This window comes from Pseudomonas sp. 18058, assembly GCF_902706155.1.
Classification (GTDB): Bacteria; Pseudomonadota; Gammaproteobacteria; order Pseudomonadales; family Pseudomonadaceae; genus Aquipseudomonas; species Aquipseudomonas rustica.
Genome location: NZ_CACSJY010000005.1, coordinates 113,446 through 170,397, shown reverse-complemented (window position 1 = coordinate 170,397; position 56,952 = coordinate 113,446). Strand labels below are relative to the sequence as shown.

General features: G+C 59.8%; 53 protein-coding genes (1 of these 53 only partly in view). 37 read left to right on the top strand and 16 right to left on the bottom strand.

Translation table 11 applies throughout. The annotated features are described in order from the left end of the window. Positions 1-12: 12 nt before the first annotated feature. A complete protein-coding gene (locus GVL50_RS04735; protein WP_159811930.1) occupies positions 13-1,797 on the bottom strand; it encodes a GspE/PulE family protein in 1,785 nt (594 codons plus the stop codon). Between the two features lie 92 nt (positions 1,798-1,889). Beyond that, entirely contained in the window at positions 1,890-2,228 is a 339-nt protein-coding gene (locus tag GVL50_RS04730) for a hypothetical protein (RefSeq protein ID WP_159811929.1), read from the bottom strand. A 126-nt stretch (positions 2,229-2,354) separates the two neighbouring features. Here GVL50_RS04730 and GVL50_RS04725 point away from each other — a divergent pair, with 126 nt between their 5' ends. Continuing rightward, complete coding sequence (locus GVL50_RS04725; RefSeq protein WP_016983809.1) at positions 2,355-2,819, top strand: Lrp/AsnC family transcriptional regulator; 465 nt, start codon at positions 2,355-2,357, stop codon at positions 2,817-2,819. Positions 2,820-2,941: 122 nt separating this feature from the next. Here the strand turns inward: GVL50_RS04725 and GVL50_RS04720 are convergent, their stop codons facing one another. After that, the gene (locus GVL50_RS04720; protein WP_053124859.1) at positions 2,942-4,312 is read right to left on the bottom strand and encodes an inorganic triphosphatase; all 1,371 of its coding nucleotides are present in this window, start codon (positions 4,310-4,312) and stop codon (positions 2,942-2,944) included. A gap of 155 nt (positions 4,313-4,467) precedes the next feature. Here GVL50_RS04720 and argE point away from each other — a divergent pair, with 155 nt between their 5' ends. Further along, entirely contained in the window at positions 4,468-5,622 is a 1,155-nt protein-coding gene (argE, locus tag GVL50_RS04715; protein WP_159811928.1) for an acetylornithine deacetylase, read from the top strand. A gap of 260 nt (positions 5,623-5,882) precedes the next feature. Then, positions 5,883-7,181: an amino-acid N-acetyltransferase gene (gene argA, locus GVL50_RS04710; protein ID WP_053124855.1), complete on the top strand. Its 1,299-nt coding sequence runs from the start codon at positions 5,883-5,885 to the stop codon at positions 7,179-7,181. A gap of 123 nt (positions 7,182-7,304) precedes the next feature. Here argA and tauA read toward each other — a convergent pair whose 3' ends face one another. Next, positions 7,305-8,291 (bottom strand): taurine ABC transporter substrate-binding protein, encoded by a 987-nt coding sequence (tauA, locus tag GVL50_RS04700; RefSeq protein WP_218959284.1) that lies wholly within the window; start codon positions 8,289-8,291, stop codon positions 7,305-7,307. A 367-nt stretch (positions 8,292-8,658) separates the two neighbouring features. Here tauA and GVL50_RS04695 point away from each other — a divergent pair, with 367 nt between their 5' ends. The 8 genes from GVL50_RS04695 (at position 8,659) to GVL50_RS04660 (ending at position 15,900) form a co-directional block, all read left to right on the top strand. Then, complete coding sequence (locus GVL50_RS04695; RefSeq protein WP_053124851.1) at positions 8,659-10,017, top strand: OprD family porin; 1,359 nt, start codon at positions 8,659-8,661, stop codon at positions 10,015-10,017. A gap of 295 nt (positions 10,018-10,312) precedes the next feature. After that, entirely contained in the window at positions 10,313-10,951 is a 639-nt protein-coding gene (locus GVL50_RS04690; protein WP_159811927.1) for a peroxiredoxin, read from the top strand. A 283-nt stretch (positions 10,952-11,234) separates the two neighbouring features. Continuing rightward, positions 11,235-11,828, top strand: a complete 594-nt coding sequence (gene ssuE, locus GVL50_RS04685; protein ID WP_008085340.1) for an NADPH-dependent FMN reductase — start codon at positions 11,235-11,237, stop codon at positions 11,826-11,828. A gap of 90 nt (positions 11,829-11,918) precedes the next feature. Further along, a complete protein-coding gene (locus GVL50_RS04680) occupies positions 11,919-12,884 on the top strand; it encodes a sulfonate ABC transporter substrate-binding protein (RefSeq protein WP_053124845.1) in 966 nt (321 codons plus the stop codon). Between the two features lie 25 nt (positions 12,885-12,909). Beyond that, positions 12,910-14,058: an FMNH2-dependent alkanesulfonate monooxygenase gene (gene ssuD / locus GVL50_RS04675; RefSeq protein WP_008085337.1), complete on the top strand. Its 1,149-nt coding sequence runs from the start codon at positions 12,910-12,912 to the stop codon at positions 14,056-14,058. Positions 14,059-14,066: 8 nt separating this feature from the next. Further along, positions 14,067-14,849 carry an aliphatic sulfonate ABC transporter permease SsuC gene (ssuC, locus tag GVL50_RS04670; RefSeq protein WP_159811926.1) on the top strand — a complete coding sequence of 261 codons (783 nt, stop codon included), beginning with the start codon at positions 14,067-14,069 and terminating at the stop codon, positions 14,847-14,849. Beyond that, positions 14,846-15,652 carry an aliphatic sulfonates ABC transporter ATP-binding protein gene (ssuB, locus tag GVL50_RS04665; protein WP_053124840.1) on the top strand — a complete coding sequence of 269 codons (807 nt, stop codon included), beginning with the start codon at positions 14,846-14,848 and terminating at the stop codon, positions 15,650-15,652. Before ssuC ends, ssuB begins: the two co-directional genes overlap by 4 nt. 32 nt (positions 15,653-15,684) lie before the next feature. After that, complete coding sequence (locus GVL50_RS04660; RefSeq protein ID WP_003229256.1) at positions 15,685-15,900, top strand: molybdopterin-binding protein; 216 nt, start codon at positions 15,685-15,687, stop codon at positions 15,898-15,900. Positions 15,901-16,060: 160 nt separating this feature from the next. Here GVL50_RS04660 and GVL50_RS04655 read toward each other — a convergent pair whose 3' ends face one another. Further along, on the bottom strand, positions 16,061-16,687 hold the full coding sequence (locus GVL50_RS04655) for a TetR/AcrR family transcriptional regulator (protein WP_159811925.1): 627 nt from the start codon (positions 16,685-16,687) through the stop codon (positions 16,061-16,063). A 270-nt stretch (positions 16,688-16,957) separates the two neighbouring features. Beyond that, positions 16,958-18,334, bottom strand: coding sequence for a glutamine synthetase family protein (locus GVL50_RS04650; RefSeq protein WP_103302480.1), 1,377 nt, complete (start codon positions 18,332-18,334; stop codon positions 16,958-16,960). A 268-nt stretch (positions 18,335-18,602) separates the two neighbouring features. Between GVL50_RS04650 and GVL50_RS04645 the strand changes: the two genes are divergently transcribed. The 8 genes from GVL50_RS04645 to GVL50_RS04610 all read left to right on the top strand — a co-directional run bounded on the left by GVL50_RS04645 (position 18,603) and on the right by GVL50_RS04610 (position 27,413). Then, entirely contained in the window at positions 18,603-18,959 is a 357-nt protein-coding gene (locus GVL50_RS04645) for a glutamine amidotransferase (RefSeq protein WP_156316191.1), read from the top strand. Positions 18,960-19,052: 93 nt separating this feature from the next. Then, a complete protein-coding gene (locus GVL50_RS04640) occupies positions 19,053-20,411 on the top strand; it encodes a glutamine synthetase family protein (protein ID WP_007913846.1) in 1,359 nt (452 codons plus the stop codon). Between the two features lie 56 nt (positions 20,412-20,467). Then, positions 20,468-21,832, top strand: a complete 1,365-nt coding sequence (locus GVL50_RS04635) for an aspartate aminotransferase family protein (RefSeq protein WP_159811924.1) — start codon at positions 20,468-20,470, stop codon at positions 21,830-21,832. Positions 21,833-22,003: 171 nt separating this feature from the next. Then, positions 22,004-23,116 (top strand): polyamine ABC transporter substrate-binding protein, encoded by a 1,113-nt coding sequence (locus tag GVL50_RS04630; protein WP_053124834.1) that lies wholly within the window; start codon positions 22,004-22,006, stop codon positions 23,114-23,116. A 186-nt stretch (positions 23,117-23,302) separates the two neighbouring features. Then, positions 23,303-24,400 (top strand): polyamine ABC transporter substrate-binding protein, encoded by a 1,098-nt coding sequence (locus GVL50_RS04625; RefSeq protein ID WP_053124832.1) that lies wholly within the window; start codon positions 23,303-23,305, stop codon positions 24,398-24,400. Positions 24,401-24,466: 66 nt separating this feature from the next. Beyond that, positions 24,467-25,609 carry an ABC transporter ATP-binding protein gene (locus tag GVL50_RS04620; RefSeq protein WP_008085321.1) on the top strand — a complete coding sequence of 381 codons (1,143 nt, stop codon included), beginning with the start codon at positions 24,467-24,469 and terminating at the stop codon, positions 25,607-25,609. A gap of 35 nt (positions 25,610-25,644) precedes the next feature. After that, positions 25,645-26,526: an ABC transporter permease subunit gene (locus tag GVL50_RS04615; RefSeq protein ID WP_172680169.1), complete on the top strand. Its 882-nt coding sequence runs from the start codon at positions 25,645-25,647 to the stop codon at positions 26,524-26,526. After that, the gene (locus GVL50_RS04610; RefSeq protein WP_053124828.1) at positions 26,523-27,413 is read left to right on the top strand and encodes an ABC transporter permease subunit; all 891 of its coding nucleotides are present in this window, start codon (positions 26,523-26,525) and stop codon (positions 27,411-27,413) included. The genes GVL50_RS04615 and GVL50_RS04610 overlap by 4 nt, the downstream gene beginning before the upstream one ends. Positions 27,414-27,556: 143 nt before the next feature. On the opposite strand, the gene GVL50_RS04605 is transcribed toward GVL50_RS04610, so the two are convergent. Continuing rightward, positions 27,557-28,198, bottom strand: coding sequence for an HD domain-containing protein (locus tag GVL50_RS04605; protein ID WP_159811923.1), 642 nt, complete (start codon positions 28,196-28,198; stop codon positions 27,557-27,559). A 306-nt stretch (positions 28,199-28,504) separates the two neighbouring features. Between GVL50_RS04605 and GVL50_RS04600 the strand changes: the two genes are divergently transcribed. After that, positions 28,505-29,470 carry a GlxA family transcriptional regulator gene (locus GVL50_RS04600; protein WP_159811922.1) on the top strand — a complete coding sequence of 322 codons (966 nt, stop codon included), beginning with the start codon at positions 28,505-28,507 and terminating at the stop codon, positions 29,468-29,470. Positions 29,471-29,585: 115 nt separating this feature from the next. Here GVL50_RS04600 and GVL50_RS04595 read toward each other — a convergent pair whose 3' ends face one another. Continuing rightward, positions 29,586-31,997 (bottom strand): penicillin acylase family protein, encoded by a 2,412-nt coding sequence (locus tag GVL50_RS04595; RefSeq protein WP_159811921.1) that lies wholly within the window; start codon positions 31,995-31,997, stop codon positions 29,586-29,588. A 102-nt stretch (positions 31,998-32,099) separates the two neighbouring features. Next, positions 32,100-32,678: a DUF6436 domain-containing protein gene (locus GVL50_RS04590; protein ID WP_053124820.1), complete on the bottom strand. Its 579-nt coding sequence runs from the start codon at positions 32,676-32,678 to the stop codon at positions 32,100-32,102. A gap of 99 nt (positions 32,679-32,777) precedes the next feature. On the opposite strand from GVL50_RS04590, the gene GVL50_RS04585 reads away from it, so the two are divergent. Continuing rightward, entirely contained in the window at positions 32,778-33,725 is a 948-nt protein-coding gene (locus tag GVL50_RS04585) for an alpha/beta hydrolase (protein WP_159811920.1), read from the top strand. A 75-nt stretch (positions 33,726-33,800) separates the two neighbouring features. Here the strand turns inward: GVL50_RS04585 and GVL50_RS04580 are convergent, their stop codons facing one another. Beyond that, positions 33,801-34,535: a DUF2059 domain-containing protein gene (locus GVL50_RS04580; RefSeq protein ID WP_159811919.1), complete on the bottom strand. Its 735-nt coding sequence runs from the start codon at positions 34,533-34,535 to the stop codon at positions 33,801-33,803. A gap of 108 nt (positions 34,536-34,643) precedes the next feature. Here GVL50_RS04580 and GVL50_RS04575 point away from each other — a divergent pair, with 108 nt between their 5' ends. Both GVL50_RS04575 and GVL50_RS04570 read left to right on the top strand, forming a co-directional pair. Continuing rightward, positions 34,644-35,276, top strand: coding sequence for a 2OG-Fe(II) oxygenase (locus tag GVL50_RS04575; protein WP_159811918.1), 633 nt, complete (start codon positions 34,644-34,646; stop codon positions 35,274-35,276). Further along, the gene (locus tag GVL50_RS04570; RefSeq protein WP_159811917.1) at positions 35,276-35,761 is read left to right on the top strand and encodes a DUF523 domain-containing protein; all 486 of its coding nucleotides are present in this window, start codon (positions 35,276-35,278) and stop codon (positions 35,759-35,761) included. Before GVL50_RS04575 ends, GVL50_RS04570 begins: the two co-directional genes overlap by 1 nt. 224 nt (positions 35,762-35,985) lie before the next feature. Here GVL50_RS04570 and GVL50_RS04565 read toward each other — a convergent pair whose 3' ends face one another. After that, the gene (locus tag GVL50_RS04565; RefSeq protein WP_053124811.1) at positions 35,986-36,555 is read right to left on the bottom strand and encodes a transporter substrate-binding domain-containing protein; all 570 of its coding nucleotides are present in this window, start codon (positions 36,553-36,555) and stop codon (positions 35,986-35,988) included. Positions 36,556-36,690: 135 nt separating this feature from the next. Here GVL50_RS04565 and GVL50_RS04560 point away from each other — a divergent pair, with 135 nt between their 5' ends. After that, positions 36,691-37,116, top strand: coding sequence for a DUF4399 domain-containing protein (locus GVL50_RS04560; RefSeq protein ID WP_053124809.1), 426 nt, complete (start codon positions 36,691-36,693; stop codon positions 37,114-37,116). A 63-nt stretch (positions 37,117-37,179) separates the two neighbouring features. Here the strand turns inward: GVL50_RS04560 and serA are convergent, their stop codons facing one another. Next, the gene (serA, locus tag GVL50_RS04555; protein WP_053124806.1) at positions 37,180-38,409 is read right to left on the bottom strand and encodes a phosphoglycerate dehydrogenase; all 1,230 of its coding nucleotides are present in this window, start codon (positions 38,407-38,409) and stop codon (positions 37,180-37,182) included. 204 nt (positions 38,410-38,613) lie between these two features. Between serA and GVL50_RS04550 the strand changes: the two genes are divergently transcribed. From GVL50_RS04550 to GVL50_RS04535, 4 genes are all read left to right on the top strand, one after another. Then, positions 38,614-40,008 (top strand): FAD-binding oxidoreductase, encoded by a 1,395-nt coding sequence (locus GVL50_RS04550; protein WP_159811916.1) that lies wholly within the window; start codon positions 38,614-38,616, stop codon positions 40,006-40,008. Between the two features lie 41 nt (positions 40,009-40,049). Then, positions 40,050-40,715 carry a fumarylacetoacetate hydrolase family protein gene (locus GVL50_RS04545; protein ID WP_053124802.1) on the top strand — a complete coding sequence of 222 codons (666 nt, stop codon included), beginning with the start codon at positions 40,050-40,052 and terminating at the stop codon, positions 40,713-40,715. Between the two features lie 227 nt (positions 40,716-40,942). After that, positions 40,943-41,866 (top strand): SdiA-regulated domain-containing protein, encoded by a 924-nt coding sequence (locus GVL50_RS04540; RefSeq protein WP_053124800.1) that lies wholly within the window; start codon positions 40,943-40,945, stop codon positions 41,864-41,866. A gap of 218 nt (positions 41,867-42,084) precedes the next feature. Next, a complete protein-coding gene (locus tag GVL50_RS04535) occupies positions 42,085-43,002 on the top strand; it encodes an SdiA-regulated domain-containing protein (protein ID WP_159811915.1) in 918 nt (305 codons plus the stop codon). Positions 43,003-43,148: 146 nt separating this feature from the next. Here the strand turns inward: GVL50_RS04535 and rpiA are convergent, their stop codons facing one another. Further along, a complete protein-coding gene (rpiA, locus tag GVL50_RS04530) occupies positions 43,149-43,823 on the bottom strand; it encodes a ribose-5-phosphate isomerase RpiA (RefSeq protein ID WP_007913886.1) in 675 nt (224 codons plus the stop codon). Between the two features lie 260 nt (positions 43,824-44,083). Between rpiA and ilvA the strand changes: the two genes are divergently transcribed. Together ilvA and GVL50_RS04520 are read left to right on the top strand one after the other, a co-directional pair. Further along, on the top strand, positions 44,084-45,598 hold the full coding sequence (gene ilvA, locus GVL50_RS04525; protein WP_159811914.1) for a threonine ammonia-lyase, biosynthetic: 1,515 nt from the start codon (positions 44,084-44,086) through the stop codon (positions 45,596-45,598). Positions 45,599-45,637: 39 nt separating this feature from the next. Further along, the gene (locus GVL50_RS04520) at positions 45,638-46,063 is read left to right on the top strand and encodes a DUF2269 domain-containing protein (RefSeq protein WP_159811913.1); all 426 of its coding nucleotides are present in this window, start codon (positions 45,638-45,640) and stop codon (positions 46,061-46,063) included. 112 nt (positions 46,064-46,175) lie between these two features. Here the strand turns inward: GVL50_RS04520 and GVL50_RS04515 are convergent, their stop codons facing one another. Next, a complete protein-coding gene (locus GVL50_RS04515) occupies positions 46,176-46,832 on the bottom strand; it encodes an HAD family phosphatase (protein ID WP_159811912.1) in 657 nt (218 codons plus the stop codon). 143 nt (positions 46,833-46,975) lie between these two features. Here GVL50_RS04515 and GVL50_RS04510 point away from each other — a divergent pair, with 143 nt between their 5' ends. Further along, positions 46,976-47,455, top strand: coding sequence for an RNA pyrophosphohydrolase (locus tag GVL50_RS04510; RefSeq protein WP_003229203.1), 480 nt, complete (start codon positions 46,976-46,978; stop codon positions 47,453-47,455). Between the two features lie 22 nt (positions 47,456-47,477). Next, positions 47,478-49,757, top strand: a complete 2,280-nt coding sequence (gene ptsP / locus GVL50_RS04505) for a phosphoenolpyruvate--protein phosphotransferase (protein WP_159811911.1) — start codon at positions 47,478-47,480, stop codon at positions 49,755-49,757. Between the two features lie 115 nt (positions 49,758-49,872). On the opposite strand, the gene GVL50_RS04500 is transcribed toward ptsP, so the two are convergent. Beyond that, complete coding sequence (locus GVL50_RS04500) at positions 49,873-50,619, bottom strand: NRDE family protein (RefSeq protein WP_159811910.1); 747 nt, start codon at positions 50,617-50,619, stop codon at positions 49,873-49,875. Positions 50,620-50,749: 130 nt separating this feature from the next. On the opposite strand from GVL50_RS04500, the gene GVL50_RS04495 reads away from it, so the two are divergent. From GVL50_RS04495 to GVL50_RS04485, 3 genes are all read left to right on the top strand, one after another. Next, positions 50,750-51,532 carry a sulfite exporter TauE/SafE family protein gene (locus tag GVL50_RS04495; protein WP_159811909.1) on the top strand — a complete coding sequence of 261 codons (783 nt, stop codon included), beginning with the start codon at positions 50,750-50,752 and terminating at the stop codon, positions 51,530-51,532. A 79-nt stretch (positions 51,533-51,611) separates the two neighbouring features. Further along, positions 51,612-52,427 carry a prolipoprotein diacylglyceryl transferase gene (gene lgt / locus GVL50_RS04490; protein ID WP_007913003.1) on the top strand — a complete coding sequence of 272 codons (816 nt, stop codon included), beginning with the start codon at positions 51,612-51,614 and terminating at the stop codon, positions 52,425-52,427. A 50-nt stretch (positions 52,428-52,477) separates the two neighbouring features. Next, entirely contained in the window at positions 52,478-53,449 is a 972-nt protein-coding gene (locus GVL50_RS04485) for a thymidylate synthase (RefSeq protein ID WP_159811908.1), read from the top strand. A 126-nt stretch (positions 53,450-53,575) separates the two neighbouring features. On the opposite strand, the gene cadR is transcribed toward GVL50_RS04485, so the two are convergent. After that, a complete protein-coding gene (gene cadR / locus GVL50_RS04480; RefSeq protein ID WP_159811907.1) occupies positions 53,576-54,025 on the bottom strand; it encodes a Cd(II)/Pb(II)-responsive transcriptional regulator in 450 nt (149 codons plus the stop codon). A gap of 84 nt (positions 54,026-54,109) precedes the next feature. On the opposite strand from cadR, the gene GVL50_RS04475 reads away from it, so the two are divergent. Together GVL50_RS04475 and GVL50_RS04470 are read left to right on the top strand one after the other, a co-directional pair. After that, the gene (locus tag GVL50_RS04475) at positions 54,110-56,419 is read left to right on the top strand and encodes a heavy metal translocating P-type ATPase (RefSeq protein ID WP_159811906.1); all 2,310 of its coding nucleotides are present in this window, start codon (positions 54,110-54,112) and stop codon (positions 56,417-56,419) included. A 13-nt stretch (positions 56,420-56,432) separates the two neighbouring features. After that, positions 56,433-56,952, top strand: the 5' portion of a protein-coding gene (locus GVL50_RS04470) for a LysR family transcriptional regulator (protein WP_008088437.1). 344 nt of this gene lie beyond the right edge of the window; the window shows 520 of its 864 coding nt (coding positions 1-520); its start codon is at positions 56,433-56,435; its stop codon lies beyond the right edge, outside the window.

Sequence of the window (56,952 nt, the reverse complement as noted above, 5' to 3'; positions counted from 1 at the left end):
TTCCCTGACGGGCTACTTGAGCTCACTCTGCGGCGTGACCCGCAACACTTCCTCAACCGTGGTCAGCCCCGCCGCCACCTTCTGCGCGCCGGACAGACGCAAACTGCGCATGCCTTCCTTGAACGCCTGACGTCGAATCGCTGCCAGATCGGTGTCCGGTGTGATGAACGCCTTCAGGCTGTCGCTCAGTTGCATGATTTCGTAAACCCCGGCGCGCCCGTGATAACCGGTGTCGCGGCACTCCACACAACCGATCGCCCGTTGCGCATTGCCCGGCAGCGGCGCTTGCCACGGGCGAGTCAGGGTTTGCCAGTCTTCTTCCTCCAGCGTCTGCGGTGCCTTGCAGTGCGGGCACAGAGTGCGCACCAGACGCTGGGCCATAACGCCGAGCACGGTGGCTTTAATCAGGTAATGCGGCACGCCGAGTTCGAGCAGACGGCTGATCGCGCTGGGTGCGTCGTTGGTGTGCAGGGTCGACAGCACCAAGTGCCCGGTCAGCGCCGCTTGAATCGCCATTTCGGCGGTTTCCAGATCGCGGATCTCGCCGATCATGATGATGTCCGGGTCTTGTCGCATCAGTGCACGCACCCCGGCGGCGAAGCTCAGATCGATGTTGTGCTGCACCTGCATCTGGTTGAACGCTGGCTCGACCATTTCGATCGGGTCTTCGATGGTGCAGAGGTTCACTTCCGGCGTCGCCAGTTTTTTCAGCGTGGTGTACAGCGTTGTGGTCTTGCCCGAACCTGTCGGCCCGGTGACCAGGATGATGCCGTTGGGCTGGCGGGTCATGTCCTGCCAACGCCGCAGATCGTCGGCGCTGAAACCCAGTTGATCGAAATCCTTGAGCAGCACTTCCGGATCAAAAATCCGCATGACCATTTTTTCGCCGAACGCGGTGGGCAGCGTCGACAGGCGTAACTCAACTTCGCCGCCCTCCGGGGTCTTGGTCTTGACCCGGCCGTCCTGCGGTTTGCGCTTCTCGGCGACGTTCATCCGCCCAAGGCTTTTCAGGCGACTGACGATCGCCATGGTCACCTGCGGCGGAAATTGATAGACGTTGTGCAGCACGCCGTCGATGCGAAAGCGCACGGTGCCTTGTTCCCGTCGCGGTTCGATGTGGATATCGCTGGCGCGCTGCTGAAAGGCGTACTGGAACAGCCAGTCGACGATGTTGACGATGTGCGCGTCGTTGGCGTCCGGCTCCTGATCGCTGGCGCCGAGGTTGAGCAGTTGTTCGAAGTTGCCGAGGTTGCCGCTCTGCGCATCGGCATTGCTGGCGCCGCTGACTGATTTGGCCAGCCGGAAAAACTCGACGCTGAAGCGCTGGATGTCCGCCGGGTTGGCCACCACCCGTTTGATCGGCAGTTTCAGCACGTGAGTCAGATCGGCTTCCCAGCCGGTGACGTATGGCTGGGCGCTGGCCACAGTCACCGCATCACGGTCGACCGCTACGGCGAGGATCTTGTGCCGTTGCGCGAAGGCGTAAGACATCAAGGGCGTGATCGCGGCGACGTTGATCTTCAGCGGATCGATGCGCAAATACGCCTGGCCGGCCTGCTGCGCCAGCCATAAGGTCAGGCTTTCCAGGTCGAGGTGTTTGCCTGGACGGCTGAGGTCGTCGAGTTGCTGGCTGGCGATAAATTCCAGCGGGTGCATCTGGCCATTTGCGGCGTGCCGGCGGCGCGCATTCAGCGCCTGCTCCGCCGCGTCCTGGCAAATAAAGCCTTGGGCGACCAGTTCACGCAGCACATCATTGAGTTCCAGCCAGCGGTCCTGAGTGGCGAATTGAACGGACATGCGGGCTTCCTTTTAAACGACAGTGCGCAAAAGGATAGTCGCGGCCGGGCAGACCGTTGGGCCACTACCCGACGAAGCCGTTGCCGGATTTGTCAGCCGGCCGCTTGTGCAGGCGTATCCCAAGCGTTGTCGGCGTTTTGCAGATCCACCGAGCAGACGCTGATCAGGTTACGAAGTTTTTCCGCGATCACTTGCGCGCGATGCCAACTGAGTCCGCCCATGACAATGTCGATCGACATTAGATCGTCCATGCGCTGCACGTTGACCTGTTCGGGCGTGAGGAATTGCAGGGCGAACAGATTCAGCGCCCGCACCAGCAAATCCGGCTCGGCTTCGGCGAGGATTTGATATTGCGCCAGGCAATGGGCGTTGCTGACGTTCCAGACATCGGCGCGGGTGGGCGTGGTGGTGACGGCTTCGAGGTGCGGCATGACGAGTCTCCAAATTCTCTGGAGGAATTTTTACATTCGGTGCGGGGTATTTCTTGGCTATGATCGGCGTTATTGATGATTGATCGATTGGATCAATTCGTAGAGTGCGTTATTTGAGGTTTTTTTATGCACAGCGAACTGGACAGCTACGACCGCAAGATTCTCGCCCTGCTGCAAGAGGACGCTTCACTGTCCAGCGCGCAGATCGCCGAGCAGGTCGGCCTCTCGCAATCGCCGTGCTGGCGGCGGATTCAGCGGATGAAGGAGGAGGGCATCATTCGTGGCCAGGTGACCTTGCTTGATCGCAAGAAGATTGGCCTGAACACGCAGATCTTCGCCGAGATCAAACTCAACGCGCACGGGCGTTCGAACTTCACCGAATTCACCGAGGCGATTCGCGGTTTTCCGGAGGTGCTGGAGTGTTATGTACTGATGGGCGCGGTGGATTTTTTGTTGCGGATCGTCGCGGCGGACATTGAGGCGTATGAGCGGTTCTTCTTCGAGAAGTTGTCGCTGGTGCCGGGGATCCAGGAAGTGAATTCGATTGTGGCGCTGTCGGAGATCAAATCGACAACAAGCCTGCCGGTTTGAGCATGATCGTTCCCACGCTCTGCGTGGGAATGCAGCCCGGGACACTCCGCGTCCCAAAGCGGACGCAGAGCGTCCATTGAAGCATTCCCACGCAGAGCGTGGGAACGATCATCACAGGGGTGTTACATGCGCAGCAGCATTTTCCACGCACGATTCTGGTAAACCGCAATCGCCTGCTGCTTGCGCGCATCGAGCAGTTCGTCAGTGATCGTCGGCTCGTTGGCCAGTTGTGCCAGTTTGTTCAGTTCGCCGTACAGGCGATCCATTTCCGGGATCTCCAGCACGTTGCGTGCGTGGTGCAGCCAGACCTGAATACGCTCGATACGCGGCAGTTGTTCAGCCAGATCTTCCGGCTGCTGCTGATAACGCTGCAATTGCAGGGCCGTCGCTTCTTCACCCAAGGTACGCGGCAGCCAGCTGTGCAATTGCGCGCCGCCCTGACGATTGCCACGCACGTTACGCTCGGCGGTCCAGGTACGGGCCAGCAACCAGCGCGAAGTGTTCAGCGAGAACAGGCCCCAACGCGGGTCTTCGAGTTCTTCGAGGAACTGCTCCGGCGCGGCTTTGCGTACGTCTTCGTCCTCGATACCGGCCTGCACCAGCGGGCGCCAGTCTTCCAGCAACGCATCCAGCGCAACGCGCAAGTCGTGAGTCGACTGACGCGGCGCGGCCTGGCCGAGGCTGCTGAGCAGGGCGCGCATTTCCGCGAGGTTCTCGACCCAGTCGAGCAACAGGCGCCAATGGCCGTTGAAACGGTACTGTTCAGCCAGACGCTGGCTGCTGCCGAGCAAGTGCCAGCTCAGCGCGGCAAAAGCGTCGTCGAGCTGGGTTTCCGGGGTCAGCTCTGGCGCTGGCAGGCTCAGCGAGTAGCTGTTGGCGTCGTACAGACGATAACCGCGCTCAGCCTTGCTGATGTCGCACGGCATCAGCGCGAGGGTAGCGGCCAGTTCAGCGGCCAGTTCCAGCAGCGCAGCAGGCTCGCCTTCGCGCAGTTCCAGTTCCAGCTCGCAGATTTCTTCTTTCTGCTTGCCGACTACAACGTGACCGAGATCCAGCGCGGCTTCGATAACCACTTTGCTCTTGCCACGGCCCCAGGCGATTTCGGCGCGTTCGCGGACGAAATCGGTGGTGAAGATCGGCTTGAGGGTTTTCTTGTCCAGCTCGGCCAGCGACTCGGGCCAGCATTCGCCGTCGAGTTTCTTCACGTCGAGTTTGGCTTTCGGCAACTTCCAGTCGTATTCATTACGCTCGGACAGGCCGGCGACGCTCTGGCCACGGGTCTTGAGGGTCTGAATCACTTCGTCACCGTCCTTGCGCAGGCGCAGGGCAACTTTGGCCTGAGCCAGATCGCGCTCGGGGGTGTCGAAGTACTGGTTCATCAACTCACGGCGTTCCCAGCCACTTTTGTTGCGTTTTTTCAGTAACGGGTGCTCGCGCAGGGCGGCGAGGGTTTCGCGGCTGACGCGGAGTTTGATTTCGGTTTCTTTCTGCATGGCCGGAAAATCCAGGATCGGGAGCGCAGCCGGGGAATATGTGGCTGCCAAGGCCGTGCAGTGTACAGGACTGATTCGTCCTACGCCCTGCGGCGGTTTATTCCTGACGCCGGATGGTTCTATGATGGACTTCAAATCGGGAGTTGGAGTCAGCGATGCCTTTGCCGTCCATGCAAGACCAGTTCGCGGCGCTGATCGCCGCGCCGTCGGTCAGCTGTACCCAACCGAACCTTGATCAGTCCAACCGCGCGGTGATCGATTTGCTCGCCGGCTGGCTGGGTGATCTGGGTTTCAGCTGCGATATTCAGCAAGTCAGCCCCGGCAAATTCAACCTGCTCGCCAGTTTCGGCAGCGGCCCCGGCGGGCTGGTGCTGGCCGGGCACAGCGACACGGTGCCGTACGACGATGCGTTGTGGCAGACCGATCCGCTGAAATTGACCGAAGTCGATGGCCGCTGGGTCGGCCTCGGCAGTTGCGACATGAAGGGCTTTTTCGCGCTGATCATCGAAGCGGTGTTGCCGCTGCTCGATCAGCCGTTCAAGCAACCGCTGTTGATCCTCGCCACCTGCGATGAAGAAAGCTCAATGTCCGGCGCCCGCGCGCTGGCCGAGGCCGGGCGTCCGCTGGGGCGTGCGGCGGTGATTGGCGAGCCGACCGGGCTCAAGCCGATTCGCATGCACAAAGGCATCATGATGGAGCGCATCGACATTCTCGGGCAGAGCGGCCATTCGTCGGATCCGCGCCTGGGCCACAGCGCCCTTGAGGCGATGCACGATGCGATCGGCGAACTGCGCGGCCTGCGCCTGTTGTGGCAGCGTGAATTCAACAACCCGCAGTTCAGTGTGCCGCAACCGACGATGAACTTCGGTTGCATTCATGGCGGCGATAATCCCAACCGGATTTGCGGCCAGTGTTCGCTGGAGTTCGATCTGCGACCGCTGCCGGGCATGGATCCGAAAGTCCTGCGCGCGGAGATTCTGCGCAAGCTCAACCCGGTGGCCGAGCGGCATCAGGTGAAGATCGATTACCAACCGCTGTTCCCGGAAGTGCCGCCGTTCGAGCAGGATGCAGACGCCGAATTGGTGCGCATCGCCGAAAAGCTCACCGGTCATAGCGCCGAAGCAGTAGCGTTCGGCACCGAAGCGCCTTATCTTCAGCGCCTCGGCTGCGAAACCATCGTCCTCGGCCCCGGCGACATTGCCTGCGCGCATCAGCCCGGCGAGTACCTTGAAATGTCACGTTTGCAGCCTACCGTGCATCTATTACGGCAACTGATTGAACATTACTGCCTGACCCCGGACAAACCCTGAACCCGTAGGAGCAGAGCTTGCTCGCGAAAGCGGACTCACATTCAACAGCTGTGTAGCCAGTTGAAACGCGTTCGCGAGCAAGCTTTGCTCCTACAGGATTTGTGTGATGAGCGGGCAAGTCGTAAATTGCCAGCACCCCAACCCGTATTCATGAGGAGAGCGCGCGTGTCGCCAAGCCTGTTCCGACGATAACCATCAGCCCGCTGTGCGTTTTCCGTTTCGCCCTTTTTCCGGCTGCTATTTATTACAGGCCCAGGTTCATGCCCGAATACGTTAATTGGCTTCGTCACGCGTCCCCTTACATCAATGCCCACCGCGACTGCACCTTCGTCGTCATGCTGCCCGGCGACGGCGTGGAGCATCCGAATTTCGGCAACATCGTCCACGACCTGGTCTTGCTGCACAGCCTTGGCGTGCGACTGGTGCTGGTGCACGGTTCGCGCCCGCAGATTGAAACCCGCCTCGCCGCGCGCGGCCTGACCCCGCATTACCATCACGGCATGCGCATCACCGATGCCGCGACGCTGGAGTGTGTGATCGACGCGGTCGGTCAGTTACGCATTGCCATTGAAGCGCGGCTGTCGATGGACATGGCCTCGTCGCCGATGCAGGGCTCGCGTCTGCGCGTGGCCAGCGGCAACCTTGTGACCGCGCGGCCGATCGGCGTGCTGGAAGGCGTCGACTATCACCACACCGGCGAAGTACGCCGGGTCGACCGTAAGGGCATCAATCGCCTGCTCGATGAGCGTTCGATCGTGCTGCTGTCGCCGCTGGGCTACTCGCCGACCGGTGAAATCTTCAACCTCGCCTGCGAAGACGTCGCTACCCGCGCCGCCATTGATCTGGGTGCCGATAAGCTGCTGCTGTTCGGCGCTGACCTCGGCCTGATCGACGAAAACGGCAAACTGGTGCGCGAACTGCGCCCGCAACAAGTGCCGGCACATTTGCAGCGTCTGGGCAGCAACTATCAGGCGGAACTGCTCGATGCCGCTGCCGAAGCGTGCCGTGGCGGTGTCGCGCGTAGCCATATCGTCAGTTACGTCGAAGACGGTGCGCTGCTGACCGAACTGTTTACCCGTGACGGTGGCGGTACGCTGGTCGCGCAAGAGCAATTCGAATTGGTGCGCGAAGCGGCGATTGAAGACGTCGGCGGTTTGCTCGACTTGATCAGTCCGCTGGAAGAGCAGGGTATTCTGGTGCGTCGTTCGCGCGAAGTGCTGGAGCGCGAAATCGAGCAGTTCAGCGTGGTCGAACGTGAAGGGATGATCATCGCCTGTGCGGCGCTGTATCAGATTGCCGAATCGGACGCCGGTGAACTGGCGTGCCTGGCAGTGAACCCGGAATATCGCCACGGTCGTCGCGGCGATGAGCTGCTGGAGCGCATCGAGACACGTGCGCGGGCGCAGGGCTTGAAAACGTTGTTCGTACTTACCACGCGCACCGCGCACTGGTTCCGCGAACGTGGCTTCGAGCCAAGCAGCGTTGAGCGCCTGCCAGCGGCACGGGCGTCGCTGTACAACTACCAGCGCAACTCGAAGATCTTTGAAAAAACCCTCTGACCCGGTTCATCGATCGTTCCCACGCTCTGCGTGGGAATGCCTCAACGGACGCTCCGCGTTCGCTTTTGATGGGACGCGGAGCGTCCCGAGATGCATTCCCACGCGGAGCGTGGGAACGATCAATTACTCGGTGATGAACTTCGCGCTCACGTACGGCGAATAATCCGGCAGCACCGTCTCAACTTTGCCCTGTTCCTTCAAAAACTTCGCCGTCTCACCAATCGCCTTCGCCGTGCCGCCGTCCAGCAGCGCCGTGGTTTGTTGTGCCTTGGCATCCGGGAATGCGGAACCGGCGAGCAATTCCGGCACGTCGGCGGCATTGGCACCGGTCAGTTTGGCGATTTTCTGTACAGGCACCGAGTCAGCCGTCCAGCTGTCTTTGTGCGCCGCGTAATCAGCAAACGAGTCCAGCGTGACCTTGGCAAACTTGGCCACGACGTCCGGGTGCTTCTCGGCAAAGTCCTTGCGCGCCACCCACACTTCAAAGGTCGGCGCGCCCCACTGGCCAACTTGCGCAGCATCGGTCAACGTCTTGCCGGTCTTGCGGATTTCACCCAGCGCCGGCGACCAGACAAACGCGCCATCAATATCGCCACGCTTCCACGCCGCGGCGATTTCTGCCGGTTGCAGGTTCACCACTTTGACTTTCGAAGCGTCCAGACCCCAATGCTTCAGCGCACCGAGTAGGCTGTAATGCGAGGTGGAAACGAAGGGTGTGGCGATGGTCTTGCCGACCAGATCCTGCGGGGTATTGATGCCGCTGCCATTGCGCACCACCAGTGCTTCGGCGGCGTTGATCTGTGCCGAAACGATGAATGCGACGATCGGCAGATTACGCGAGGCCGCCGCCGCTAAAGGGCTGGAACCGAGATTGCCGATCTGCACGTCGCCCGAAGCAATGGCTGTCACAACTTCCGGGCCGCTGTTGAAGCGACGCCAGTCGATCTTCTCGCCGATGGTTTTCTCGTAGACACCGTCAGCCTGCGGGACTTTGCTCGGATCGATACCGGTTTGGTAGCCAACGGTGAGGTTGGCTGCCTGTGCGGAAAAAGAAAATATTGCCGATACACAAACTGTAACAAATTGACTCGATAGTGCGCGTTTGGCCATGATGGCGTCGCCTTTTGGATAGGGTTTGACGTGATTTGAATGCGCCAAAGCTAATCGATCTAAAAAAAGGCTAACAAATACCATTTAGGAATGAGCTTAGTAGCCGATATCCTGTATCCCGCTGCAGGTGGCCATTAATGGGCCATATACTCGAATGGTATTAAAAAGAATGAAATAATTCTTTTTGGGGTTATCAGGAAATCAGTACTGTGCAGGGACCAAATCACTGCGATTAGACCTTGGTCGTAGACACACGAGGTTACGATTGACTTGTCAGTCACGGTCTGGCGCTAATCGCGCATCTTAGGATCCAGGGCATCAGACCCCGGGCCAGGAACACAAAAATTAGAAACGAGAGGAGCTATACATGAACAAGTCCACCTTGGCCCTGGCTGTGGCCGTAGGGGTTATGGCGCAGCAGGCAGGCGCCGCCGGTTTCATCGAAGACAGCAAGGCCACACTGGGGCTGCGTAACTTCTACATCAATACCGATAACCGTGACTCCGGCACCAAAGCCGCTGGCGCTCAGAGCAAGAACGAAGAATGGGGCCAAGGCTTCGATCTGCGTTTCATCTCCGGTTACACCCAAGGCACCGTCGGCTTCGGTATCGACGCCATCGGCCTGCTGGGCATCAAGCTGGATTCGGGCGGCGGCACTAACGGCGCTACTGCTACCTCTTACGGCGGCACTGTGTTCCCGAGCAAGTCCAACGGCGAAGCGGTTGATAACTACTCGAGCCTGGGCCTGACTGCCAAAGCCAAGATCTCCCAGACCGAACTGAAATTGGGCACCCTGCAGCCAAAACTGCCGGTCATCGTGACCAACGACGGTCGTCTGCTGCCACAAACCTGGCAGGGTGGCCAGATCACTTCCGGCGACATCAAAGACCTGACCCTGGTCGGTGGTCAGATCGAAGCCGTGAAAGGTCGTAACTCCAGCAACAACGAGCAACTGTCGATTGGTGGCGCTAACAGCCCAACCATCACCGGTCGCGACAGCAACAAGTTCATCTACGCCGGTGGTGACTACAAAATCACCAAAGACCTGACTGCCCAGTACTACTACGGCAACCTGGAAGATTTCTACAAGCAACACTTCCTGGGTCTGGTTCACAACTGGGCAATCGGCCCGGGCGTGTTGAAGTCCGATCTGCGTTACTTCAACAGCTCTGATGACGGCGCCAACGGCGACACGCCTGCTTACTACAGCACCGGTAGCTACGCTGGTTTCGCCAACGGTCGCGGTAAAGTCGACAACAACCTGTACAGCGGCTTGTTCCTGTACACCGTTGCCGGTCACACCTTCGGTGGTGGCTATCAGGTCAGCAACGGCAGCAGCGACTTCCCTTGGCTGAACCAGGGCGACGGTTCGTCGAACTACACCATCACCGACATGCAAATCCAGAAGTTCGGCCGTGCCGGCGAGCGTACCTGGCAAGCGCGCTACTCCTATGACTTCGCCAAAGTGGGCGTGCCTGGCTTGACCGCTGGCATGGTTTACCTGCGTGGCGACAACATCGATACCTACAACGCCGGTCGCGTTCAAACCTCGAACGGCGCTTCCGAGTGGGAACGCGATTTGACCGTAGCGTACGTGATCCCGGAAGGCCCGTTGAAGAACGTGGGCTTCATGTGGAAAAACGCTTCGTGGCGCAACGACATCGCCGGTCAGCGCGACCAGGACGAAAACCGTCTGATCCTCAGCTACTCGCTGCCGCTGCTGTAATAGCGTTTTCAAGTATCTGACGTAAAAAAAGCCCCGTCCGGCATCGCGCCGGACGGGGCTTTTGCGTTTTCGAGTCAGGCCCACCCCCGTAAGCCCTCCCCGAATTTCCCTCTTTACTGCAACTCAAGGCCTTCTCGAACCTTGCGACCGATGTTCGTCGGGATGCCGTTCAGCGTCCAGTGAACAGATGTTTAATATTCACTTATGATCTAGATATCTGATTATTTATTCTTTTTCATGATGGCAAATCCCGAGCTACAGTTGAGGTCGCCAACAACTCATCAGGAGCAGCACCATGAGCCTCAGACTCGGCGACATCGCCCCCGACTTCGAACAGGATTCCAGTGCCGGCAAGATTCGTTTTCACGAGTGGCTGGGCAATAGCTGGGGCGTGCTGTTCTCCCACCCGGCGGACTTCACCCCGGTGTGCACCACCGAGCTGGGTTTCACCGCCAAACTCAAAGATGAATTCAGCAAGCGCGGCGTCAAAGCCATCGCGCTGTCGGTCGACCCGGTGGATTCGCACCACAAGTGGATCGAAGACATCAACGAAACCCAGAACACCCTCGTCAACTTTCCGATCCTGGCCGATGCCGATCGCAAGGTTTCCGATCTGTACGATCTGATCCACCCGAACGCCAACGACACGCTGACCGTACGTTCGCTGTTCGTGATCGATCCGAACAAAAAGATTCGCCTGACCATCACCTACCCGGCGAGCACCGGGCGCAACTTCCACGAGATTCTGCGGGTGATCGATTCGCTGCAACTCACCGACAACTACAAAGTGGCCACGCCGGCCAACTGGCAGGACGGTGATGAGGTGGTGATCGTGCCTTCGTTGAAGGACGAGGAAGAGATCAAGCAGCGTTTTCCCAAGGGCTATCGCGCCGTGAAGCCTTACCTGCGCCTGACGCCACAGCCGAATCGTTAAGATCAAAAGATCGCAGCCTGCGGCAGCTCCTACAGGAGTACGCCGCTTCCTGTAGGAGCTGCCGAAGGCTGCGATCTTTTCGAGGCATCCACAAAGCAGGGGATTTCAGGCCGTTTCGACGGCCTTTTTTTTCGCCTGAAACAAAGCAATCCGCATATCTCCAAAACGCATAACCAAATGAATAAATATGATTTATGGATATATAAATCAGCTGGTAAGGTCACTCCCATCGAAGCGAGATCGCAACCCGCGAATCGCCTGTAATGCTTAAGGAATCGTCTCAATGCTGGTTGTCTCACTCGGTGGCAGTCCCAGCCTGCGCTCCCGTTCCGGGGTGCTGCTGGAGCGCTCGCAACGTTGGTTGCAGCAGCAAGGCGTGGAAGTGGTGAGTTATCAGATTCGGGATTTCCCGGCCGAAGATTTGCTCCACGCCCGCTTCGACAGCCCGAAGGTGCTCGACCTGCTGCAACAGATTGAAAACGCCGACGGGCTGTTGATCGCCACGCCGGTGTACAAGGCTTCGTTTTCCGGCGCGTTGAAGACGCTGCTGGATCTGCTCCCAGAGCGCGCCCTGAATCACAAGATTGTCTTGCCGATGGCCACGGGCGGCAGCATCGCCCACATGCTGGTGGTCGATTACGCCCTCAAGCCTGTGTTGTCGGCGCTGAAAGCCCAGGAAATGCTTCAGGGGATTTTCGCCGAGGACAGCCAGATCGCTTACGGCGAAGGCAGTGCCGCCGCGCAACTGGCCCCGGCGCTGGAGCAGCGTCTGCATGAAGCGCTCGATCAGTTTGTCGGCGCCATGGCCCGCCGCCCGAAACCGCTGGAACCGGGCCTGTTGAACGAACGTTTGTTGAGTGCTCGCTGGAGCATTTAAGCCTCACCCGCATTTGATGTACTTCACCTTACTCAGCCGCTAACGGCCAAGCAGGTGCAGCCAAAACCCAACAGCAAAAAGGAGAGCGCTATGCGCACTGTATTTTTGCGTCGTGGTCTGGTCGCTCTGTTTGCTGCGGCTGTCACCTTCGGCGCCATCACTCAAGCTCAAGCCGAGACTCTTCGGATCGGTTATCAGAAGTACGGCACGCTGGTGCTGCTCAAAGCCAAAGGCACGTTGGAAAAACGTCTGGCCGCCCAAGGCGTCGACGTGCAATGGACAGAATTTCCCGGCGGCCCGCAGCTGCTGGAAGGCCTGAACGTCGGCTCGATCGACTTCGGTGTCACTGGCGAAACTCCACCGGTGTTCGCTCAGGCCGCTGGCGCTGATCTGCTCTACGTTGCCTACGAACCGCCAGCGCCCAACAGCGAAGCGATCCTTGTGCCGAAAGACTCGCCGATCAAATCGGTGGCCGATCTCAAGGGCAAGAAAGTCGTGCTGAACAAAGGCTCCAACGTCCACTACCTACTGGTGCGTGCGCTGGAAGATGCCGGTCTCAAGTACACCGACATTCAAACCGTATTCCTGCCGCCGGCCGACGCCCGCGCTGCGTTCGAACGTGGCAGCGTCGATGCTTGGGTCATCTGGGATCCGTACCAGGCTGCCGCCGAGAAACAACTGCAGGCGCACACCCTGCGTGACGGCAAAGGCATCGTCGACAACCACCAGTTCTATCTCGCCACCAAGCCTTACGCACAGAAAAATCCTGAGGTGATCAAAGCCCTCGTTGAGGAAGTGCGCGCCGTCGGCGAGTGGTCGAAAGCCAACCCTGAAGACGTGACCCAGCAAGTCGCGCCACTGCTCGGCCTGCCGGCGGACATCACCCTGACCTCGGTGAAACGCCAGGGCTACGGCGCACTGTTCCTGACCCCGGAAGTGGTCGCTGCGCAGCAAAAAATCGCTGACACGTTCTACCAGCTCAAGCTGATTCCGAAGCCGCTGAGCATCAAGGATGTGATCTGGACACCACCGGCCGCTGTGGCCAAAGCGCTGTAATTCGAATCCCCAAGGAGACCACTCCATGAGCCTCAATATCTTCTGGTTCCTGCCTACCCACGGTGACGGCCATTACCTTGGCACCGCCGAAGGCGCTCGCGCCGTCGACCACGGTTATCTGCAACAGGTCGCGCAAGCGGCGGATCGTCTGGGTTTCGGCGGCGTGCTGATTCCGACCGGCCGCTCTTGCGAAGACTCGTGGCTGGTGGCGGCGTCGCTGATTCCGGTGACCCAGCGCCTGAAATTCCTCGTTGCTCTGCGCCCCGGGATCATTTCCCCGACGGTCGCGGCGCGGCAGGCAGCCACGCTGGATCGTCTGTCCGGCGGCCGTGCGCTGTTCAACCTGGTAACCGGCGGTGACCCAGAAGAATTGGCTGGCGACGGTCTGTTCCTCAGCCACGAAGAACGCTATCAAGCTTCGGTGGAATTCACCCGCATCTGGCGCCGAGTGCTGGAAGGCGAAACCGTTGATTACGACGGCGAGCACATCAGCGTGAAAGGCGCGAAGTTGCTCTATCCGCCGATCCAGCAACCACGTCCGCCGCTGTACTTCGGTGGCTCGTCGGAAGCGGCGCAGGACTTGGCCGCCGAACAAGTGGAAATGGTGCTGACCTGGGGCGAGCCGCCAGCAGCCGTCGCCGAGAAGATCGCCCAAGTCCGCGCCAAAGCCGCCAAACTCGGCCGCACCGTGCGCTTCGGCATTCGTCTGCACGTGATCGTTCGTGAAACCAACGCAGAAGCGTGGCAAGCGGCGGATCGGCTGATCTCGCATCTGGACGACGACACCATCGCTCGTGCTCAAGCTTCGCTGGCGCGTTTCGATTCGGTTGGCCAGCAACGCATGGCCGCCCTGCACGGTGGCAGCCGCGACAACCTCGAAGTCAGCCCGAACCTTTGGGCCGGCGTCGGTCTGGTGCGCGGCGGTGCCGGTACGGCGCTGGTCGGCGATGGCCCGACTGTGGCCGCTCGCGTGAAGGAGTACGCGGATCTGGGCATCGACACCTTTATCTTCTCCGGTTATCCACACCTTGAAGAGTCGTATCGCGTTGCTGAACTGTTGTTCCCGCACCTCGATATCGAGCGTCCGGAACTGCCGAAAAGTGCCGGTTACGTCAGTCCGTTCGGCGAGATGGTCGCCAACGACATTCTTCCCAAAGCCGCGTCGCAGAGCTGAGGCGCGCCATGAAGAAAATCATCCACAGCCTCGCGCCTTGGGCGCTGCCGGTATTGCTGCTGGCGGTGTGGCAGTTGTCGGTGTCGGCGGGCTGGTTGTCGACACGGATTCTGCCGGCACCGGTGGCGGTGATCGAAGCCGGCGTGAGCCTGGTGCGCAGCGGCGAAATCTGGACGCACCTGGCGATCAGTGGCTGGCGTGCGGCGCTGGGTTTCACCATCGGCGGCAGCATCGGTCTGGTCTTGGGCTTTATCACTGGCCTGTCGAAATGGGGCGAACGCCTGCTCGACAGCTCGGTGCAGATGATCCGCAACGTGCCGCACCTGGCGCTGATTCCGCTGGTGATCCTGTGGTTCTGCATCGACGAGTCGGCGAAGATTTTTCTGGTGGCGTTGGGCACGTTGTTCCCGATCTACCTCAACACTTATCACGGCATCCGTAACGTCGATCCGGCGCTGGTGGAGATGGCGCGCAGTTATGGCTTGAGCGGTTTCAGCCTGTTCTGGCAGGTGATTCTGCCGGGCGCGCTGCCTGCGATTCTGGTCGGTGTGCGCTTCGCCCTGGGCTTTATGTGGCTGACGCTGATCGTCGCCGAAACCATTTCCGCCAGCTCCGGCATCGGCTATCTGGCGATGAACGCCCGCGAGTTTTTGCAGACCGACGTGGTGGTGCTGGCGATCCTGCTTTACGCCGTGCTCGGCAAACTTGCCGACCTTGCCGCCCGTGGACTTGAACGTGTGTGGTTGCGCTGGCATCCGGCGTATCAGGTTGCCAAAGGAGGTGCAGCATGACCGCTCAACAACCTCCACGCCTGCTGCGCGGGATTCCGCTGGCGGTGCGCAACCTGCAGAAAACCTTCGGCGCGCGGCAGGTGCTGCGTGACATCGATCTGCACATTCCGGCAGGGCAATTCGTCGCTGTGGTCGGGCGCAGTGGCTGCGGCAAAAGTACTTTGCTGCGCTTGCTCGCCGGCCTCGATCAACCAACGGGCGGTGACTTGCTCGCCGGTTCTGCGCCGCTCAGCGATGCGCGGGAAGACACCCGATTGATGTTCCAGGAAGCGCGTCTGCTGCCGTGGAAAAAGATCATCGACAACGTTGGGCTCGGCCTTAAAGGCAACTGGCGTCCGCAGGCATTGGATGCGCTGGAAGCGGTGGGTCTGGCGGATCGTGCCAATGAGTGGCCGGCGGCTTTGTCCGGTGGGCAGAAGCAGCGCGTCGCACTGGCCCGGGCGCTGATCCATCAGCCGCGCCTGCTGTTGCTCGACGAACCGCTCGGCGCACTGGACGCGCTGACCCGCATTGAAATGCAGCAACTGATCGAACGTCTCTGGCAGCAACACGGCTTCACGGTGTTGCTGGTGACCCACGACGTCAGCGAAGCGGTGGCGATTGCCGACCGGGTGATTCTGATCGAGGACGGCGAAGTCGGCCTTGACCTGCACGTCGAACTGCCGCGCCCACGGGTACGCGGTTCGCACCGACTGGCCGCGCTGGAAACCGAAGTGCTCAACCGAGTTTTGTCCCTGCCCGGCGAACCGCCGGCGCCGGAACCTGTTTCACCACTGCCTACGCAATTGCGTTGGGCGCAATAACTCAAGTTTTATCAACGACAGGAATCAATGCCATGACTATTAAAGCCATCAACGTGCGCAACCAGTTCAAAGGCTCGATCAAGGAAATCGTCCTCGGCGACGTGCTGTCGGAAATCGACGTGCAAACCGCTTCGGGCATCGTCACTTCGGTGATCACCACGCGTTCGGTCAAGGAGCTGGAACTGGTGGTGGGCAGCGAAGTGATCGCCTTTGTGAAATCCACCGAGGTGTCGATCGCCAAGTTGTAAGCCAGTGAGTAAAAAACAACCCCGAACGGCGTGAGCCCTTCGGGGTTTTTTGTGATCGTTCCCACGCTCCGCGTGGGAATGCCTCTAGGGACGCTCCGCGTCCAGTGACGCGGAGCGTCACGGGCTGCATTCCCACGCAGAGCGTGGGAACGATCATGGCTCAGCGCTTGGGCAGATACGGCGGCAAATACAGCCCGATATAGGCATCAAACACGCGCATCCCTTCCTCGGCCATGCGCGGCGTGATCTGCCCATGCTGCTGCACCGAGCGCGCATACACCCGGTCACCCAACTCCATCGCCAAGGCAAACACATCAACATCCTCCGGCAGCCTCGGCAACTCGAAGTGGTGATTGAACAGCTTGTGCATCAGGTCGCCCAGTTCGATGTCGTGCTGCCGGTCAGCCTGGGTCACTTCGGTCAAACCGTGCTGAGCGAGAATCAACTGGCGTGCGGCGGCGTCTTCGTCGTAGATCTCCAGCATCCGTTGCTCGACCAACCGCGACAGATCGCGCCAGTCGCGCAGCGCTTCGTGATCGATCGGCGCTTGCAGGCAGGCGCGAAATGCCGCGTGCACATCCGCCGTCAGCGCTTCGAGCAAGGCCGGTACGCTGGCGAAAAAGTGGTACACGGAGGAGGGCGGAATCTGCGCGCGCTCGGCGACGCTGTAGATCGACAGACTCGCCACGCCCTCGGCAGCCAGCAGCGTGCGCGCGGCGTCGAGTATCGAATCGATGCGCGCCTGACTGCGGGCACGGGGTTTGCGAACGGGGGCGGGACGCGTCATGAAAGTCTCCTGCGGGGCAGCGGGCATTGTACGAGCCGGGTTCCGTGTTGTCTGCCAGTACCCTGTGGCGAGGGGATTTATCCCCGATGGGTTGCGAAGCAGCCCCAAAGCCATCCCACTCGGTGTGTCAGGAGTATCCGGCTCTCAGGGTTTACGACTGCTGCGCAGCCGATCGGGGATAAATCCCCTCGCCACAGGGTTTGTGTTCGGCCATAAAAAAACGCCGTAGGCTGAATCAGCCGACGGCGTTCTTTTTGGCGCTACAACCGCTTAAACGGTATGCAGATACCAGTTGTACTCAAGGTCGGAGATGGAGTGTTCGAACTCCTCCAGCTCGCTTTCCTTGCAGGCGACGAAGATATCGATGTACTTCGGATCGATGTACTTGGCCATCACCTCGCTGTCGTCCAGCTCGCGCAGGGCATCGCGCAAGTTGTTCGGCAGGCTTTGTTCGTTCTGCTCGTAGCTGTTGCCTTCGACAGGCGCGCCCGGCTCGATCTTGTTGGTCAGACCGTGGTGCACGCCGGCCAGTACCGAAGCCATCAGCAGGTACGGGTTGGCGTCGGCGCCGGCCACGCGGTGTTCGATACGTACGGCATCGGACGAGCCGGTCGGTACGCGAATCGCCACGGTGCGGTTGTCCAGGCCCCAGCACGGCGAGTTCGGCACGTAGAACTGTGCGCCGAAACGACGGTAGGAGTTGACGTTCGGGCAGAGGAAAGCCATCTGCGCGGGTAGGGTCTCGAGCACACCGCCGATCGCGTGACGCAGCGCGGCGTTCTGCTCGGGATCCTCGCTGGCAAAAATGTTTTTGCCTGCTTTATCCAGAATCGAAATGTGGACGTGCAGACCATTACCGGCCTGGCCCGGGTACGGCTTGGCCATGAAGGTGGTGTCCATTTCATGGTCGTAAGCGATGTTCTTGATCAGACGCTTGAGCAGTACCGCGTAGTCGCAGGCCTTGATCGGGTCGGCGACGTGGTGCAGGTTCACTTCGAACTGCGCCGGGGCACTTTCCTTAACGATGGCGTCGGCCGGGATGCCTTGCTCTTTCGCGCCTTCCAGAATGTCCTGGAGGCAGTCGACGTATTCGTCGAGGTCGTCGATCAGGTAGACCTGAGTCGAGTGCGGACGTTTACCGGAGATCGGCGAGCGTGGCGGCTGTGGACGGCCGTTCACGTTCTCCTGGTCGATCAGGTAGAACTCGAGTTCGAATGCGGCGCAGATGGTCAGACCCAGCTCGTCAAACTTTGCAACAACTTGACGGAGCACTTCGCGCGGATCGGCGAAGAAAGGATCGCCTTCGAGTTCGTGCATGGTCATCAACAGTTGCGCGGTAGGGCGCTTCTGCCATGGCTCGTTGCACAGAGTATCGGGGATTGGATAGCAGATTCGATCGGCGTCGCCGATGTCCAGACCCAGGCCGGTGCTTTCCACCGTGGAGCCGTTGATGTCCAGAGCAAATAGAGAGGCCGGCAGGTTGATGCCTTTCTCGTAAACCTTGTGGAGACTGGTGCGTTCAATGCGCTTGCCGCGCACCACACCATTCATATCCGCAATCAGAAGGTCAACGTACAGAACCTCAGGATGTTCCTTAAGGAACGCGTTCGCTTCGTTAAGCTGAACGGCACGCGGGGGTACCGACATGATGCAACACCTTTGTTGTTAAAAATATCAATCATTGATCTTTTCTGGTTTCAGTCAACCCGAACGGCCTGCCGAAGTCAAGCGAGGCCTTTTTTGCCCTAAAAAAGCGCTGCAAGGGCATTTATGGGGCACTTTTGAGACGCCGGGACGCTTGCCACCCGCGGGCTTGAGCAGGCCGTGTTGTATTTTTTACGGGGGTGTTGTGTAAAAAAATGAACAAGGCTAAGCTCGGATCAAACCCATAACAGCAATAATACCGGGGTGATTCATGTCTCGCCTGCCGTTAATCGGCATCACCGACTGCTCGCAACAGTCCGGTCTGCATGCTTATCACATCAGTGGCGACAAATCCGTCCAACGCTCCGCCAATAAGGCGCGCAGCCTGTCGACGAGGTTCTCGTCAGCAGCAGGCAAAACGGCAGCGTCCGATATTCTGGACGTACGACAAGGCACTCTGTTTATGGCGTCCCCTTCCAATATAGATCTCTTTTACTCCCAAAGCCTGTGCCGGCTGCCAAGCCGTGCTCACGATTCTGCACGCCTGAACTGTGCACAGGAAATGCAACGCCAGCGTAAAGGGCAGGTAAGCTCCTCTTTCATTGTCTATGCGCGGTGCCTGGCGTAAGCCCGCACTGCGCACAAGCAAGCCCTTTATCGCGACGCCCCGGCGTCAAACTTTGCCTGACATAGCGTCAGGAGACTCAGCCCAGAGGCATTTATGAGTAACAACCTCGACCAGCTCACCGATTGGTTGAAAGACCACAAGATCACAGAAGTCGAATGCATGATCGCCGACTTGACCGGGATCACCCGTGGCAAGATTTCGCCGACCAACAAGTTCATCGCCGAAAAAGGCATGCGCCTGCCAGAGAGCGTTCTGTTGCAGACCGTGACCGGCGATTACGTCGAAGACGACATCTATTACGAACTGCTCGACCCGGCCGACATCGACATGATCTGCCGCCCCGACCAGAACGCCGTGTACATGGTGCCGTGGGCCATCGAGCCGACCGCACAGGTGATCCACGACACCTACGACAAGCAAGGCAACCCGATCGAGCTGTCACCGCGCAACGTGCTCAAGAAAGTCCTCAAACTCTATGCCGACAAAGGCTGGCAGCCAATCGTCGCGCCGGAGATGGAGTTCTACCTAACCAAGCGCAGCGACGACCCTGACTATCCGTTGCAGCCGCCAATCGGTCGCTCGGGCCGTCCGGAAATCGGTCGTCAGTCGTTCTCCATTGAAGCGGCGAACGAATTCGACCCGCTGTTCGAAGACGTCTACGACTGGTGCGAACTGCAAGAGCTGGATCTCGACACGCTGATCCACGAAGACGGCACGGCGCAGATGGAGATCAACTTCCGTCACGGCGACGCACTGTCGCTGGCCGACCAGATTCTGGTGTTCAAACGCACCATGCGCGAGGCCGCGCTCAAGCACGACGTCGCTGCGACCTTTATGGCCAAACCGATGACGGGCGAGCCGGGCAGTGCGATGCACTTGCACCAGAGCATCATCGACATCGAAACCGGCAAAAACGTCTTCTCTAATGAAGACGGCACCATGAGCCAGCTGTTCCTGCACCATATCGGTGGTTTGCAGAAACTGATTCCTGAGCTGTTGCCGTTGTTCGCGCCGAACGTCAACTCGTTCCGCCGCTTCCTGCCGGATACCTCGGCACCGGTGAACGTGGAATGGGGCGAAGAAAACCGCACCGTGGGTCTGCGCGTACCGGATGCCGGCCCGCAGAACCGTCGCGTCGAAAACCGCCTGCCGGGCGCCGACGCTAACCCGTACCTGGCGATTGCCGCGAGCCTGCTCTGCGGTTACATCGGCATGGTCGAAGGCCTCAACCCGAGTGCGCCAGTGGTCGGACGCGGTTATGAACGCCGTAACTTACGCCTGCCGCTGACCATCGAGGATGCACTGGAGCGTATGGAAAACAGTGCAACCATCGAGAAGTACCTGGGCAAAACTTTCATCACTGGCTACGTCGCGGTCAAGCGGGCCGAGCATGAAAACTTCAAGCGTGTGATCAGTTCGTGGGAGCGCGAGTACCTGCTCTTCGCCGTCTGATACGCCGGGCGCGGCGTGCAGACGCCGCGCCTTCACCGATAACAAGGAGAATTGGCATGACCAGCAACAACCCGCAAACCCGCGAGTGGCAAGCACTCAGCAATGATCACCACCTGGCGCCGTTCAGCGACTTCAAGCAGCTGAAAGAGAAAGGTCCGCGGATCATTACCAGCGCCAAGGGCGTGTACCTGTGGGACAGCGAGGGCAACAAGATCCTCGACGGCATGGCCGGTCTGTGGTGCGTGGCCATCGGTTACGGTCGTGATGAACTGGCCGACGCCGCTGCCAAACAGATGCGTGAACTGCCGTACTACAACCTGTTCTTCCAGACCGCGCACCCGCCGGCACTGGAACTGGCCAAGTCGATCGCCGACGTGGCGCCAGAAGGCATGAACCATGTGTTCTTCACCGGTTCCGGCTCCGAAGGCAACGACACCATGCTGCGTATGGTTCGTCACTACTGGGCAATCAAAGGCCAGCCAAACAAGAAAGTCATCATCAGCCGCAAGAACGGTTATCACGGTTCGACCGTGGCCGGCGCGAGCCTCGGTGGCATGACCTATATGCACGAACAAGGCGACCTGCCGATCCCGGGCATCGTCCACATCGCGCAGCCGTACTGGTTCGCTGAAGGTGGCGATATGTCCCCGGAAGAGTTCGGTATCTGGGCGGCCAATCAGCTGGAAGAAAAGATTCTCGAAGTCGGCGTCGACAACGTCGGTGCCTTTATTGCCGAGCCGATCCAAGGCGCCGGCGGCGTGATCATTCCGCCAGACACCTACTGGCCGCGCATCAAGGAAATTCTCGCCAAGTACGACATCTTGTTCGTGGCGGACGAAGTGATCTGCGGTTTCGGCCGTACCGGTGAGTGGTTCGGTAGCGATTTCTACGACCTCAAACCCGACATGATGACCATCGCCAAAGGCCTGACCTCCGGTTACATCCCGATGGGTGGCCTGATCGTGCGCGACACCGTGGTGGCAGTGCTCAACGAAGGCGGCGATTTCAACCACGGCTTCACCTACTCCGGTCACCCGGTGGCAGCAGCGGTGGGTCTGGAAAACATCCGCATTCTGCGCGACGAAAAAATTATCGAGAACGCGCACAACGAAACGGCACCTTATTTGCAGAAACGTCTGCGGGAACTGAACGATCACCCGTTGGTGGGTGAAGTTCGCGGCGTCGGTCTGTTGGGGGCCATTGAGCTGGTGCAGGACAAGGCCACTCGCAAGCGTTACGAAGGCAAGGGCGTCGGCATGATCTGCCGTCAGTTCTGCTTTGATAACGGCCTGATCATGCGCGCTGTCGGCGACACCATGATCATCGCGCCGCCGCTGGTGATCAGCAAAGCGGAGATCGATGAACTGGTTACAAAGGCACGTAAATGCCTGGATCTGACCCTCAGTGCATTGCAGGGCTAAGTGCTAGGCTCTGAGCGGGGGAGCCGCGGCGCTCTCGCTCAAAGCTGTCAGAAAGGCTGGTCTTTTCTTGAAAGACCGCCTCGGATCTTGCCAGACTAGCCGCGGTTCCAGTTGTCCGGGTTCGGCCGCTGAACAAAGTGGTTCAAAAAAAGAAAATTTGGAGCATTACGCATGAAGGCATTAGGCAAAAAGCTCGCTGGCAAGACTCTGCTCGCCATGTCCCTGATGGGAATCATGGCGGCTGCGGCTCAGGCGGACGACAAGGTGTTGCACGTCTACAACTGGTCGGACTACATCGCTCCGGACACCATCAAGAAGTTTGAAGACGAGTCGGGCATCAAAGTCGTTTACGACGTCTTCGACAGCAACGAAACCCTCGAAGCCAAACTGCTCGCAGGCAAGTCCGGCTACGACATCGTCGTACCGTCGAACAACTTCCTCGCCAAGCAGATCAAGGCCGGTGTTTACCAGACGCTGGACAAGTCCAAGCTGCCTAACTGGAAAAACCTCAACACTGACTTGCTCAAAGCCGTGTCGGTCAGCGACCCGGGCAACGAGCACGCTTTCCCGTACATGTGGGGCTCGATCGGTATTGGCTTCAACGCCGAGAAGGTCAAGGCTGCACTGGGTGCCGACGCACCTGTCGATTCGTGGGATCTGATCTTCAAGCCGGAAAACGCGGCCAAGCTGAAATCCTGCGGCATCAGCCTGCTCGACTCGCCAACCGAGATGATTCCGGTGGCGTTGCACTACCTGGGCCTGCCAACCGACAGCCAGAAGAAAGAAGACATCGACAAGGCTGAAGCGCTGATCATGAAGGTGCGTCCTTCGATCGCGTACTTCCACTCGTCCAAGTACATCTCCGACCTGGCCAACGGCAACATCTGCGTCGCCGTCGGTTACTCGGGTGACATCTACCAGGCCAAGTCCCGCGCGGCTGAAGCCGGTGACAAGGTGAAAGTCAGCTACAACATTCCGAAAGAAGGTGCGGGCAGCTTCTACGACATGGTCGCCATCCCTAAAGATGCCGAAAACGTCGAAGGCGCCTACAAGTTCATGACCTTCCTGCAGAAGCCGGAAATCATGGCTGAAATCACCAACGCCGTACGCTTCCCGAACGGTAACGCCGCTGCAACGCCACTGGTTGATAAAGACATCACCAGCGATCCGGGCGTTTACCCACCGGCTGACGTACTGGCCAAGCTGTACGCGATCGCCGACTTGCCGGCTGCAACTCAGCGGATCATGACCCGCAGCTGGACCAAGATCAAATCCGGTAAATAAGCCGGTTTGAAGCAATAACCGCTGGCCGTCGCCCTCGCGATGGCGGCCAGCGGATCAATTAAATGACAAAAGTTTTGCTGGAACGGTTTTTCGAGGGTAAGTTGCGCGCCGGTTTTGTTGCCGGGCAGCCATGGCTGTCATGCAGCGCGGGGCAACTTGGGCCCAACTAATTTAGAGGACCTCCACTTGCCTATTTTTTCTTCTTTGCGCAATGCCCTGCTGGCCACTGCCGGCCTGACGATTGCTGTCGGTGCCCAGGCCGCCGGTACGGTGCATATTTATAACTGGTCGGACTACATCGGCGAGACGACCCTGGCTGACTTCCAGAAAGCCACCGGGATCAAACCGGTTTACGACGTGTTCGATTCCAACGAAACCCTGGAAGGCAAACTGCTGGCCGGGCGTACCGGCTACGACGTGGTCGTGCCGTCGAACCACTTCCTCGGCAAGCAGATCAAGGCGGGCGCGTTCCAGAAGCTCGACCGCTCGCAGCTGCCGAATTATTCGAATCTCGACCCGGCGCTGCTCAAGCGTCTGGAGCAGAACGATCCGGGCAACTTGTACGCCGTGCCGTACCTGTGGGGCACCAACGGCATCGGTTACAACGTCGATAAAGTGAAGGCTGTGCTGGGTGTCGACAAGATCGATTCCTGGGGCGTTTTGTTCGAACCAGAGAACATCAAGAAGCTGCAAAGCTGCGGCGTAGCGTTCCTCGATTCGGCGGATGAAATGATGCCGACCGTGCTCAACTACATGGGCCTGAACGCCAACAGCACCAATCCCAAGGACTACGAAAAAGCCACCGCCAAGCTGCTCGCGGTGCGTCCTTACGTGACCTACTTCCACTCCTCGAAATACATCGGCGACCTGGCCAACGGCGACATCTGCGTGGCCATCGGTTTCTCCGGCGATATTTTCCAGGCGAAGAACCGCGCAGCCGAAGCCAAGAAAGGCGTGAACATCGCCTACTCGGTGCCGAAAGAGGGCGGCGCGTTGTGGTTCGACATGCTGGCGATTCCGAAGGATTCGTCGAACGTGAAGGAGGCTCACGCCTTCATCAACTATTTGCTGAAACCTGAGGTGATTGCCCAGGTCAGTGATTACGTCGGTTACGCCAACCCTAATCCGGGTTCGGACAAACTGATGGAACAGTCCATCCGTACCGATGAGTCGGTGTACCCACCGCAGGCCGTTATCGACAAGGCCTACGTGTCGACCGAGTTGCCACCGAACATTCAGCGTCTGATGACCCGCAGCTGGACCAAGGTCAAGTCGGGGATGTAAGGCACACACTATCCTGGGTTCGCCTTGCGGGGCGGACTGCATTGTTTTTATCTGGGAGTTTCGTAAATGGCAGTTGCCTCCGGCGCCTATAAGAAAGCCCTCGAGGGCGACCAGACACCGAAACAGGTGTTGGTCAAAATCGACCGGGTCACGAAGAAGTTCGACGAGACGATTGCCGTGGACGATGTGTCCCTGGAAATCAAAAAGGGCGAAATCTTCGCTCTGCTCGGCGGATCGGGATCGGGCAAATCCACTCTGCTGCGGATGCTGGCAGGGTTCGAACGGCCCACGGAGGGGCGCATTTTCCTCGACGGCGTCGACATCACCGACATGCCGCCGTACGAACGTCCGATCAACATGATGTTCCAGTCGTACGCCTTGTTCCCGCACATGACCGTGGCGCAGAACATCGCCTTCGGCCTCAAGCAGGACAAGATTCCGGCGGCTGAAGTCGACGCCCGCGTGGCCGAAATGCTCAAGCTCGTGCAGATGAGCCAGTACGCCAAGCGCAAGCCGCATCAACTGTCCGGCGGTCAGCGTCAGCGTGTGGCACTGGCACGTTCGCTGGCCAAACGGCCGAAGCTGCTGTTGCTCGACGAACCGATGGGCGCACTCGACAAGAAACTGCGTTCGCAAATGCAGCTGGAACTGGTCGAGATCATCGAGCGCGTCGGTGTGACTTGCGTGATGGTGACGCACGACCAGGAAGAGGCCATGACCATGGCCGAGCGCATCGCGATCATGCACCTGGGCTGGATCGCTCAGATCGGCAGCCCGATCGACATCTACGAAACCCCGACCAGCCGTCTGGTCTGCGAATTCATCGGTAACGTCAACATCTTCGAAGGCGAAGTGATTGACGACGCCGAAGGCCACGCGACCATTACCTGCAAAGACCTCGATCGGCAGATCTACGTCGGCCACGGCATCAGCACCTCGGTGCAGGACAAATCGGTGACTTACGCGATTCGTCCGGAGAAGCTGCTGGTCACCGCCGATCAACCGACCTGCGAGTACAACTGGTCGAGCGGCAAGGTGCACGACATCGCCTATCTGGGTGGTCACTCGGTGTTCTACGTCGAGTTGCCGAGCGGCAAACTGGTGCAGTCGTTCGTGGCCAACGCCGAACGCCGTGGCGCACGTCCGACCTGGGGTGATCAGGTTTACGTGTACTGGGAAGACGACAGCGGCGTGGTACTTCGCTCATGAACATGCGCAAATTCAAACGCCGCATCAACCGAATAATCCCCAGTGGCCGGCAGTTGGTCATCGGGGTCCCGTTCATCTGGCTGTTCCTGTTCTTCATGTTGCCGTTCTTCATCGTTTTGAAGATCAGCTTCGCCGAAGCCGATGTGGCGATTCCGCCGTACACCGAGATCTACACCTTCGTTGAGCAGAAGCTGCAACTGCTGCTGAACCTGGGCAACTACGCGATGCTGGCGGGCGACGAGTTGTACATCGCCGCCTACCTCGGCTCGTTGAAGATGGCGCTGATCAGCACCGTCCTCTGCCTGTTGATCGGCTACCCGATGGCCTATGCCATCGCCACCGCCCGTAAAGAGATGCAAACGGTGCTGGTGCTGCTGATCATGATGCCGACCTGGACGGCGATCCTGATCCGCGTTTACGCGTGGATGGGCATTCTCAGCAACAACGGCCTGCTCAATGGTTTCCTGATGAGCATGGGCTTTATCGACGAGCCGCTGCAGATCCTCAACACCAACCTCGCGGTGTACATCGGTGTTGTCTATTCGTACCTGCCGTTCATGATCCTGCCGCTGTACGCCAACCTGGTGAAGCACGATCACAGCCTGCTGGAAGCCGCTTCCGACCTCGGTTCGAGCACCTTCAACAGCTTCTGGAAAATCACCATTCCGCTGTCCAAGAACGGGATTATTGCCGGCTGCATGCTGGTGTTCATCCCGGTGGTGGGCGAGTTCGTGATCCCGGAACTGCTCGGTGGTCCGGAAACCCTGATGATCGGTAAAGTGCTCTGGCAAGAGTTCTTCAACAACCGTGACTGGCCGGTGGCGTCCGCGCTGGCGGTGGTGATGCTGGCGATCCTGATTGTGCCGATCATTCTGTTCAACCGCAGTCAGGCCAAGGAAATGGAGGGTAAAGAATGAAGCGCATCCGTTTCTCCAGCCTGATGCTGGTACTGGGTTTGTTGTTCATCTACCTGCCGATGCTGATCCTCGTGATCTACTCGTTCAACGCCTCGAAACTGGTGACGGTGTGGGGCGGCTGGTCGATCAAGTGGTACGTCGGCCTGCTCGACAACACCCAACTGATGGGCTCGGTGGTGCGCTCGCTGGAAATCGCCTGCTACACGGCGGTGGCAGCGGTGGCACTGGGTACGCTGGCGGCATTCGTGCTGACCCGTATCACTCACTTCAAGGGCCGCACGCTGTTCGGCGGCTTGGTGACCGCGCCGTTGGTAATGCCCGAAGTGATCACCGGTCTGTCGCTGTTGCTGCTGTTCGTGGCCATGGCGCAGATGATCGGCTGGCCGCAGGAACGCGGCATCGTCACCATCTGGATCGCGCATACGACGTTCTGTGCGGCGTACGTGGCGGTGGTGGTGTCGGCGCGTCTGCGTGAGCTCGACCTGTCGATCGAAGAAGCGGCGATGGACCTTGGCGCGCGTCCGTGGAAGGTGTTCTTCCTGATCACCATCCCGATGATCGCGCCATCGCTGGCGGCGGGCGGCATGATGTCCTTCGCCCTGTCGCTGGACGATCTGGTATTGGCGAGCTTCGTTTCCGGCCCGGGTTCGACGACGTTGCCGATGGAAGTGTTCTCGGCGGTGCGCCTGGGCGTGAAGCCTGAGATCAACGCCGTGGCGAGTCTGATTCTGCTGGCGGTGTCGATCGTGACGTTCCTTGTCTGGTTCTTCAGCCGCCGTGCCGAAGAAGCGCGCAAGAAAGCCATCCAGCAAGCCATCGAAGAAAGCGCTGCCGATTCGTGGAAGCAACCGGACGTACGCCGCGCGCCTGCGCCGGAAGCGGCTTAAGCCGTATCGGGTTGGTCGCTTTCTCAAGACCAACCCAAATCAAAATGTGGGAGCGGGCTTGCTCGCGAAGAGGGCGTGTCAGTCGACTGAAATGTTGTCTGACCCACCGCATTCGCGAGCAAGCCCGCTCCCACATTTTTGTTCTATGCAGTCCAAGGGGATTGGCGGATGACTTCGACGAAGTTCATCGGTTTGAACCCCGGCACCTGATCCTTCAGCACATCGGTCTTCACGTTGCCAAACGTGGTCTGCGGACGATGGCGCAAGCCGTCGGCGAACGCGCAGATGATGCATTCCTTGAAACCTTCCCCACGTGGATGCGCATGCACCACCGCTTCGCGCTGCACGGTGCTGAACGCCGCGTAATCCATGCCCAGCACGTCCATCTCGACACCCGCCGTCACCAGCGCCACGGTCGGGCGCAAGTGTTTCGGCACGCCCGGCGTGGTGTGCAGGGCAATCGATAACCAGACTTGTTCGATGTCGTCATCGCTCAAACCGTACGGCTTGAGAAACGCCGCCGCCGCGTTGGCGCCGTCCACTTCAAAACGCTCGTCAGCGCTGCGATGACCTTCGACCAGACCGAGGTCGTGGAACATCGCGCCGACATAGAGCAGCTCTGGATCGTAGGCCAGTTGCTGGCGTTCACCGCTCAGCGCGCCGAACAGAAATACCCGGCGCGAGTGGTGGTAAAGCAGATCGGATTCGATGTCGCGGATGTACTCGGTGGTGGCGCGGGCGAGGGCGCTGTCGGGGATTTTGATGCCGGCGATGGTCGTGCTCATGGTGCTTTCCTTTCTGAAAGCGCCGTCGTGGCGCTGATGGGGAAAGTCTGTTCCCGACGCTGCAAGCGAACAATCGGCGCATGGCTGCGATCCTTGCCAATCCACCTGCAAATCGTGCCAACTGCCCTTCACAGGTTGGAATGCCATCCATTGTGGCGAGGGGATTTATCCCCGTTCGGCTGCGCAGCAGTCGTAAATCCAGCCATGAAGACTGCCTGACACAACGAGGTGTATGGTCTTGGGGCTGCTTCGCAACCCAACGGGGATAAATCCCCTCGCCACAGGGTTACAGGGGACTTCAAAAACATGAACAAAACCGTCGCCATCGTGGTGTTCGCAGGTGTGCAGTCGCTCGACGTCACCGGCCCCATGGATGTGTTCGCCGAGGCTAACCGTTTCCTCGCGCCGGAAGATCACTATCGGCTGGAAGTGATCGGTCTGGAAAGAACACCGATGGCCTGTTCCAACGGCTTGATCCTCAACGCCCATCGCCATTTCAGTGAAGCGCTGGACGCCTATGACCTGCTGCTGGTCGCCGGCGGGCCGCAGTTGCCGTTCATGGATTTCGGTGCGACGTTCGACACCTGGCTGCGCGACGCCTGCGCCCGTGCACAGCGTTTCGGCTCGATCTGCAACGGCGCTTTCATGCTCGCCCGCGCCGGGTTGCTGGAAGGGCGCACCGTGACCACGCACTGGAACGATGCCGAAGCCTTGGCGCAGTTGTGTCCATCGACGCAGGTGGACGCCGATCGTTTGTACGTCGAGGACGGCACGCTCTACACCTCGGCGGGGGTGACGGCGGGGATTGATCTGTCGCTGTATTTACTGGCGCGTGATCACGGTGCTGAAGTGGCGCTCAGTGTGGCGAAGCGGCTGGTGGTGTTCACTCAGCGCTCGGGCGGGCAGTCGCAGTTCAGCCCGTTCCTCACGCCGCACGCGGAGCCGACGTCGGCAGTGGCGATGGTGCAGTTGTATGTGCTGGCCAATCTGACGGGTGATCTGACCATTGCCGATCTGGCCAACGCGGCGAACATGAGCGCGCGTAATTTCTCGCGGGTGTTTGCCCGGGAAGCGAAGGTGACGCCGGCGGAGTTTGTCGAGCGGGCGCGGGTGGATGCGGCGCGGGTGATGCTGGAGAGCACGGCGGCGCCGTTGAAGACGGTGGCGTATCAGTGCGGGTTTCGCGATGCGCAGCATATGCGCGGGGTGTTCAATCGACGGTTGGGCGTGACGCCGCAGCAGTTTCGGCTGAATTTTGCGCTGATGGTTTGAAGTCTTGCGTTGCTGCTGATGGCCCTTTCGCGAGCAAGCCCGCTCCCACAGGAGTCCGCATTCAAAATGTGGGAGCGGGCTTGCTCGCGAAGAGGCCCTTCAAAACAACAAAGAACTACTGCGCAGCCCGCTTCGGCAACAGCTTCAACGTATTGTGCGTATTCGCCGTCACCTCTTCCTCGCTGAAGTGCGCCTGCACATAAATCCCATCAACATACGCCTCAGCCTGATCGTCATAGTGGCTATCAAACGGCACACCACTCTGCCCAACCGGGTTAATCGTCAGCCCATGCGCCGGATCCGCAAAATCCACCAAGCGCCGCGTCGACGGCCCATACGTCACTGGCCACGGCGCCGGACCGATCTTCGCCGAAAGATTGTTTGGCACCTCATGACTGCCCGGCGCCGCAAACGGCCCGACGTTGAAAATCCGATCCAGCGGCTTCTGCTGCCCCAACGGATGGCCATGCGTCAGCGTGTGCGCCGCGCCCCATTTCCACTCGGCAGTGTTGTCGCCGAGGTTCAGCTTCAAGTGCTGCATGCTCGCCTGCCACGCCGTGCGCACAACATCAGCGCGAGTCTCTTTGGCCGGCGTGTTGCGGTTATCCCACCACGGTGAATCAGCGTTCGCCGCCAGTCGCGGCAGCGCCGAATCAATCACCCGCGTCGACAACAGCGTGTCGAAAAAATCATTGCCCAATTCATCACGCATCGCCGCATCGGCGAGGTCGTAGAGGAACTGGCTAAACACCGTCGCACTCACCGAGTCCAGCGGATAGTCACCCGGCCACTGCGCCAGTTGCTCGACCAGTTTCAGCTGCGCTGGATCGCTCACCACTTCACGCAGCACCGGTAGCAAAGGCGCCAACACGCGCGGGCCGTAACCGGTCGCCGTGCCGAGTTGCAGTTTCTGATTGGCCTCGTTCGTCCACTTAATGTTCTTGTCGCTGAGCTGACGATTGAGCTGCTGCCCACGATCGGCGAGGTTGTAGTAACCGGGAATCTCCATACCCGTCGGCGACAGCGGCTGGAAGTTGGCCGAGACGATGTAGCCGCGTGCCGGGTTCTCTTCCTGCGGGTTGGCGCTGAACGGGTAGTAACCGTCCTTGTCCGCCTGATTGCTGCTGCCGTCGAGAATGAATTCCGGCCTTACCCCGGCCGGGCGCTTGGGCAGCAACGCCGACGCCCACCAGGCGATATCACCCTTGGCGTTGGCGTAAACCAGGTTCAGCCCCGGCGCCTGCACTTTTGCGGCAGCCGCGCGGGCCTTGGCCAACGTGTCGGCACGGTTGAGCTGATAGAAACCTTCGAGGATCGGGTTCGGCGTTTCGAGGAACGCCCACCACATCGCGATCGGCGTCTTGCCCGCTGCAGTGCCGAGCGCGTCGTTGACGATCGGGCCGTGGGGCGATTGGCGCAGGGTGAGGGTCACCGGCGATTGGCCCTTGACGTTGATCTGCTGATCGCTGACGACCATGTCCGTCCACTGGCCGCGATACCAGACCTGATTGGCATTGTCCGGATTGACCTTCTCGGCGATCAGATCCAGATCGTCGTTCTGGAACATGGTCAGGCTCCAGCCGAAATCGAGGTTGTGCCCCAGAAACGCAAACGGCACCAGCGCCTGATGATGGCCGTACAGCTCAAAACCCGGCGCCGACAATTGCGCCTCGTACCACACCGAGGGCACCGAGAAACGAATGTGCGGGTCTCCGGCCAGCAGCGGTTTGCCGCTCTGGCTGCGGCTGCCGGCAATCACCCAGGCGTTGCTGCCTTCGAACTGCGGCAAGCCGTTGTCGATCAGTGCTTGTTCGCTGAGACGGGCGAGGGCGTTGAGGTCTTTCCAGTCACCGGCGGCGAGGGTCGGCGTCGATGTGCTGTGGCCTTTGGCGAGCACGCCTTTGGGCTGCCAGTCGAGATCGAAGACGTTGAGGTAATCAGCGCCGAGTTGATCGCGCACATAGGTCAGCAGCGGCTCGGTACGAAACGCGGCGGCAAAGCTGTAAGCCATGTAACCGGCGACGCTGATGCTGTCTTCAGCGGTGAACGGCCGTTTCGGGATGCCCAGCACGTCGAACTCGATCGGCGCGGCGTGGGTGTCCTGATACTGGTTGATGCCATCCAGGTACGCTTGCAGGGCCTTCCACGACGGCGACTGTTTATCGAGGCTGGCGACATAGCTGGCAGCGCGCTCACGGATGCGCAGGCTGCGGAACAGTTTGTCGGTGTCGAGCAGTTTTGGCCCGAGCACCTCGGCCAGTTCGCCACGGGCGAGGCGGCGCATGGCTTCCATCTGGAACAGACGATCTTGCGCATGCACATAACCGAGGGCGCGGTAGAGGTCGGTTTCATTTTCGGCGCGGATGTGCGGCACGCCGCGCTCGTCGTAGCGCACGGTCACCGAACCCTGCAGGTTGCGCAGTTCGACCTGACCCTGTCGCGTCGGTTGTTTGCTGTAGACATACCAGCCGGCGCCGGCGAGCAGAACAACGATGAGCAGGGCCAGTACGGTGAACACGCGCTTCATGGTGACTCCTTGTGCTTGCGGGATTGCCGCCCGTCGGGCTGCAAACAATTAGCACAGTCCATCTGTGCCGTGCAGTGCTGTCCTCGAAAAGTCCGGAATGCCTTACTGCGCTTCCACCGGCCACGGGCAATAACAGCCGACCGCCAAAGTGTGCGTGGCATTCACCGGGCGATCGTCGGTCAGCGCGTTGAGGATCGGTTCGATAAAACTGTTGCTGGAGTTGCAGGTCAGGCCTTCGCTGTACGGGCCGAAATACGCCAGTTTGCCGCTGCGATCCCAGATCGCCACGGCCGGGCTGGCGGGCACTTGCTCGGAGCCGGGCAAGATCGTGAGGGTTTTCAAGCTGCTGAGCGTGGCGGGCAACTGGCCGTGGCTGCCGGCTCTTTGCACGGCAAAGAACTCGACGCCCTTGGCGCTGAACTGCTCGACCATCTCGGTCAGGTGCTGTTGATTGCCGACGTTGCACGGGCAGGCCGGATCCCAGAAATGCACCAGACGAATCGGCCCGGGCCCGGCGAGATCATCGGGCAGGCGCAGCGGATCACCGGAAAACACCGCGGTGTGTTCGCTGAACGCGCGCAGGTAACGACCCTGAAACCAGTCGTACGCCGCCCACAGCACCCCGGCACAAATAAGCGCAAGCAGGCTGGCAAACAGTGCGGTGCGGTAGGGCGAACGCATGGTTTTCGATCCCAAAGAGGTGGGCTAGCTTGCCATGCTTGCCCCGACAGATGAATATCGCAGGCCGATAAAGTCTGTTTACCGTTTTGGAATCTCTGCATGCCTGCCACTTTCGACCCCGATCAAATACGCGCCAGCCTCAAGCCGTTGGCTGAGTGGCAGCCGTTGTCGGATGAGGCCAAGGCGTATCAGGGCTTCTATCAGACTGACTTTCCCGAGCGCGATTTGTGGTGCGGCATGGGCCGTTTCGAAGTCGATGGCTACGAACTGGTCAGCCATTGCTGGTGGCCGGAGAAGGTCAAGGCGACGCTGTTTCTGCTGCACGGTTTTTACGATCACGTCGGGCTCTATCGGCATGTGATCGAGTGGGCGCTGGATCAGGATTTTGCCGTGATCGCCTGCGACTTGCCGGGCCATGGTCTGTCGAGCGGGCCGCGCGCGAGCATCCGCGACTTCTCCGAATATCAGGACACCCTGCAAGCGTTGTTCGCCGAAGCGCGTTCGATTGCACTGCCTGAGCCGTGGCATTTGTGCGGGCAGAGTACCGGCGGCGCGATTGTGGTCGATCATTTGCTCAACCATGGCGAGAGCAGTCCGGCGCAGGGCCAGGTGATTTTGTTGTCGCCGCTGGTGCGACCACGGGCGTGGGGTTGGTCGCAGTTGAGTTATTACGTGCTGAGGCCTTTTGTTCGAGGCATCGCGCGGCGTTTCAGCGAGAACTCGAATGACCCGGATTTTCTGCCGTTTCTGCTGAAAGATCCGTTGCAGCCAAAACGCTTGCCGACGGCGTGGGTCGGGGCGTTGTCACGCTGGATCGTGCGCGTTGAACACGCGAAAAAAAGTCCGCGACGGCCGCTGATCATTCAGGGGCAGGCGGACATGACAGTGGACTGGCAGCACAATTTGCAGGTGTTGAAGTGGAAGTTTGATCGGCCGCAGATTCTGCTGCTGGCGGAGGCGCGGCATCATCTGGCAAATGAGACGGTGGAGATGCGAGAGGAGTATTTCGAGTTTCTGAGCAAGCGGATCAGGGGGCGGAATCTTTAGAGCAAAATCAAAAGATCGCAGCCTTCGGCAGCTCCTACATGGATCGGTGTAGGAGCTGCCGAAGGCTGCGATCTTTCAGGGTTGGCCAACCGCCAACCCCGCCCGAATCGCCGCCAGCGCCGCCTGATAATAAGCCTTGCCCTCAGCCGATTCGGCAAACGTCGCAAACTCTTCCAGCTCTTCATCCGACAAGTCGCGATAAACGTAAAGCAGCGTGTTGTTCATGTCCGCGCCAATCTGATCCATCAGGCGCTGACGCTGACCGTTCAACATGCTCTGCGCCTGACCACCGCCAAGCAATCCCGGAATCATCGAACTCAAACTGTCTGCCGCGACGCCGGCAATCGCCAGGCTCACTTCGGCGCCCGCTTCACGCGCGGGCAAGGCTTGAGCGAGGTGGCCGATGATCAGCACACGGCTGTCGCTGACCTGCATCTTCGGCAGACCCTTGGCGTTTTTCGCCAGTTGATCGCGACGGGTCGCGAGCAATTCGGCGGCGACGATTTTTTTGCCCAGTGGCGATTGAAAGAAGGTCAGCGCCGGTTTCGGGTCGGCGAGGTTCTGCCGCAGTTGCGCTTCGGCGCGTTGATCCACGGCCTGCGGGGCAAAGCGCTGATTGCTGTTGTTCAGCAGCGCTTGAAACACCGCGGGCGGCAGGCTGTTTTGATAGCGCTGCTGAGCGGCCGTCAGGGCGTCGTTGAAATGCGCGCGTTGTTCTGGCCAGCCGGCGACCTTGTACAGCTGATCGTGGCCGTCCGCCCAGGCGGGCAAAACACAGAACATCAACAGTGAAAAAAGCAAACGGCGCATAGGGACTCCTGTCAGCAGCGGACTATTCTCCGTGCGGTGCCGGTACTTGTCGAGAATTCGTATCAAGCCGCTGCGTGGCTCTGTCGGATTTTTCGCCGGCGGCATACTATGCGCGCCATGCAAATATCCTCTGAACACCCGCTGCTGTTACGCATTGTCGACGACCTGGCCGATCACGGCTGGTCGCAGCAGAACATTTTCCTGCCCGCCGGTTTGACCCGCGAGTTGGCGGCCGAGTGCCGTAAACGCGAGGCCGAAGGTGAACTGGCGCCGGCAGCGGTTGGCCGTGGGCCGTTTTCAGAGATCCGCGAGGGGATTCGTGGCGATCATATCCAGTGGATCGACCCCGGTCAGGCTGAGTCCAGCGACCGTTATCTGAATCTGATGGAGAGTCTGCGCGAGGCACTCAACCGCGGTTTGTTTCTCGGCCTCGAAGATTTTGAATGCCATTTCGCCCTGTATCCGCCGGGTGCGTTCTATCGCCGGCACGTCGACCGTTTTCGCGACGATGACAAGCGCATGGTCTCGGTGGTGGTTTACCTCAACGACGCTTGGCTGCCGGAGGACGGTGGGCAGTTGCGCATGTACCTGAACGATGAACGCGTGCACGACGTGCAACCTACCGGCGGTTGTCTGGTGGTATTTCTCTCCGGCGAAGTGCCGCACGAAGTGCTGCCGGCGAACCGCGAGCGTTTGTCGCTGACCGGTTGGTTCCGCCGTCGTGGCAACGAGCCGTTCTGATGGAAAAGATTCTGGTCAGCCGCTGCCTGTTGGGCCATCGCGTGCGTTACGACGGTGGCGCGAGCGGGCCGTTTGATTTGCTCGAGCAGTGGATTGCCGAAGGGCGCGTGGTGCCGTTGTGTCCGGAAGTGGCGGGCGGTTTGCCGACGCCACGGGCGGCGGCAGAGATTCCCGGAGGGCAGGGCGCTGAGGTGCTGGATGGAACTGCTGCGGTGATCACCACCGAGGGCGAGGATGTCAGTGCGCAGTTTCTCGACGGTGCGCGGCAGGCGCTGGCGTTGGTGCAGAAACACGGCATCCGTGTGGCAGTGCTGAAGGCGAACAGTCCATCCTGTGGCAACCTGCTGACCTATGACGGGACGTTTAGCGGCGTGAAAGTCTCCGGTGAAGGCGTAACGGCCGCGCTGCTCAAGCGCCATGGCGTGCAGGTTTTCAGCGAACTTGAATTGGCTGAGACGGCGGTGGCTTTGGCTGCTTTGAACTGATCCGAAATCGTTGCCCTCACCCCAGCCCTCTCCCGGAGGGAGAGGGGGCCGACCGAGTTGTTCGGCGTCTTACATCGACCTGAAAGACCTTATCGATTATGGATTCGACACAGCCATGGCCAGTCGATTTCGGATTCGGTACATCCATTTCAGGTCGGCGTATCCCTTCAGCATCCCCCATTCAGTCCCCTCTCCCTCTGGGAGAGGGCTAGGGTGAGGGGCTTTTAAGGCTTCAACCACTTCTCGGTCAGCGCCGCCAAGCGCCCATCCGCCCTGATCCGCTGCATCGCGCTCTCAAGGCTGGCGTGAAACGCCGGATTACCCTTCTGAAACGGTATCGCCAATTCCACCGGCGCGCTCGCCTTCGGTTTGGCATCCGTCAACGCCTGCACCAGCACCATCGGTTGTGGCTGCGCCGGCTCATCCTTCTTCGCCAGCATCTGCGCCTCGACCTTGCCATAAGGCTCTACGTCGAAACGATCCTTGAGTTCGGCGGTCAGTGCTATGTGGTTGAGCGCAACGTCGTATTTGCCGCTTTCAACGCCCTGGTACAGGTCGGCTTCGTCGGTGACGATGAAGTCGGCGCGCACATCCAGCTCGTTGGCGAGCATTTGCCCCAGCTCGACCTCGAACCCCGTGAGTTTGTCGCCATCGTCCTTGTAATTGAAGGGCGGTGTATTAGCCTCAAGGGCTATGCGCAGCTCACCGCGATCATTGACGTCATCTATAAGTTCGGCGTGAGCCAACGGGCTCAGAAGGGGTAGCAGGCAGATCAGGCCAGGCAGAAAACGCATGGTCACTCCTTTGAAATCATTATCGCGATGCTCTGATTCAGGCTCGCTTTGCTATGGTTGTCGAGTGCCTTCGACAACGAATGGTCATGAAGTTGTCATGACCGTGCGGATTTTACGGAAAAACTGGAGAAGAAAATGAAAAGCTTTATGTCACGTGCAGCATTGGCCGGTGTGCTGATGGGTGTTTCGGTGCTGGCCAGTGCTGCCACCCCTGCGCCAAAAGGTGCCGAAGTGTTCATCGTTTCTCCCGAGGACGGGGCCACGGTTTCCCAGCAGTTCAAGGTCAAGTTCGGCACCAAGGACGTCGCACTGGCACCGGCCGGTGACGTCACCGCCAACACCGGTCACCACCACCTGCTGATCGACGCCAAGGAAATCGTTCCGGCCGGCGCGGTAGTGCCGACCGATGCCAACCACATGCACTTCGGCAAGGCGCAGACCTTCGCTGAAATCAAACTGGCCCCGGGCAAGCACACCTTGCAACTGGAGCTGGGTGACAAGAACCACATGGCGTTCGACCCGCCAATCGTCTCGAAGAAAATCACCATCAACGTCGAATAACCTTTTCGCCGTGCATGAAAAAGGGAGCCCGAAGGCTCCCTTTTTTTGTCGCTCAACGCTAAATCAGAACAACACGCGGCTACGGATAGTGCCGTTGATGTGCTGCAGCTTCTCTTGCGCCAGATCCGAATACTCGGCGTCGACGTCGATCACCACGTAGCCAACCTTCTCGTTGGTCTGCAGGAACTGACCGGAGATGTTGATGCCGTTTTCGGCGAAGACCTTGTTGATCTCGCTCATCACACCCGGGATGTTCTCGTGGATGTGCAGCAGGCGGTGCTTGCCAGGGTGAGCCGGCAGGGCCACTTCCGGGAAGTTGACCGACGAAACCGACGTACCGTTGTCGCTGTACTTGACCAGTTTCTCTGCCACTTCCAGACCGATGTTGGCTTGCGCTTCGGCGGTCGAACCACCGATGTGCGGGGTCAGGATCACGTTGTCGAGGCCACGCAGCGGGCTTTCGAACTCTTCGTCGTTGGAGCGTGGCTCCACCGGGAACACGTCGATGGCTGCGCCGATCAGGTGCTTGTCCTTGATCGCGTCCGCCAGGGCGTCCAGCTCGACCACGGTACCGCGCGCCGCGTTGATCAGGATGCCGCCCTTCTTGATGGCGCGGATTTCCTTCTCGCCGATCATCCACTGGGTCGCAGCGGTTTCCGGAACGTGCAGGGTAACGATGTCGGACATGCCCAGCAGCTCGGTCAGGTTACCGACCTGAGTGGCGTTGCCCAGCGGCAGCTTGGTCACGGTGTCGTAGAAATACACCTGCATGCCCAGGCCTTCAGCCAGAACCGACAGCTGAGTACCGATCGAGCCGTAGCCGACGATGCCGAGTTTCTTGCCACGGATCTCGAAGGAGTTGGCTGCGGATTTGATCCAGCCGCCACGGTGGCAGGAAGCGTTTTTCTCCGGGATGCCGCGCAGCAGCAGGATCGCTTCGGCCAGCACCAGCTCGGCAACGGAGCGGGTGTTGGAGTACGGCGCGTTGAACACGGCAATACCGCGCTCGCGGGCAGCACTCAGGTCAACCTGGTTGGTGCCGATGCAGAAGCAGCCGACTGCTACCAGCTTCTTCGCGTGATCGAAGATCTCTTCGGTCAGTTGCGTGCGCGAACGAATGCCGATGAAGTGAGCGTCAGCAATCTTTTCCTTGAGCTGGGCTTCCGGCAGAGAACCGGTGAGGTACTCAATGCTGGTGTAGCCCGCCGCCTTGAGGACGTCGACAGCCGATTGGTGGACGCCTTCGAGAAGAAGGAACTTGATCTTGCTCTTATCGAGAGAAGTCTTGCTCATCTGCGTAAACCTGTATCCCGGAGAAAAATGGCAGGAAATGGTCAACAGACGCTGACCCGGACGACAAGAATGTCGTCTCCGCGGATCTGGCCTTAGGCACTGTCCTGCGGGGTCGATATGCTAGCATAGCCTCCCCGCTAAACACTCATTCCTGCGACGTGAAGCGTTCTCAGGATGACCATGAATTGTTCGAGAGTTCTGTCGATGACCAATCCTGCCCTGATTGATGAACTGAAGACCCTGGTTGAGCCTGGCAAAGTCCTCACCGACGTCGACTCCCTGAATGCGTACGGCAAGGATTGGACCAAGCACTTCGCCCCGGCGCCGAGCGCCATCGTGTTTCCCAAGACCATTGAACAGGTGCAGGCGGTTGTCCGTTGGGCCAATCAACACAAGGTCGCGCTGGTGCCATCGGGCGGGCGCACCGGGCTTTCCGCCGCTGCCGTGGCGGCGAATGGCGAAGTAGTCGTCTCGTTCGATTACATGAATCAGATTCTCGACGTGAATCTCACTGACCGCACCGCCGTTTGTCAGCCGGGCGTGGTCACCGAGCATTTGCAGAACGTCGCCGAAGAAAAAGGCCTGTACTACCCGGTCGACTTCGCCTCGGCAGGCTCCAGCCAGATTGGCGGCAACATCGGCACCAACGCCGGCGGGATCAAAGTGATTCGCTATGGCATGACCCGCAACTGGGTCGCCGGCATGAAAGTCGTCACCGGCAAGGGCGATGTGCTGGAACTGAACAAAGACCTGATCAAGAACGCCACCGGTTACGACCTGCGTCAGCTGTTCATCGGCGCTGAAGGCACGCTGGGTTTCGTCGTTGAAGCGACCATGCGCCTCGATCGTGCGCCGAAAAACCTCACCGCGATGGTGCTCGGCACCGCCGATTTCGACTCGATCATGCCGGTGCTGCACGCCTTCCAGGGCAAACTCGACCTGACCGCGTTCGAATTCTTCTCCGACAAAGCCCTGGCCAAAGTCATGGGCCGTGGCGACGTACCGGCGCCGTTTGAAACCGATTGCCCGTTCTACGCGTTGCTGGAATTTGAAGCGACCACCGAAGAAGTGGCCAACAGCGCACTGGAAACCTTTGAGCACTGCGTCGAGCAGGGCTGGGTGCTTGACGGCGTGATGAGCCAGAGCGAAACCCAACTGCAGAATCTGTGGAAGCTGCGCGAGTACATCTCCGAAACCATCTCGCACTGGACGCCGTACAAGAACGACATCTCGGTCACCGTGTCGAAAGTGCCGGCATTTCTAAAGGAAATCGACGCGATCGTCGGCGAACACTATCCGGATTTCGAAATCGTCTGGTTCGGCCACATCGGCGACGGCAACCTGCACTTGAACATCCTCAAGCCGGATAACCTCAGCAAGGATGAGTTCTTCGCCAAGTGCGCGACCGTCAACAAGTGGGTGTTCGAAACCGTCGAGAAGTACAACGGTTCGATCTCCGCCGAACACGGCGTCGGCATGACCAAGCGTGATTATTTGACCTACAGCCGCTCGCCGGTTGAGATCGAGTACATGAAAGCGGTAAAAGCGGTGTTCGACCCGAACGGCATCATGAACCCGGGCAAGATCTTCGCGGTTTGATCTGTAATCTTTGATGAATCAATGAAGGCAGGAGTCGGTAAATGAGCTATCAGCACCAGTACGTCGACGGCACGCGCATCCACTTCCCGATCGGGAAAGTCGTGTGCATTGGCCGTAATTACGCCGAACACGCCAAGGAACTGGACAACCCGGTGCCTACCGAGCCGTTGCTGTTCATCAAACCGGGCAGTTGCGTGGTTGAGCTGGAAGGCGGTTTCGCCATTCCGACCGAGCGCGGTTCGGTGCACTACGAAGCGGAAATCGCCGTGTTGATCGGCAAGCCGTTGTCGACCAAGCCGAGCCGTGAAGAAGTGCTCGATGCGATCTCCGGTTTCGCCCCGGCGCTGGATCTGACCCTGCGCGACAAGCAGGCCGAGCTGAAAGCCAAGGGCCTGCCGTGGGAAATCGCCAAGTCGTTCGACGGCGCGGCAGTGATTGCTCCGTTCGTGGTCGGCAGCACCTTCGCTGACCTGACCGACATCGGCATTCGCCTGACCATCAACGGCGAAGTCCGTCAGGACGGCAACAGCAGCGCGATGCTCAACCCGATCGTGCCGATGATCCAGCACATGGCCGGCTGCTTCTCGCTGCAGGCCGGTGACGTGATCCTCACTGGTACGCCAGTGGGCGTCGGCCCGCTGAATGTCGGCGACGACATCGTCCTGGAACTGGTGGGCGCGAGCAGCTTTAACAGCAGCGTTCGCTAACCGCAAAAGATCGCAGCCTGCGGCAGCTCCTACACCGATCCCTGTAGGAGCTGCCGCAGGCTGCGATCTTTTGATCTTTGATCTTTGACCTTACGTCTTCGCATACCGCAATCCCGCCATTTGCCGTTTTTTTCACATCCTGTCTGGATAATTCCGGAAAATCTGGCGTCTGAGCCGGCCTCTTTGTGCTATTACCCATAGCCTGAATTTTCGGAACGCGTCCCTCGATGTCATCTCAAACTCAGCTCAAATCCGCCCGCCGTTCACGTTTTGCCCTGCGTTGGTATTCCTGGCTGGTGTTGGTCCTTATCGCCGCCTATGGCCTGGCGTTCGCCATGCATTGGGATGACCGTGGCGTGCTGTGGGTGCTGGAGCGTTTCGAGAGCCCGACCGAGCAAAAGGAAAGCGTCTGGTTGCCCGACTACCACGCGGTGATCGACGCGAAGTTGCTGCCGGGCATGGAGAAAGACGAAGCCTCCGACCTGTCCTATAACCCGCAGACCAAAACCCTGTTTTCGGTAATGGGCAAAAACCCGTTCCTTGCCGAGCTGAGCCTGCAAGGTGACGTCCTGCGCAAAATGCCGCTCAAGGGCTGGAGCAATCCGGAAGGCCTGACCGTGATGGAAAACGGCCTGATGGCCATCGTCGATGAGCGCGAGCACATACTCTCGATCGTCAAAGTCGACGCCGACACCCGCGAACTGAACATCGCCGACTTCCCCAAATACGACCTCGGCCCCTCGAAAGACCAGAACAAAGCCTTCGAAGCGATTGCCTGGGATCCGCGTAATCAGCAACTGCTACTGGGCGAGGAGCGGCCACCGGCGTTGTTCACCTGGAAAAGCGACGGCACCCAGACGCTGACGGGCGACAAGCAGAAACTCGCCAGCGATGAACTGGACATCCGCAATCTCTCGGCGCTGGCGGTGGATCCGCGCACCGGCCACACACTGGTGCTGTCCGCTGATTCGCATCTATTGCTGGAGCTGGATGAGAAGGGCGATCAAGTCAGCTTCATGACTTTGCTCGGCGGCTTCAACGGCATCAAAAAAACCATCCCGCGCGCCGAAGGCGTAACCATGGACGAGGCGGGCACGCTGTACATGGTCAGTGAGCCGAACCTGTTCTACCGCTTCGAAAAACAGAAATAACGGCCTCCTCGAATCCTGTAGGAGCTGCCGAAGGTTCGGGCCGCGTTCGGACGATCTTTTGATTGTCGGACGCAGAGCGTCCCCGGCGGCATTCCCACGCAGAGCGTGGGAACGATCAAATACAGGGTTGTCTTGTGGTTTGAGGCAAGTGGCCATTAAGCTTCAGTTCAGACGGGCGTGATATTTCATCCGCCTGTTTTGATTTCGAGCCCGCCCGAATGCGTCGACTTGCCCGTCCCAAACCTCTGGTCATCATCGTCTCGGTGATTGCCCTGATCGCGTTGATTGCGATCGGCCAATACCTGCGCCTGTTCGAGCGTGCCTGGTTCAACCTGCACACCTTATGGCAACCGCAAAGCACCGAATCCATTGGTCTGGATCAATACCGTGTGGAGATTGAAGCACGAGTTATCGACGGTCTGGACGACGATGTGTCAGCGCTGACCTTCGATCCGGTGCGCAAAAGCCTGTTCACCGTGACCAACAAAAATGCCGAGCTGGTTGAGCTGTCGCTGGAAGGCAAGATCCTGCGGCGCATCTCGCTGATCGGCTTTGGCGATGCGGAGGCTGTCGAATTCATCAGCGCCGACACCTACGTGATCACCGACGAGCGTGAGCAGCGGCTGATCAAGATTCATCTGGAAGAAGGCACCACGTTCCTCGATGCGGCGGATGCCGAGCAGATGACCCTCGGCGTGCACATGAGTGGCAACAAGGGGTTTGAAGGTCTGGCTTACGACTCGGTGGGCAAGCGCCTGTTCGTGGCGAAAGAGCGCGACCCGATGCTGATCTACGAAGTGCATGGTTTTCCGCACTTCAACCCGGAAAAATCCTACGCGGTGCACGTGATCAACAACCCCAAGCGCGATGCCGGGATGTTTGTGCGTGATCTGTCGAGTTTGCAGTACGACGAACGCAGCGGCCATTTACTGGCACTGTCGGATGAATCGCGGTTGATTCTTGAACTGGATGTCGATGGGCGGCCGTTGAGCACGATGTCCATCAGTGGCGGGCGTCAGGGTTTGAAGAAAACCGTGCCGCAGGCGGAAGGCATTGCGATGGACGACGATGGCACGCTGTACATGGTGAGCGAGCCGAACCTGTTTTACGTCTTCAAAAAACCAACGCCGAACTAACCAACACCACAAAACCCAATGTAGGAGTGAGCCTGCTCGCGATAGCGATGTGTCAGTCGCCATCTATATCGACTGACACATCGCTATCGCGAGCAGGCTCACTCCTACAGGTTATTCGTCTGTCCACAAAATCGTGGGCGGGCTGATTACTCAGCCTTAAGGGTTTTCACACCTTCGCTAGTACCCAGCAACAACAAATCCGCCGGACGTGCCGCGAACAAGCCGTTAGTCACCACGCCAACAATCGCATTGATCTGCGCTTCCAGCTCCACCGGGTTGGTGATCTGCAGGTTGAACACGTCGAGGATGATGTTGCCGTTATCGGTCAGCACGCCTTCGCGGTACACCGGGTCGCCGCCCAGTTTCACCAGTTGGCGGGCAACGTGGCTGCGGGCCATCGGGATCACTTCGACTGGCAGCGGGAATTCACCCAGCACTGGCACCAGTTTGCTGGCGTCGGCGATGCAGATGAAGGTCTTGGCCACGGCCGCAACGATCTTCTCGCGGGTCAGAGCTGCGCCGCCGCCCTTGATCAGGTTCAGGTGCGCGTCGCTTTCATCGGCGCCATCGACGTAGAACTCCAGATCGCTGACGGTGTTCAGCTCATACACCGGAATCCCGTGGCCCTTGAGGCGCGCGGCAGTGGCTTCGGAACTGGCGACCGCGCCATCGAACGCGCCCTTGTGCTGGGCCAGGGCGTCGATGAAGCAGTTGGCGGTGGAGCCGGTGCCGACCCCAACGATGCTCTTGTCGTCGAGTTTCGGAAGGATGAAGTCGACGGCGGCCTGAGCCACTGCCTGTTTGAGTTGATCCTGGGTCATGCGGGCTCCGGAAGCGGGCAAGGTGAGAACGGAAAGGCCGGCATTATAGGCCCCATGACTGGGAAGGTCATTGTCCTATTGGCAGATCAAAAGATCGCAGCCTGCGGCAGCTCCTACAGGAATCGCATGCATTCTGTAGGAGCTGCCGCAGGCTGCGATCTTTTAAGGCGCGGCTAAAACCTCTGGATTCGTGTGGTCGCCCGGGCAAAAGCCGGGTTAGACTCCTTGGCCCTGCCCAACCCGCTCAGTGATGCTTTCCGATGCTCGAACAGTACGTCAAAAAGATCCTCACCTCGCGCGTTTATGACGTTGCCGTAGAAACCCCGCTGCAGAACGCTCGCCAGCTCTCCGAGCGGCTGGGCAATGACATTTGGCTCAAGCGCGAAGACTTGCAGCCGGTGTTCTCGTTCAAGATTCGCGGCGCTTACAACAAGTTGACTCAGTTGACCGAAGAAGAGCGCGCCCGTGGCGTGGTCACCGCGTCGGCGGGCAACCATGCGCAGGGCCTGGCCCTGGCGGCGAAAGTGCTGGGCGTAAAAGCGACCATCGTCATGCCTAAGACCACTCCGGAAATCAAGGTCGAAGGCGTGCGTTCGCGCGGCGGCAAAGTGGTACTGCACGGCGACTCGTTCCCGGAAGCGCTGGCCTACTCGCTGAAACTGGTCGATGAAAAAGGCTACGTGTACATCCACCCGTACGACGATCCGCACACCATCGCCGGGCAGGGCACCGTGGCGATGGAAATTCTGCGCCAGCACCCGCAGCCGCTGGACGCGATTTTTGTCCCGGTTGGTGGCGGCGGTCTGATCGCCGGTATCGCCGCGTACGTGAAATACCTGCGTCCGGACATCAAAGTCATCGGCGTCGAGCCGGACGACTCCAACTGCCTGCAAGTCGCGATGGCTGCCGGTGAGCGCGTCGTTCTGCCAACCGTGGGCATTTTCGCCGACGGCGTGGCGGTGGCGCAGATCGGCCAGCACACCTTCGACATCTGCAAAGACTACGTCGATGAAGTGATAACCGTCAGCACTGACGAGATCTGTGCGGCAATCAAGGATATCTACGACGATACCCGCTCGATCACCGAACCTGCCGGCGCCTTGGGCGTAGCCGGGATCAAGAAGTACGTCGAACAACGCGGTGTCAGCGGCCAGACCTTCGTCGCCATCGACTCCGGTGCCAACGTCAACTTCGACCGCTTGCGCCACGTCGCCGAGCGCGCTGAACTGGGTGAAGGCCGCGAAGCAATCATCGCCGTGACCATCCCCGAGAAGGCCGGCAGCTTCAAAAACTTCTGCGAAGCCATCGGCAAGCGCCAGATCACCGAATTCAACTACCGCTACAACACCGGCAGCGAAGCGCACATTTTCGTTGGCGTGCAGACCCACCCGGAAAACGATCCGCGCAGCGCACTGCTGGCGAGCCTGACCGAGCAAGGTTTCCCGGTCACTGATCTGACCGACAACGAACTAGCCAAGCTGCACATCCGCCACATGGTCGGCGGGCACGCGGCGCACGTGATTGATGAAGTGGTGTTCCGCTTCGAATTCCCGGAGCGCCCGGGGGCACTGTTCAACTTCCTTAATAAGCTTGGCGGGCGCTGGAACATCTCGATGTTCCACTACCGCAACCACGGTGCCGCTGATGGCCGTGTGGTCGCCGGCCTGCAAGTGCCGCACGACGAGCGTCATCTGGTGCCGGCGGCGCTGGAAGAGATCGGCTACCCGTACTGGGATGAAAGCGAGAACCCGGCCTATCAGCTGTTTCTCGGCTGAGCGGCTACGCTGATGGGCAAGCAATAAGGAATTTTGACAATGGAAACGTTAACGGCCCTGAAAATGGCGCATGTGGTCGCCACCGTGGTTTTGCTGGCGAGCGCGCTGGGTCTGGCGATCTGGGTGTTTCTGGCCAAGCGCAAAGGTGATGCGACGGCGGGCAGCCGCACGTTGCAGCGGCCACGGGTGTTTGTCTGGCTGCTGATGGGCCTGGCGCTGCTGAGTATGCCGTTTACTGGCTGGTGGATGGTGCATCTGGTGGGCTGGCCGCTGGGGCAGACGTGGATTCTGGCGTCGAGCGTGCTCTACACCGTGGCGGCGTTGGCGTGGTTGTGGTTGCTGGTGCGGTTGAATCGGTTGCGCAAGGCGCCGGGTGGGGTGGGCAAGTTCAGCTTTGCTTTGGCGTTGTTCAGTTTCGTGTGTTTTGTCGCGATTGCCGGGTTGATGGGCGCCAAACCGGTGTGAAGCGAAAAGATCGCAGCCTGCGGCAGCTCCTACAGGGGATTTTTGTCGATCACAAAAATGTGATCTGACTCCGAACCTGTAGGAGCTGCCGAAGGCTGCGATCTGTTGATCTTCAGTCGCGCAACGAAATCACTGGCCAACCACGCTTCTCGGCCTCAGCCCGCAGATTCGGATCCGGATCAACAGCGACGGGATTCGCCACCTGCTCCAGCAACGGCAAATCATTCATCGAATCGCTATAGAAATAGCTGTCGTCCAACGAATACCCGGTCTCTTCCAGCCAACGATTCAGGCGCGTCACCTTGCCTTCACGGAAGCACGGAATATCCGTGCTACGCCCGCTATAACGGCCATCAACCATTTCACATTCGGTGGCGATCAGGGTTTCAACGCCCAGACGCACAGCAATCGGCGCCGTCACGAAGCGGTTGGTCGCGGTGATGATCACCAGTTTGTCGCCGGCATCACGGTGTTTTTTCAGCAGTTCCAGCGCCTGCGGCAGCACGATCGGCTCGATGCAGTCGCGCATGTAATCACTGTGCCATTGCTCGAGCACGGCCATGTCGGTGCGACCGAGGATCTCCAGGCAGAAGTTCAGGTACGCGGCGTTATCCAGTTTGCCGGCCAGGTAATCCTGATAGAACTCGTCGTTGCGCGCTTTGTACGCAATCGGGTCGAGGAAACCGCGTTCACACAGATAGTCGCCCCAGGCGTGATCGCTGTCGCCGCCCAGAAGGGTGTTGTCCAAATCGAATAGAGCCAGGCGCATTGCAGTTACCCGCTGATAAGTCTGTAAAAAGGCGACAAGAATACGGTCTTTTCACAAGAGTGCACATAAGGTAGGAAGCTTCGTTGCCGCCTCATCAACCTTTGTGGAACAATGCGGCGACATGCGTTTGCGAGGTTGTGCCCGTGATCGACCCCGATGGTTTCCGCCCCAATGTCGGGATCATTCTGACGAATGACGCCGGCCAGGTGCTATGGGCTCGCCGTATCAATCAAGATGCCTGGCAGTTTCCGCAAGGGGGAATCAACCCTGAAGAGACGCCGGAAGACGCCTTGTACCGCGAGCTGAACGAAGAAGTTGGCCTGGAACGTGAAGATGTTGAAATACTGGCCTGTACTCGGGGCTGGTTGCGCTATCGTTTGCCGCAACGTCTGGTGCGTACCCACAGCCAACCGCTGTGCATCGGCCAGAAACAGAAATGGTTTCTCCTGCGCCTGATCTCCAACGAGCAGCGGGTGCGGATGGATTTGACCGGTAAACCGGAGTTCGATGGCTGGCGCTGGGTCAGCTATTGGTATCCGTTGGGCCAGGTGGTGACATTCAAGCGCGAGGTGTATCGCCGCGCCCTCAAAGAGCTTGCCCCGCGCCTTTTAGCGCGCGACTGACGACGGAGTTCGACCCCGAGCCATGCTCAATACGCTGCGCAAGATCGTCCAGGAAGTTAACTCCGCCAAGGATCTCAAGGCGGCGTTGGGGATTATTGTGTTGCGCGTCAAAGAGGCCATGGGCAGCCAGGTCTGCTCGGTCTACCTGCTTGATCCCGAGACCAACCGCTTCGTCCTGATGGCCACCGAGGGCTTGAACAAGCGCTCGATCGGCAAGGTCAGCATGGCACCCAACGAAGGTCTGGTCGGTCTGGTCGGCACGCGTGAAGAACCCCTGAACCTCGAAAACGCGTCTGTTCACCCGCGCTACCGCTACTTCGCCGAAACCGGTGAAGAGCGTTACGCCTCGTTCCTCGGTGCACCGATCATTCACCACCGCCGCGTCGTCGGCGTGTTGGTCATCCAGCAAAAAGAACGCCGCCAGTTCGACGAAGGTGAAGAAGCTTTCCTCGTGACCATGAGCGCGCAGCTCGCCGGCGTTATCGCCCACGCCGAGGCCACGGGTTCGATCCGCGGCCTGGGCCGTCAGGGCAAAGGCATTCAGGAAGCCAAGTTCGTCGGCGTGCCGGGTTCACCGGGTGCGGCGGTCGGTACGGCGGTGGTCATGCTGCCGCCGGCCGATCTCGACGTGGTGCCCGATAAAAACATTACTGACATCGACGCTGAGCTGGCGCTGTTCAAGACCGCCATCGAAGGCGTGCGCGCCGACATGCGTGCGTTGTCCGCCAAGCTCGCGACACAGCTGCGCCCCGAAGAGCGCGCGCTGTTCGACGTCTATCTGATGATGCTCGACGATGCCTCGCTGGGCAGCGAAATCACCACCGTGATCAAGACCGGCCAATGGGCCCAGGGCGCGCTGCGTCAGGTGGTCACGGAGCACGTCAACCGTTTCGAACTGATGGACGACGCCTACCTGCGTGAGCGTGCCTCGGACGTCAAAGACCTCGGTCGCCGCTTGCTCGCCTACTTGCAGGAAGAGCGTCAGCAGAACCTGGTCTACCCGGAAAAAACCATTCTGGTCAGCGAAGAACTGACGCCGGCGATGCTCGGCGAGGTGCCGGAAGGCACGCTGGTCGGTCTGGTCTCGGTACTCGGTTCGGGTAACTCGCACGTGGCGATCCTTGCCCGCGCCATGGGCATTCCGACGGTGATGGGTCTGGTCGATCTGCCGTACGCCAAGGTCGACGGCATCGAAATGATCGTCGACGGCACGCGCGGCGAGGTTTACACCAACCCGAGCGAAGTGTTGCGCAAGCAGTTCGCCGAAGTCGTCGAAGAAGAGAAACAACTGGCGCTGGGCCTCGACACCCTGCGCGACCTGCCGTGCGTGACCCTCGATGGCCACCGCATGCCGCTGTGGGTCAACACCGGTTTGCTCGCCGATGTGGCGCGGGCGCAGAAGCGTGGCGCCGAAGGTGTCGGCCTGTACCGCACCGAAGTGCCGTTCATGATCAACCAGCGCTTCCCGAGCGAGAAGGAGCAACTGGCGATCTACCGCGAGCAGCTCGCCGCGTTCCACCCGCAACCGGTGACCATGCGCAGCCTCGACATCGGCGGTGACAAGTCGCTGTCGTACTTCCCGATCAAGGAAGACAACCCGTTCCTCGGCTGGCGCGGCATCCGCGTCACCCTCGACCACCCGGAAATCTTCCTGGTGCAGACCCGCGCGATGCTCAAGGCCAGCGAAGGCCTGAACAACCTGCGGATTCTGCTGCCGATGATCTCCGGCACCCACGAACTCGAAGAAGCCCTGCACCTGATCCACCGGGCCTGGGGCGAAGTGCGCGACGAAGGCACCGACGTGCCGATGCCGCCGATTGGCGTGATGATCGAAATTCCGGCGGCGGTGTATCAGACCAAGGAATTGGCGCGGATGGTCGACTTCCTTTCGGTCGGCTCCAACGATTTGACCCAGTATTTGCTGGCGGTCGACCGTAACAACCCGCGTGTTGCCGACCTTTACGACTACCTGCATCCGGCGGTGTTGCAAGCCCTGCAAACGGTGGTGCGTGATGCGCATGCGGAAGGCAAACCGGTAAGTATCTGCGGCGAGATGGCCGGTGATCCGGCGGCGGCGGTGCTGTTGATGGCGATGGGCTTCGATAGTTTGTCGATGAACGCCACCAACTTGCCGAAGGTGAAGTGGATGTTGCGTCAGGTGAATCTGAGCAAGGCCAAGGATCTCTTGGCTGAGCTGATGACCATCGACAACCCGCAAGTTATCCACAGCTCGCTGCAATTGGCGCTGAAGAACCTTGGGTTGTCGAAGATGAATCCGCCGGCGGTCGTCAAGGCTCTCTAAAACCTTGAGGGCCTCTTCGCGAGCAAGCCCGCTCCCACATTGACCGCGTTCTAATCTTGGAATGTGGTCGAATGTGGGAGCGGGCTTGCTCGCGAAGGCGTCAGTTCAAACACCGCTAAACAACAATCTCCACCTCGCCCAAATGCCCGCCATACGGCCCAAAACTCCGCTCGACCATCCGCCGCGTCCCATTCGCCTGCACCACCAGCGCCGTACTCGCCCGCGTCCCATAACTCTGGCTGGCAATAAACACACTCGACAACAAAGTCTCCGTCGCCATCCCCACCCCGGTATCCGGCAGCTCAGCCGACGGCGCAACCTGCGGATCACTCAACAACCCCAGCAAAAGCTCTGGTTGCGGATCATCCAGCACTGCACTCAACGCAGCCTTGGCCTTGAGCAACTTCGGCCAAGGCGTATCCAGCCCGGCATTGGATAATCCATAGACGCCAGCCGCCAACATCACCGGCTCCGACAACCTTGCATTGAAATGCCACAACTCATGGCTGTTGCCGAGCAGCAGATTAAACCCGGCGTATTCCGTCGAACGCCCAACCACATCGATCAAATAATCATCAATCGACAGATCACCGGTCAGAAACCGCGCCACCAGTTCCCCTCGCGATTTGCGCGCCGGCGGCTGTTGCGGATCACGAATATTGGTCAGCGCCGCAAAGCGCCCATTAGCGCCAATCCCCAGCCAGGTGCCCCCAGCCTCAAGATCACGCCCCGCGTGCACGTGCGGCGCTTCGGGCCATGGCGCCAGCGGCAGGCTCGGTCGGGCGTAGAATTCGTCGCGGTTGGCCGCGACGATCAGCGGCTGGGCATGGCCCGGGCGCCAGGCGAAAACAATCAGGCACATAAGGTGATCCTTGTGTGTTTTTTGCTCACTCTACGCATCCAGCGCCCGTGCATCCATCGTAAGTGGAGCCGAAGGCCATGCATCCGTTACCATGCCGCTCCGGTTTTCGGGATGCGTCTGGGAGAGGGACATGGAATTTCTGCTCTATCTGGCGCTGGGCGCCTGTGCCGGCGTGTTGGCCGGGCTGTTCGGGGTAGGCGGCGGGATCATTATTGTCCCGGTGCTGGTGTTCAGTTTTACCTTGCAGGGCTTCGACCAGTCGATCCTCACGCATCTGGCAGTCGGCACTTCGCTGGCGACGATTATTTTCACCTCGGTCAACGCCGTGCGTGAGCATCATCGTCGAGGCGCAGTGCGCTGGCCGATCTTCATGTGGATGGCCGTGGGCATCCTGCTCGGCGCCGGTTTTGGTGCAGTGACGGCCGAGGCGATTTCCGGGCCGCACCTGCAAAAGATCATCGGCGTGTTCGCGTTGGTGATCTCGGTGCAGTTGGCGCTGGACGTCAAACCCAAGGCCAGTCGAACCGTGCCGGGCAAATTCGGTCTGACCGTGGCCGGCAGTGTGATCGGTTGGGCCTCGGCGATTTTTGGCGTTGGCGGCGGATCGCTGACCGTGCCGTTCCTGACCTGGCGCAGTGTGCCGATGCAGCAAGCGGTGGCGACGTCATCGGCCTGCGGTCTGCCGATCGCTTTGGTCAGTGCTTTAAGTTTCATGATTCTGGGCTGGCACGATCCGTTGTTGCCGCCGCATAGTCTCGGTTTTGTGTATTTGCCGGCGTTGTTGGGCATCGCCCTGACCAGCATGGTTTTCGCCCGCATCGGCGCGCGATTGGCGCACCGATTGTCGCCGCGCTTGCTGAAACGGCTGTTCGCCGCTTTGCTGTTCAGCGTGGGTTTGAGCTTCCTACTTTAACCGCGTCGCAATCCTGGCTTAATCCTGAGGTGGCAGCGTCGCCCGGGAATTTTGGTTTCAACTCTAACGAGGAGTCGCAATGCTGCCTTACCCGCAGATCGACCCGGTGGCCCTGGCCATCGGTCCGCTGAAAATCCACTGGTACGGTCTGATGTACCTGATCGGCATCGGCGGTGCGTGGCTGCTGGCGTCGCGCCGGCTCAACCGTTTCGACCCGACCTGGACCAAGGAGAAACTCTCCGACATGGTCTTCTGGATGTCGATGGGCGTGATCGTCGGCGGACGTCTGGGCTATGTGCTGTTCTACGACCTGAGCGCTTATCTGGCCAACCCGACGCTGATTTTCGAAGTGTGGAAGGGCGGCATGTCGTTCCACGGCGGCTTCATCGGGGTGATGCTGGCCGCGTTGTGGTTCGGCAAGCGCAACGGCAAGTCGTTCTTCCAGTTGATGGACTTCGTCGCGCCGATGGTGCCGATCGGTCTGGGCGCCGGGCGCATCGGTAACTTCATCAACGCCGAGTTGTGGGGCAAAGCCACCGACGTGCCGTGGGCCATGGTCTTCCCGCCATTCAGCGATCCGGCGCAACTGCCGCGTCACCCGTCGCAGCTGTATCAGTTCGCGCTCGAAGGCGTGGCGCTGTTCCTGATTCTGTGGATTTTCTCGCGCAAGCCGCGTCCGACCATGGCCGTTTCCGGCATGTTCGCGCTGTTCTACGGCATCTTCCGGTTCATCGTCGAATTCGTCCGCGTACCGGATGCGCAACTCGGCTACTTGGCCTGGAACTGGCTGACCATGGGCCAGGTGCTCTGCGTGCCGATGATCGTCGGCGGGCTGTTCCTGATCTGGCTGGCCTATCGTCGCGCACCGGCAGCACCGCTCGCGCCGACGGCTTAAACTACGAACCCCGGCGCGCGACGCCGGGGCTCAAAGGACACAGGTAACTCATGAAGCAATATCTCGAACTGGTCTCGCACGTCATTAAGAACGGCAGCAAACAGGCCAACCGCACCGGCATCAACACCATCAGTTTCCCGGGTGCGATGCTGCGTTTCGATCTGCAGGAAGGTTTTCCGGCGATCACCACGCGCAAAATGGCCTTCAAATCGGCCATCGGCGAGATGTGCGGGTTTCTTCGTGGCGTGAACAACGCCGCTGAATTCCGCGCGCTGGGCTGCAAGGTCTGGGATCAGAACGCCAACGAAAACGCGCAGTGGCTGGCCAACCCGTTCCGGCAGGGCGACGACGACCTCGGCGAAATCTACGGCGTGCAATGGCGCAAATGGCCGGCGTACAAGCAGATCCCGCTGAGCAACAGCGCCGCCATCGAACAAACCTTGAGCAACGGCTACAAGCAGATCGCTCAGGGCGAAGAAGACGGCCAGGCCTACGTGGTGCTGTACAAAGCCATCGACCAGGTGCGTCAGTGCGTCGACACGATCATCAAGGATCCGGGCAGCCGCCGGATTCTGTTCCACGGCTGGAACGTCGCTCAGCTGGATGAAATGGCTCTGCCGCCGTGCCACCTGCTGTACCAGTTCCATCCGAACGTCGAGACCAAAGAGATTTCACTGACCCTCTACATCCGCTCCAACGATCTGGGTCTGGGCACGCCGTTCAACCTTACCGAAGGCGCAGCGCTGCTGAGCCTGATCGGTCGCCTGACCGGCTACACGCCGCGCTGGTTCACCTATTTCATCGGTGATGCGCACGTCTACGAGAACCACCTGGACATGCTCAACGAACAGCTCAAGCGCGAGCCGTTCGCCATGCCTAAGCTGAAAATCTCCGATCGCGTGCCGGAGTTTGCCAAGACTGGCGTGTACCAGCCGGAATGGCTGGAACTGGTCGAGCCGAGCGACTTCTCGCTTGAAGGCTACGAACACCACGCGCCAATGACCGCGCCAATGGCGGTCTAGTCGGTAGGATCGTTCCCACGCTCTGCGTGGGAATGAATCCCGTGACGCTCTGCGTCACTTTGGACGCGGAGCGTCCATGGCGGCATTCCCACGCGGAGCATGGGAACGAGCGTTATGCGGTGTTCTTTAGTGGCCGTGGCTGCGGCCTACGTGGGAGTGTTCGACTTCGGTGGCGACCACTCCGCCGCTGACCTCCAGCCGCTGCAATATCCCGCATTGATCGGCCGTCGGCCCTTCGCCACAGCGTTGGCGCAGATCGAGCAGTTGCGTCTGCAACGCCAACAACCCATCAATCCGCGCCTTCACATGCTGGATGTGCTCGTCGATCAGCGTATTCACGCTTTCACACTGATCCTGCGGGCTGTCACGCATGGCCAGCAGGCTGCGGATTTCTTCGAGGGTCATGTCGAGGGTGCGGCAGTTGCGGATGAAGGTCAGGCGTTCGGCGTGGGCCTGGGTGTAGACGCGGTAGTTGCCGTCGCTGCGGGCCGGTTCCGGCAGGAGGTTTTCGCGCTCGTAGTAGCGGATGGTTTCCACGGCGCAGTCGGTGAGTTTGGCCAGTTCTCCGATCTTCATGACGGCAATCTCCAAAAGGGTGCTTGACCCTATAGTGGCTACAGGGTCTTTACTTGGCAACAGGCACCTTCATGGACGCGACCAATGAGCGATTCCCAGCACACCCACAAGCCCGGCGACGGCCACGATCACAGTCATAAATTGCAGCCTGTGCATAAGCATTCACAGGGCGGCGATTCTTGCTGCGGGTCGAAAGTCGCAGCGCCGGCCCCGGTGCATGCGCACGAAGATTCTTGCTGCTCGTCGAACGCCGCCGCGCCTGCACTGGTGCAACTGAGCGAAAAGACCACCGCCGATGCGCGGCTAAGCAGTTTCCGCATCGAGGCGATGGACTGCCCGACCGAGCAGACGCTGATCCAGAACAAGCTCGGCAAACTCACCGGCGTGCAGCAACTGGAATTCAACCTGATCAATCGCGTACTCGGCGTGACCCACAATCTGCCGGGCACCGAGCCGATCACCGAAGCGATCAAATCCCTCGGCATGCACGCCGAGCCGCTGGAGGCGGGCGTCGATTCGCCAGCCCCGGCGCCAGTGAAAAAACACTGGTGGCCGCTGGCGTTGTCCGGCATTGGTGCGCTTGCCGCTGAAGTCATTCATTTCACCAACGCCGCGCCCACCTGGGTGGTGGCGATTATCGCGCTGGTGTCGATCCTCAGCGGTGGCCTGACCACCTACAAAAAGGGCTGGATCGCCCTGAAGAACCGCAACCTCAACATCAACGCGCTGATGAGCATCGCCGTGACCGGTGCCATCCTCATCGGCCAGTGGCCGGAAGCGGCGATGGTGATGTTCCTGTTCACCGTCGCCGAGCTGATCGAAGCGCGCTCCCTCGACCGTGCGCGCAATGCGATCAGCGGCCTGATGCAGATGACGCCAGAGCAAGCCACGGTGTTGCAGGCTGACGGTTCGTGGGTCGAACAGGACGTGAAAAGCGTCGAACTCGGCGCCCGTGTGCGAGTGAAGCCCGGCGAGCGCATTGCGCTAGACGGCGAAGTGCTCAGCGGCAACTCGACCATCGACCAGGCGCCGATCACCGGGGAAAGCCTGCCGGTCGAGAAAACCGTCGGCGACAAAGTCTTCGCCGGCACTATCAACCAGGCCGGTTCACTGGAATACGCGGTCACCGCTGCGGCGAACAACTCGACGTTGGCGCGGATCATCCACGCCGTCGAACAAGCCCAAGGCGCGCGCGCACCGACCCAACGATTCGTCGATCAGTTCTCGAAAATCTACACGCCCGTGGTGTTCGTGTTTGCCTTGGCCGTGGCGATCATTCCGCCGTTGTTCATGGGCGCTGTGTGGTTCGACTGGATCTACCGCGCGCTGGTGTTGCTGGTGGTCGCGTGCCCGTGCGCACTGGTGATTTCCACTCCGGTGACCATCGTCAGCGGCCTCGCGGCAGCGGCGCGCAAAGGCATTCTGGTCAAGGGCGGCGTGTACCTGGAGGGCGGTTTCAAGCTCGACTATCTGGCGCTGGATAAAACCGGCACGATCACCCACGGCAAACCGGTGCAGACCGATTACCTGTCTCTCGACGCGACGACAGACGCCACCGCACCGGCAATCGCCGCTGCATTGGCCGGTCGTTCCGACCACCCGGTGTCGCTGGCCATCGCCAACGCCGCTGTGGATAAAAACTTCGCCGCGCTGATTGTGGATAACTTCGAAGCGCTGGGTGGGCGTGGCGTCAAAGGCGAAATCAACGGCCAGACCTATCACTTGGGTAACCATCGTCTGGTCGAAGAACTCGGCCTGTGCTCGCCAGCGCTGGAAGAAAAACTCTTCGCGCTGGAGAAACAGGGCAAATCCGTGGTGCTGCTGCTCGACAGCTCCGGCCCACTGGCGCTGTTCGCCGTGGCCGATACCGTCAAGGAAACCAGCCGCGAAGCGATCCGTCAGTTGCACGAACTCGGGGTGAAAACCTTGATGCTCACTGGCGACAACGTCCACACCGCGCAGGCGATTGCCGCGCAGGTAGGCATCGATGAAGCGCGCGGTGATTTGCTGCCAACCGACAAACTGCAAGCCATTGAAGACCTGTACAAGCAGGGCCATCGTGTGGGCATGGTCGGCGACGGCATCAACGACGCGCCAGCACTGGCCCGCGCCGAGATCGGTTTCGCCATGGCCGCGGCCGGTACCGACACGGCGATCGAAACCGCCGATGTCGCCCTGATGGATGACGATCTGCGCAAGATCCCGGCGTTCATCAGCCTGTCGCGCAACACCGCCAGCATCCTGAAACAGAACATCGCGCTGGCGCTGGTGATCAAAGCGATCTTTCTTGCGGTAACCTTCGCCGGGCTCGCCACCATGTGGATGGCGGTGTTCGCCGACATGGGCGTGAGCCTGTTGGTGGTGTTCAACGGTTTGCGCCTGCTGCGCAAATAGATGAGGAAGAGTTGTGCTGAGTGCCGAGCTGAAAGCGTTTTACATGGTCGCCCGCCTGGGCAGCATCACGCTGGCGGCGAAAAAACTCGGCCTCAGCCAACCGACCGTGACCACCCAGATACGTAATCTGGAAAGTCAGTATTCGGTGGAACTGTTCTACCGTGGCGGCCGGCGCCTGAGCGTCAGTGATGAAGGCGCGCGGTTGCTGCCGATGGTCAAGACGCTGTTGCAGCAGGAAGCCGACATCGAGTTTTTCCTGCGCAACAGCGGTCAGGTGCAGGGCACGTTGCGCATTGCCGCGACAGCGCCGTATTACATTCTCGATCTGGTGAAGACCTTTCGTGAGCGCTTGCCGCAAGTGGAGGTGTCGGTGGAAATCGGCAACTCGCAGCAGGTACTCGAAGCGCTGGAGGATTATCGGGTGGATATCGCCGCGTCGTCGCAATTGCTCGATGACGCGCGGTTGATTCGCCGGGTGCTCGGTACTGATCCGCTGGTGCTGGCGGTGCATCGCAATCATCCGTTGGCTGTGC

Coding starts and splice junctions, on each gene's coding strand:
- GVL50_RS04475 (WP_159811906.1), top strand. CDS start 54,110: ATGAGCGATTCCCAGCACACCCACAAGCCCGGCGACGGCCACGATCAC.
- GVL50_RS04500 (WP_159811910.1), bottom strand. CDS start 50,619: ATGTGCCTGATTGTTTTCGCCTGGCGCCCGGGCCATGCCCAGCCGCTG.
- ssuB (WP_053124840.1), top strand. CDS start 14,846: ATGACCGCTCAACAACCTCCACGCCTGCTGCGCGGGATTCCGCTGGCG.
- GVL50_RS04545 (WP_053124802.1), top strand. CDS start 40,050: ATGAGCTATCAGCACCAGTACGTCGACGGCACGCGCATCCACTTCCCG.
- GVL50_RS04735 (WP_159811930.1), bottom strand. CDS start 1,797: ATGTCCGTTCAATTCGCCACTCAGGACCGCTGGCTGGAACTCAATGAT.
- rpiA (WP_007913886.1), bottom strand. CDS start 43,823: ATGACCCAGGATCAACTCAAACAGGCAGTGGCTCAGGCCGCCGTCGAC.
- ptsP (WP_159811911.1), top strand. CDS start 47,478: ATGCTCAATACGCTGCGCAAGATCGTCCAGGAAGTTAACTCCGCCAAG.
- ssuD (WP_008085337.1), top strand. CDS start 12,910: ATGAGCCTCAATATCTTCTGGTTCCTGCCTACCCACGGTGACGGCCAT.
- GVL50_RS04565 (WP_053124811.1), bottom strand. CDS start 36,555: ATGCGTTTTCTGCCTGGCCTGATCTGCCTGCTACCCCTTCTGAGCCCG.
- GVL50_RS04585 (WP_159811920.1), top strand. CDS start 32,778: ATGCCTGCCACTTTCGACCCCGATCAAATACGCGCCAGCCTCAAGCCG.
- GVL50_RS04645 (WP_156316191.1), top strand. CDS start 18,603: ATGTCTCGCCTGCCGTTAATCGGCATCACCGACTGCTCGCAACAGTCC.
- GVL50_RS04550 (WP_159811916.1), top strand. CDS start 38,614: ATGACCAATCCTGCCCTGATTGATGAACTGAAGACCCTGGTTGAGCCT.
- GVL50_RS04605 (WP_159811923.1), bottom strand. CDS start 28,198: ATGAGCACGACCATCGCCGGCATCAAAATCCCCGACAGCGCCCTCGCC.
- GVL50_RS04485 (WP_159811908.1), top strand. CDS start 52,478: ATGAAGCAATATCTCGAACTGGTCTCGCACGTCATTAAGAACGGCAGC.
- GVL50_RS04595 (WP_159811921.1), bottom strand. CDS start 31,997: ATGAAGCGCGTGTTCACCGTACTGGCCCTGCTCATCGTTGTTCTGCTC.
- GVL50_RS04535 (WP_159811915.1), top strand. CDS start 42,085: ATGCGTCGACTTGCCCGTCCCAAACCTCTGGTCATCATCGTCTCGGTG.
- GVL50_RS04560 (WP_053124809.1), top strand. CDS start 36,691: ATGAAAAGCTTTATGTCACGTGCAGCATTGGCCGGTGTGCTGATGGGT.
- argA (WP_053124855.1), top strand. CDS start 5,883: ATGCCCGAATACGTTAATTGGCTTCGTCACGCGTCCCCTTACATCAAT.
- lgt (WP_007913003.1), top strand. CDS start 51,612: ATGCTGCCTTACCCGCAGATCGACCCGGTGGCCCTGGCCATCGGTCCG.
- argE (WP_159811928.1), top strand. CDS start 4,468: ATGCCTTTGCCGTCCATGCAAGACCAGTTCGCGGCGCTGATCGCCGCG.
- GVL50_RS04635 (WP_159811924.1), top strand. CDS start 20,468: ATGACCAGCAACAACCCGCAAACCCGCGAGTGGCAAGCACTCAGCAAT.
- ssuC (WP_159811926.1), top strand. CDS start 14,067: ATGAAGAAAATCATCCACAGCCTCGCGCCTTGGGCGCTGCCGGTATTG.
- GVL50_RS04680 (WP_053124845.1), top strand. CDS start 11,919: ATGCGCACTGTATTTTTGCGTCGTGGTCTGGTCGCTCTGTTTGCTGCG.
- GVL50_RS04515 (WP_159811912.1), bottom strand. CDS start 46,832: ATGCGCCTGGCTCTATTCGATTTGGACAACACCCTTCTGGGCGGCGAC.
- GVL50_RS04540 (WP_053124800.1), top strand. CDS start 40,943: ATGTCATCTCAAACTCAGCTCAAATCCGCCCGCCGTTCACGTTTTGCC.
- GVL50_RS04600 (WP_159811922.1), top strand. CDS start 28,505: ATGAACAAAACCGTCGCCATCGTGGTGTTCGCAGGTGTGCAGTCGCTC.
- GVL50_RS04520 (WP_159811913.1), top strand. CDS start 45,638: ATGGAAACGTTAACGGCCCTGAAAATGGCGCATGTGGTCGCCACCGTG.
- GVL50_RS04655 (WP_159811925.1), bottom strand. CDS start 16,687: ATGACGCGTCCCGCCCCCGTTCGCAAACCCCGTGCCCGCAGTCAGGCG.
- tauA (WP_218959284.1), bottom strand. CDS start 8,291: ATGGCCAAACGCGCACTATCGAGTCAATTTGTTACAGTTTGTGTATCG.
- GVL50_RS04620 (WP_008085321.1), top strand. CDS start 24,467: ATGGCAGTTGCCTCCGGCGCCTATAAGAAAGCCCTCGAGGGCGACCAG.
- GVL50_RS04720 (WP_053124859.1), bottom strand. CDS start 4,312: ATGCAGAAAGAAACCGAAATCAAACTCCGCGTCAGCCGCGAAACCCTC.
- GVL50_RS04690 (WP_159811927.1), top strand. CDS start 10,313: ATGAGCCTCAGACTCGGCGACATCGCCCCCGACTTCGAACAGGATTCC.
- GVL50_RS04640 (WP_007913846.1), top strand. CDS start 19,053: ATGAGTAACAACCTCGACCAGCTCACCGATTGGTTGAAAGACCACAAG.
- GVL50_RS04650 (WP_103302480.1), bottom strand. CDS start 18,334: ATGTCGGTACCCCCGCGTGCCGTTCAGCTTAACGAAGCGAACGCGTTC.
- GVL50_RS04575 (WP_159811918.1), top strand. CDS start 34,644: ATGCGCGCCATGCAAATATCCTCTGAACACCCGCTGCTGTTACGCATT.
- GVL50_RS04580 (WP_159811919.1), bottom strand. CDS start 34,535: ATGCGCCGTTTGCTTTTTTCACTGTTGATGTTCTGTGTTTTGCCCGCC.
- GVL50_RS04570 (WP_159811917.1), top strand. CDS start 35,276: ATGGAAAAGATTCTGGTCAGCCGCTGCCTGTTGGGCCATCGCGTGCGT.
- ilvA (WP_159811914.1), top strand. CDS start 44,084: ATGCTCGAACAGTACGTCAAAAAGATCCTCACCTCGCGCGTTTATGAC.
- cadR (WP_159811907.1), bottom strand. CDS start 54,025: ATGAAGATCGGAGAACTGGCCAAACTCACCGACTGCGCCGTGGAAACC.
- serA (WP_053124806.1), bottom strand. CDS start 38,409: ATGAGCAAGACTTCTCTCGATAAGAGCAAGATCAAGTTCCTTCTTCTC.
- GVL50_RS04630 (WP_053124834.1), top strand. CDS start 22,004: ATGAAGGCATTAGGCAAAAAGCTCGCTGGCAAGACTCTGCTCGCCATG.
- GVL50_RS04495 (WP_159811909.1), top strand. CDS start 50,750: ATGGAATTTCTGCTCTATCTGGCGCTGGGCGCCTGTGCCGGCGTGTTG.
- GVL50_RS04730 (WP_159811929.1), bottom strand. CDS start 2,228: ATGCCGCACCTCGAAGCCGTCACCACCACGCCCACCCGCGCCGATGTC.
- ssuE (WP_008085340.1), top strand. CDS start 11,235: ATGCTGGTTGTCTCACTCGGTGGCAGTCCCAGCCTGCGCTCCCGTTCC.
- GVL50_RS04725 (WP_016983809.1), top strand. CDS start 2,355: ATGCACAGCGAACTGGACAGCTACGACCGCAAGATTCTCGCCCTGCTG.
- GVL50_RS04610 (WP_053124828.1), top strand. CDS start 26,523: ATGAAGCGCATCCGTTTCTCCAGCCTGATGCTGGTACTGGGTTTGTTG.
- GVL50_RS04590 (WP_053124820.1), bottom strand. CDS start 32,678: ATGCGTTCGCCCTACCGCACCGCACTGTTTGCCAGCCTGCTTGCGCTT.
- GVL50_RS04695 (WP_053124851.1), top strand. CDS start 8,659: ATGAACAAGTCCACCTTGGCCCTGGCTGTGGCCGTAGGGGTTATGGCG.
- GVL50_RS04660 (WP_003229256.1), top strand. CDS start 15,685: ATGACTATTAAAGCCATCAACGTGCGCAACCAGTTCAAAGGCTCGATC.